The sequence below is a fragment of the Winogradskya consettensis genome, from assembly GCF_018332715.1.
In the GTDB taxonomy this organism is placed as follows: Bacteria; Actinomycetota; Actinomycetes; order Mycobacteriales; family Micromonosporaceae; genus Actinoplanes; species Actinoplanes consettensis.
Genome location: NZ_BOQP01000001.1, coordinates 111113 through 168271 on the forward strand (window position 1 = coordinate 111113; position 57159 = coordinate 168271).

General features: G+C 70.9%; 51 protein-coding genes and 1 pseudogene (2 of these 52 only partly in view). 33 read left to right on the forward strand and 19 right to left on the reverse strand.

All coding sequences use genetic code 11. The annotated features are described in order from the left end of the window. The 3 genes in view from urtC to urtE are tightly spaced (each overlapping or abutting the next) and all read left to right on the forward strand, a layout consistent with a single transcriptional unit that may run on beyond the window. A protein-coding gene (urtC, locus tag Aco04nite_RS00580; protein ID WP_212995228.1) for an urea ABC transporter permease subunit UrtC crosses the window boundary here: on the forward strand, window positions 1-412 show its end. The gene continues 623 nt to the left of window position 1, outside the view; 412 of the gene's 1035 nt are visible here — the last part of the coding sequence; its start codon lies off the left edge, out of view; it ends in the stop codon at window positions 410-412. Then, window positions 409-1149, forward strand: coding sequence for an urea ABC transporter ATP-binding protein UrtD (gene urtD, locus Aco04nite_RS00585; protein WP_212995229.1), 741 nt, complete (start codon window positions 409-411; stop codon window positions 1147-1149). Before urtC ends, urtD begins: the two co-directional genes overlap by 4 nt. Then, window positions 1150-1845, forward strand: a complete 696-nt coding sequence (gene urtE / locus Aco04nite_RS00590; RefSeq protein WP_212995230.1) for an urea ABC transporter ATP-binding subunit UrtE — start codon at window positions 1150-1152, stop codon at window positions 1843-1845. It abuts the gene before it with no gap. Between the two features lie 531 nt (window positions 1846-2376). Here the strand turns inward: urtE and Aco04nite_RS00595 are convergent. Beyond that, window positions 2377-2907 (reverse strand): PaaI family thioesterase, encoded by a 531-nt coding sequence (locus Aco04nite_RS00595; RefSeq protein WP_212995231.1) that lies wholly within the window; start codon window positions 2905-2907, stop codon window positions 2377-2379. 55 nt (window positions 2908-2962) lie between these two features. Here Aco04nite_RS00595 and Aco04nite_RS00600 point away from each other — a divergent pair, with 55 nt between their 5' ends. The 7 genes from Aco04nite_RS00600 (at window position 2963) to Aco04nite_RS00630 (ending at window position 13171) form a co-directional block, all read left to right on the forward strand. Continuing rightward, window positions 2963-3448, forward strand: a complete 486-nt coding sequence (locus Aco04nite_RS00600) for a winged helix-turn-helix transcriptional regulator (RefSeq protein WP_212995232.1) — start codon at window positions 2963-2965, stop codon at window positions 3446-3448. Window positions 3449-3459: 11 nt separating this feature from the next. Then, a complete protein-coding gene (locus tag Aco04nite_RS00605) occupies window positions 3460-5037 on the forward strand; it encodes an MFS transporter (RefSeq protein ID WP_212995233.1) in 1578 nt (525 codons plus the stop codon). Between the two features lie 113 nt (window positions 5038-5150). Next, complete coding sequence (locus Aco04nite_RS00610; RefSeq protein ID WP_212995234.1) at window positions 5151-5981, forward strand: cyanophycinase; 831 nt, start codon at window positions 5151-5153, stop codon at window positions 5979-5981. Beyond that, on the forward strand, window positions 5978-8713 hold the full coding sequence (gene cphA / locus Aco04nite_RS00615; protein ID WP_212995235.1) for a cyanophycin synthetase: 2736 nt from the start codon (window positions 5978-5980) through the stop codon (window positions 8711-8713). The genes Aco04nite_RS00610 and cphA overlap by 4 nt, the downstream gene beginning before the upstream one ends. Before the next feature lie 484 nt (window positions 8714-9197). After that, the gene (locus Aco04nite_RS50200) at window positions 9198-11531 is read left to right on the forward strand and encodes a serine/threonine-protein kinase (protein WP_212995236.1); all 2334 of its coding nucleotides are present in this window, start codon (window positions 9198-9200) and stop codon (window positions 11529-11531) included. Window positions 11532-11837: 306 nt separating this feature from the next. Beyond that, window positions 11838-12095, forward strand: a complete 258-nt coding sequence (locus Aco04nite_RS00625; RefSeq protein ID WP_203837873.1) for a hypothetical protein — start codon at window positions 11838-11840, stop codon at window positions 12093-12095. Between the two features lie 173 nt (window positions 12096-12268). After that, window positions 12269-13171: a sigma-70 family RNA polymerase sigma factor gene (locus Aco04nite_RS00630; RefSeq protein WP_212995237.1), complete on the forward strand. Its 903-nt coding sequence runs from the start codon at window positions 12269-12271 to the stop codon at window positions 13169-13171. 117 nt (window positions 13172-13288) lie between these two features. Here the strand turns inward: Aco04nite_RS00630 and Aco04nite_RS00635 are convergent, their stop codons facing one another. Genes Aco04nite_RS00635 through Aco04nite_RS00660 form a run of 6 tightly spaced genes read right to left on the reverse strand, consistent with a single transcriptional unit; the run spans window position 13289 to window position 17808 of the window. Then, a complete protein-coding gene (locus Aco04nite_RS00635) occupies window positions 13289-14047 on the reverse strand; it encodes an urease accessory protein UreD (RefSeq protein ID WP_212995238.1) in 759 nt (252 codons plus the stop codon). 4 nt (window positions 14048-14051) lie between these two features. Next, window positions 14052-14768, reverse strand: a complete 717-nt coding sequence (gene ureG / locus Aco04nite_RS00640) for an urease accessory protein UreG (protein WP_280519296.1) — start codon at window positions 14766-14768, stop codon at window positions 14052-14054. Further along, entirely contained in the window at window positions 14758-15402 is a 645-nt protein-coding gene (locus Aco04nite_RS00645) for an urease accessory protein UreF (protein WP_212995239.1), read from the reverse strand. The genes ureG and Aco04nite_RS00645 overlap by 11 nt, the downstream gene beginning before the upstream one ends. Further along, a complete protein-coding gene (locus Aco04nite_RS00650; RefSeq protein WP_212995240.1) occupies window positions 15402-17120 on the reverse strand; it encodes an urease subunit alpha in 1719 nt (572 codons plus the stop codon). The genes Aco04nite_RS00645 and Aco04nite_RS00650 overlap by 1 nt, the downstream gene beginning before the upstream one ends. After that, complete coding sequence (locus Aco04nite_RS00655; RefSeq protein WP_212995241.1) at window positions 17117-17509, reverse strand: urease subunit beta; 393 nt, start codon at window positions 17507-17509, stop codon at window positions 17117-17119. Before Aco04nite_RS00655 ends, Aco04nite_RS00650 begins: the two co-directional genes overlap by 4 nt. Continuing rightward, the gene (locus Aco04nite_RS00660) at window positions 17506-17808 is read right to left on the reverse strand and encodes an urease subunit gamma (protein WP_212995242.1); all 303 of its coding nucleotides are present in this window, start codon (window positions 17806-17808) and stop codon (window positions 17506-17508) included. The genes Aco04nite_RS00655 and Aco04nite_RS00660 overlap by 4 nt, the downstream gene beginning before the upstream one ends. Before the next feature lie 203 nt (window positions 17809-18011). Here Aco04nite_RS00660 and Aco04nite_RS00665 point away from each other — a divergent pair, with 203 nt between their 5' ends. Together Aco04nite_RS00665 and Aco04nite_RS00670 are read left to right on the forward strand one after the other, a co-directional pair. Continuing rightward, window positions 18012-21131, forward strand: a complete 3120-nt coding sequence (locus Aco04nite_RS00665; RefSeq protein ID WP_212995243.1) for a bifunctional cytochrome P450/NADPH--P450 reductase — start codon at window positions 18012-18014, stop codon at window positions 21129-21131. Window positions 21132-21187: 56 nt separating this feature from the next. After that, window positions 21188-22321, forward strand: a complete 1134-nt coding sequence (locus Aco04nite_RS00670) for a S8 family serine peptidase (RefSeq protein ID WP_212995244.1) — start codon at window positions 21188-21190, stop codon at window positions 22319-22321. A 252-nt stretch (window positions 22322-22573) separates the two neighbouring features. Here Aco04nite_RS00670 and Aco04nite_RS00675 read toward each other — a convergent pair whose 3' ends face one another. Next, window positions 22574-23047 carry an Lrp/AsnC family transcriptional regulator gene (locus Aco04nite_RS00675; protein WP_212995245.1) on the reverse strand — a complete coding sequence of 158 codons (474 nt, stop codon included), beginning with the start codon at window positions 23045-23047 and terminating at the stop codon, window positions 22574-22576. Between the two features lie 113 nt (window positions 23048-23160). On the opposite strand from Aco04nite_RS00675, the gene Aco04nite_RS00680 reads away from it, so the two are divergent. Further along, window positions 23161-24447 (forward strand): APC family permease, encoded by a 1287-nt coding sequence (locus Aco04nite_RS00680; RefSeq protein ID WP_212995246.1) that lies wholly within the window; start codon window positions 23161-23163, stop codon window positions 24445-24447. Between the two features lie 41 nt (window positions 24448-24488). Here Aco04nite_RS00680 and Aco04nite_RS00685 read toward each other — a convergent pair whose 3' ends face one another. The 5 genes from Aco04nite_RS00685 to Aco04nite_RS00705 form a co-directional block, all read right to left on the reverse strand. Beyond that, a complete protein-coding gene (locus Aco04nite_RS00685; RefSeq protein ID WP_212995247.1) occupies window positions 24489-25910 on the reverse strand; it encodes a beta-N-acetylhexosaminidase in 1422 nt (473 codons plus the stop codon). Beyond that, complete coding sequence (locus tag Aco04nite_RS00690) at window positions 25907-26719, reverse strand: carbohydrate ABC transporter permease (RefSeq protein WP_212995248.1); 813 nt, start codon at window positions 26717-26719, stop codon at window positions 25907-25909. Before Aco04nite_RS00690 ends, Aco04nite_RS00685 begins: the two co-directional genes overlap by 4 nt. Next, entirely contained in the window at window positions 26716-27591 is an 876-nt protein-coding gene (locus Aco04nite_RS00695; RefSeq protein WP_244875641.1) for a carbohydrate ABC transporter permease, read from the reverse strand. Before Aco04nite_RS00695 ends, Aco04nite_RS00690 begins: the two co-directional genes overlap by 4 nt. Beyond that, complete coding sequence (locus tag Aco04nite_RS00700; protein WP_212995249.1) at window positions 27588-28850, reverse strand: extracellular solute-binding protein; 1263 nt, start codon at window positions 28848-28850, stop codon at window positions 27588-27590. Before Aco04nite_RS00700 ends, Aco04nite_RS00695 begins: the two co-directional genes overlap by 4 nt. Before the next feature lie 110 nt (window positions 28851-28960). After that, window positions 28961-30103: an alanine racemase gene (locus Aco04nite_RS00705; RefSeq protein ID WP_212995250.1), complete on the reverse strand. Its 1143-nt coding sequence runs from the start codon at window positions 30101-30103 to the stop codon at window positions 28961-28963. Window positions 30104-30192: 89 nt separating this feature from the next. Here Aco04nite_RS00705 and Aco04nite_RS00710 point away from each other — a divergent pair, with 89 nt between their 5' ends. From Aco04nite_RS00710 to Aco04nite_RS00720, 3 genes are all read left to right on the forward strand, one after another. Then, the gene (locus tag Aco04nite_RS00710; RefSeq protein WP_212995251.1) at window positions 30193-31488 is read left to right on the forward strand and encodes a transcriptional regulator; all 1296 of its coding nucleotides are present in this window, start codon (window positions 30193-30195) and stop codon (window positions 31486-31488) included. A 134-nt stretch (window positions 31489-31622) separates the two neighbouring features. Continuing rightward, entirely contained in the window at window positions 31623-32699 is a 1077-nt protein-coding gene (locus Aco04nite_RS00715) for an amidohydrolase/deacetylase family metallohydrolase (protein WP_244875642.1), read from the forward strand. Further along, a complete protein-coding gene (locus tag Aco04nite_RS00720) occupies window positions 32699-33079 on the forward strand; it encodes a RidA family protein (protein WP_212995253.1) in 381 nt (126 codons plus the stop codon). The genes Aco04nite_RS00715 and Aco04nite_RS00720 overlap by 1 nt, the downstream gene beginning before the upstream one ends. On the opposite strand, the gene Aco04nite_RS00725 is transcribed toward Aco04nite_RS00720, so the two are convergent. Beyond that, on the reverse strand, window positions 33064-33414 hold the full coding sequence (locus Aco04nite_RS00725) for a hypothetical protein (protein ID WP_212995254.1): 351 nt from the start codon (window positions 33412-33414) through the stop codon (window positions 33064-33066). The two genes, Aco04nite_RS00720 and Aco04nite_RS00725, sit on opposite strands and share 16 nt — an antisense overlap. A 251-nt stretch (window positions 33415-33665) precedes the next feature. Beyond that, window positions 33666-34190, reverse strand: a complete 525-nt coding sequence (locus Aco04nite_RS00730; protein ID WP_212995255.1) for a tetratricopeptide repeat protein — start codon at window positions 34188-34190, stop codon at window positions 33666-33668. A gap of 239 nt (window positions 34191-34429) precedes the next feature. On the opposite strand from Aco04nite_RS00730, the gene Aco04nite_RS00735 reads away from it, so the two are divergent. The 5 genes from Aco04nite_RS00735 to Aco04nite_RS00755 all read left to right on the forward strand — a co-directional run bounded on the left by Aco04nite_RS00735 (window position 34430) and on the right by Aco04nite_RS00755 (window position 38550). Next, entirely contained in the window at window positions 34430-34831 is a 402-nt protein-coding gene (locus Aco04nite_RS00735; RefSeq protein ID WP_244875643.1) for a hemerythrin domain-containing protein, read from the forward strand. A gap of 46 nt (window positions 34832-34877) precedes the next feature. Continuing rightward, window positions 34878-35207, forward strand: coding sequence for a hypothetical protein (locus tag Aco04nite_RS00740; RefSeq protein WP_212995256.1), 330 nt, complete (start codon window positions 34878-34880; stop codon window positions 35205-35207). Then, a complete protein-coding gene (locus tag Aco04nite_RS00745; protein ID WP_212995257.1) occupies window positions 35204-36187 on the forward strand; it encodes a hypothetical protein in 984 nt (327 codons plus the stop codon). Before Aco04nite_RS00740 ends, Aco04nite_RS00745 begins: the two co-directional genes overlap by 4 nt. Next, window positions 36184-36921, forward strand: a complete 738-nt coding sequence (locus Aco04nite_RS00750) for a 2-phosphosulfolactate phosphatase (protein WP_212995258.1) — start codon at window positions 36184-36186, stop codon at window positions 36919-36921. Before Aco04nite_RS00745 ends, Aco04nite_RS00750 begins: the two co-directional genes overlap by 4 nt. A gap of 93 nt (window positions 36922-37014) precedes the next feature. Continuing rightward, window positions 37015-38550, forward strand: a complete 1536-nt coding sequence (locus Aco04nite_RS00755; protein WP_212995259.1) for an MFS transporter — start codon at window positions 37015-37017, stop codon at window positions 38548-38550. Here the strand turns inward: Aco04nite_RS00755 and Aco04nite_RS00760 are convergent. Then, window positions 38485-39495, reverse strand: coding sequence for an Lrp/AsnC family transcriptional regulator (locus Aco04nite_RS00760; RefSeq protein ID WP_212995260.1), 1011 nt, complete (start codon window positions 39493-39495; stop codon window positions 38485-38487). The two genes, Aco04nite_RS00755 and Aco04nite_RS00760, sit on opposite strands and share 66 nt — an antisense overlap. Before the next feature lie 99 nt (window positions 39496-39594). Between Aco04nite_RS00760 and aspS the strand changes: the two genes are divergently transcribed. The 4 genes from aspS to Aco04nite_RS00780 all read left to right on the forward strand — a co-directional run bounded on the left by aspS (window position 39595) and on the right by Aco04nite_RS00780 (window position 44450). Beyond that, complete coding sequence (aspS, locus tag Aco04nite_RS00765) at window positions 39595-41397, forward strand: aspartate--tRNA ligase (protein ID WP_212995261.1); 1803 nt, start codon at window positions 39595-39597, stop codon at window positions 41395-41397. Between the two features lie 3 nt (window positions 41398-41400). Further along, entirely contained in the window at window positions 41401-42234 is an 834-nt protein-coding gene (locus Aco04nite_RS00770; RefSeq protein WP_212995262.1) for a sugar nucleotide-binding protein, read from the forward strand. A gap of 324 nt (window positions 42235-42558) precedes the next feature. Beyond that, complete coding sequence (locus tag Aco04nite_RS00775; protein WP_212995263.1) at window positions 42559-43929, forward strand: stress response protein; 1371 nt, start codon at window positions 42559-42561, stop codon at window positions 43927-43929. A gap of 29 nt (window positions 43930-43958) precedes the next feature. Then, complete coding sequence (locus Aco04nite_RS00780; RefSeq protein ID WP_212995264.1) at window positions 43959-44450, forward strand: GyrI-like domain-containing protein; 492 nt, start codon at window positions 43959-43961, stop codon at window positions 44448-44450. Window positions 44451-44613: 163 nt separating this feature from the next. On the opposite strand, the gene Aco04nite_RS00785 is transcribed toward Aco04nite_RS00780, so the two are convergent. Continuing rightward, window positions 44614-45588, reverse strand: a complete 975-nt coding sequence (locus tag Aco04nite_RS00785; RefSeq protein WP_244875644.1) for a questin oxidase family protein — start codon at window positions 45586-45588, stop codon at window positions 44614-44616. A 28-nt stretch (window positions 45589-45616) separates the two neighbouring features. Beyond that, complete coding sequence (locus Aco04nite_RS00790) at window positions 45617-46081, reverse strand: GNAT family N-acetyltransferase (RefSeq protein WP_212995265.1); 465 nt, start codon at window positions 46079-46081, stop codon at window positions 45617-45619. 59 nt (window positions 46082-46140) lie between these two features. Between Aco04nite_RS00790 and Aco04nite_RS00795 the strand changes: the two genes are divergently transcribed. The 4 genes and pseudogenes from Aco04nite_RS00795 to Aco04nite_RS00810 form a co-directional block, all read left to right on the forward strand. Then, window positions 46141-46692, forward strand: a complete 552-nt coding sequence (locus tag Aco04nite_RS00795; RefSeq protein ID WP_212995266.1) for a helix-turn-helix domain-containing protein — start codon at window positions 46141-46143, stop codon at window positions 46690-46692. Beyond that, window positions 46689-47918: an MFS transporter gene (locus tag Aco04nite_RS00800; RefSeq protein ID WP_212995267.1), complete on the forward strand. Its 1230-nt coding sequence runs from the start codon at window positions 46689-46691 to the stop codon at window positions 47916-47918. The genes Aco04nite_RS00795 and Aco04nite_RS00800 overlap by 4 nt, the downstream gene beginning before the upstream one ends. A 57-nt stretch (window positions 47919-47975) precedes the next feature. Next, entirely contained in the window at window positions 47976-48188 is a 213-nt protein-coding gene (locus tag Aco04nite_RS00805) for a hypothetical protein (protein ID WP_203837912.1), read from the forward strand. A 124-nt stretch (window positions 48189-48312) separates the two neighbouring features. Then, window positions 48313-49765: pseudogene (locus Aco04nite_RS00810) on the forward strand (replication-associated recombination protein A); the annotation flags it as partial. 1996 nt (window positions 49766-51761) lie between these two features. On the opposite strand, the gene Aco04nite_RS00815 reads toward Aco04nite_RS00810, so the two are convergent. After that, the gene (locus tag Aco04nite_RS00815) at window positions 51762-53180 is read right to left on the reverse strand and encodes a hypothetical protein (protein WP_212995268.1); all 1419 of its coding nucleotides are present in this window, start codon (window positions 53178-53180) and stop codon (window positions 51762-51764) included. A 783-nt stretch (window positions 53181-53963) separates the two neighbouring features. Here Aco04nite_RS00815 and Aco04nite_RS00820 point away from each other — a divergent pair. From Aco04nite_RS00820 to alaS, 4 genes are all read left to right on the forward strand, one after another. Beyond that, window positions 53964-54620, forward strand: a complete 657-nt coding sequence (locus Aco04nite_RS00820) for a hypothetical protein (protein WP_244875645.1) — start codon at window positions 53964-53966, stop codon at window positions 54618-54620. Window positions 54621-54697: 77 nt separating this feature from the next. After that, window positions 54698-55159, forward strand: a complete 462-nt coding sequence (locus Aco04nite_RS00825) for a DUF948 domain-containing protein (protein ID WP_203837914.1) — start codon at window positions 54698-54700, stop codon at window positions 55157-55159. Window positions 55160-55169: 10 nt separating this feature from the next. Then, window positions 55170-55472 carry a hypothetical protein gene (locus tag Aco04nite_RS00830; RefSeq protein WP_212995269.1) on the forward strand — a complete coding sequence of 101 codons (303 nt, stop codon included), beginning with the start codon at window positions 55170-55172 and terminating at the stop codon, window positions 55470-55472. Beyond that, window positions 55472-57159, forward strand: partial view of an alanine--tRNA ligase gene (alaS, locus tag Aco04nite_RS00835; RefSeq protein WP_212995270.1) — the 5' portion only. Its footprint extends 997 nt past the window's final position; 1688 of the gene's 2685 nt are visible here — the first part of the coding sequence; its start codon is at window positions 55472-55474; its stop codon lies off the right edge, out of view. The genes Aco04nite_RS00830 and alaS overlap by 1 nt, the downstream gene beginning before the upstream one ends.

Below are 57159 nucleotides of genomic sequence, written 5' to 3' on the forward strand. Positions count from 1 at the left end.
CGTCGCCATCCGGGACGGCGAAGATCGCGTTCGCTTCCTGGGGTACGACCCCGCGCTCGTGAAGACGGTCGCGTTCGCGGTGTCGGCGGGGCTGGCGGGGATCGCGGGCGCGTTGTTCGTACCCCTCGTCGGCCTGTTGTCGCCCGCCAACCTGGGCATCGTCGCCTCGCTGGAGCTGCTGGTGGGCGTGGCGATCGGCGGGCGATATTCGCTGGCCGGGGCGGTCGCCGGTGCGCTGCTGTTCAACTACGCCAAGACCATCTTCAGCGAGCAGTGGCCGGACGGCTGGCTCTACGTCCAGGGGGCACTGTTCGTCGCGGTCATGGTGTGGGCACCGCGCGGCCTGGCGGGCCTGTCCCACCAGTTCCGCGACGCCCTCTCGTCCCGGCGAAAAGTCGAGGTACAAGCATGAGTGCGCTTCTTGAAGTACGCGGTCTCAACGTCGTGTTCTCGGGGTTCCACGCGATCACGGATCTGGACTTCACCCTGCAAGCGGGGGAGCTGCGGTTCCTCATCGGACCGAACGGCGCGGGCAAGACCACGCTGATCGACGTGATCACCGGGCTGACCAGGCCGGCGTCGGGCTCGGTGCAGTTCGCGGGCGAGGAACTGGTCGGCAAACGGGAGTACAGGATCGTGCGCGCGGGCGTCGGGCGTACGTTCCAGACCTCGGTGGTCTTCGACGAGCTCAGCGTGCTCGACAACCTCGACCTGGCAGCGGGCTTCCGCCGAAGAATGACGGGCCTGCTGCGCCGCCGCCACGGCATCTCCGACGACGTGGCCTCGGCGCTGGACACGATCGGCCTCGGCGACCTGGCCGACCGCCCGGCCGGGGTGCTGTCCCACGGTCAGCGCCAATGGCTGGAGATCGGCATGCTGGTCGTGCAACGCCCCCGCCTGCTCCTGCTCGACGAGCCGGTCGCGGGCATGAGCCGCGACGAACGCGACCGCACCGGCGAACTGATGCAGTCGGTGGCCAAGGACCACACGGTCCTGGTGGTGGAGCACGACATGGCGTTCCTGCGCCGTTTCGCCAGCACGGTCACGGTCCTGCACGAGGGCCGATTGTTGTGCGAGGGGACGGTCGCCGAGGTGCAGGCCGACCCCCGGGTGCAGGAGGTCTACCTCGGACGCAAGGAGAGGGTCTAGATGCTCGAGGTCAAGGACCTGCACGTCGCGTACGGCCGGGCCCGCGTCCTGTTCGGCGTGGACCTCCAGGCGCCCCCGGGCTCCCTGGTCTGCCTGATGGGCCGCAACGGCGTCGGCAAAACCACCCTGCTCAAGGCCGTCATGGGCGTCCTCCCGGCCCGCCAGGGCACAGTGCTGTTCGACGGCAGGGACATCACCAGGGCCCACGTCCACGCGCGGGTCCGCGCCGGCCTCGGCTACGTCCCCCAGGGCCACGAAACCTTCCCCCAGCTCACCGTCGCCGAGAACCTCCAGGTGGCCCGCGAGTCCACCCCGAAGGCCCGCCCCGGCACCCTCGACGAGGCACTGGACCTCTTCCCAGCCCTGCGCGGCCTGCTCAAACGCCGCGCAGGCTTCCTCTCCGGCGGCCAGCAACAACAACTCGCCATCGCCCGAGCCCTGGTCACCGAGCCGAGAATGCTCCTCCTCGACGAGCCGACCGAGGGCATCCAGCCATCCATCGTCCAGGAGATCGAAGCCGCAATCCGCCAACTCCACGCCACGGGCCTGACCATCCTGCTGGTCGAGCAATACCTCGAACTGGCCCTCCGCCTGGCCGACCACTTCGTCATCCTCGACGCCGGCGAGGTCGTCCGAGCCGGCGCCGCCACCGAACTCCACAACGACGAGGGGGTACGCCGCCTCCTGGCCGTCTGACCACAGTGGCCTGCCGGCGAGCTGCAATGCGTCGTGGCAGGGGCCGTTTCCGTGCGGCGGTCGCGTCGTTCCGGCTGCCCGACGTCCGGCGGTGCCGAAATGGGCGGCGATGACGGCTGGAGCTGGTCAACGGCACGAAGTTGCGCCGAAACGAGCTGTGTCGCAATCTTCTGCGGCGTCAGGTGTCAAGCGCAGGCCAATCGCGTCTGGCCGGGAAACACATGCTTTTGCTGTCAGACGCGATTGGCCGGATTTGACAGACCACACCGCAGAAAGTTCTCGCATCCCGGTGTCCGGCGCAACATTCAGCCTCGCGGCATGGACTGCAGCACCTGGCGGGTTTCGTGACCATCGACCGTGACACCCACCAGTCGGGCGACTTCATGGGTGGACAAGTGGGCCGCACACGGCACGACGATCCGTGTCCGGGACGCCACCGGCATCGGCCAGGGAAAGGTGATCCGCCGGGTCCGAACTACTCAGGGCCCTAGGGAAGGTCGAAGAGCATGCAGGTGGAAGTGGTGTGGGCGATCAGGCGGCCGTCGGCGAGGGCTGTGACGGCATCTCGAACAGCATGCAGCTGGATGTGGCGTGCGCGACCAGGCGGCCGGCGGAGTCGGTCATGCGGGCCTCGGCGAGGGCGGTGCGGCGGCCGCGCTGCAGGACCGAGCCGGTGGCGGTGATCATGCCGGAGGCGAGGGTGACGGCGCGCAGGAACTTCACGTTGAGGTCGAGGCTGGTGTAGCCGACCCCGGCGGGCAGGGTGCTGTGCACCGAGCAGGCCGCGGCGGTGTCGAGCAGCGTCGAGAGCACGCCGCCGTGGACCGTGCCGAGCGGGTTGTAGTGGAACTCCTGGGGGCGGACGCCGACCGTGACGCTGCCCTCGACGACCTCGAACTTCTCGATGTCCATCAGGTGCATGATCGGGGGAGCGGGGACCTCGCCGCGGGACATGGCCTGGAGCAGTTCGAGGCCGGAGCGGTTGCCGAGCAGGGCGGCGTTCTGCGCCGGGTCCGACCACCCGAAGGTGCGGGTCCGGGTCTCGTCCTGAGTCTGGGTCATGGACGCAGGTTGGCAGGACTGGCTGCATCTGTCAACGAGACCTAGGCTGGCGGGTATGACCCAGACCACAGCACGCCCCGAGGCACTGGACTGGTCCGTCGATACCTGCACGATCGGCCGCGCGATGGAGGTTCTGGGGGAGAAGTGGACCCTGGAGGTGCTCCGGGAGGTGTTCAACGGGATCCGGCGCTTCGCGGACATGCGCGAGCGCACCGACATCCCCCGGCAGGTCCTCACCAACCGGCTCCACTCCCTGGTGGCGTGCGGGGTGCTGCGCCGCGAGCCGTACCAGGAGCCCGGGGCGCGGGTCCGCCACGAGTACCGGCTGACCGCGAAGGGACTGGACCTCTACCCGGTGCTGGTCGCGGTCAAGGAATGGGGCGACCGGTATCTCGCCGAGCCCGAGGGGCCGCCGCTGACCATGGTGCACCGGGAGTGCGGTGCCGAGATCCACGGCGAGCTGCACTGCGGGAGCGGGCACGCCGTCACGGCGTACCGTGAGATCGTGCCTCGTCCCGGACCCGGCGCGCAGCGGCGATAGGCTCTCCGGCCGTGACCACCACGGCCTGGGCCCCTCTGCACGACAAGATCTTCCGCGGGCTCTGGATCGGCGTGCTCGCCAGCAACGTGGGCACCTGGATGCAGACCGTCGGGGCGTCGTGGCGGCTGGTCGCCGAGCCGGACGCCGCGACCTGGGTGAGCCTGGTGCAGACCGCGACCATGCTGCCGGTGCTGCTGCTGGCGCTGCCGTCGGGGACGCTCGCCGACACGTTCGACCGGCGCCGGCTGCTGCTCGGGGTGCAGGTCGCGCTTTTCGCGGTGGCCACCACGCTGACCCTGCTGACCGCGGCGGACCTGATGCCGCCACCGCTGCTGCTGGTCTTCACGTTCCTGCTCGGGGTCGGGCAGGCGCTGACGCTGCCGACCTGGCAGGCGGTGATCCCGGAGGTGGTGCCGCGCGATGAGCTGGCGTCGGCGTCCGCGCTCGGGGCGGTCAACACCAACCTCGCCCGGTCGGCGGGTCCCGCGGTCGCCGGGCTGCTGGTCGCGCATGCCGGCGTACCCGTCGTCTTCGGTCTCAATGCCCTGTCCTTCGCCGTCTTCGCGCTGGCGTTGCTGCGCTGGCGGCGCCCGAAGCAGGGTGGCGGCGGGCAGGCCGAGCGGTTCGGCCCGGCGCTGCGGGCCGGGGGACGGTACGTGCGCTACTCGCCGGTCGTCCGCCGGATCCTGCTGCGGGTCGTGCTCTTCGTGCTGCCGGGCAGTGTCGTCTGGGGCCTCGTGCCGCTGGTCGCCGACCAGCAGCTGCACATGGGCTCGCGGGGTTACGGCGTGCTGCTCGCCGCGCTCGGGGTCGGCGCGATTCTCGGGGCGCTGCTCATGCCCCGGATCCGGGAGAAGGTCCCGCCCAACCGGCTTCTGATCATTTCCGGCCTGGTGTACGCCGCGGCGCTCAGCGTCGTAGCGCTCGTCCCGCATCCGCTCGCGGTGATCCCCGTGCTGGTCGCCGCCGGGCTCGCCTGGATGGTGCAGGTGTCGCGGATGAACGCCAGCCTGCAGCTCTTCCTGCCCAGCTGGGTCCGCGCCCGCGGGTTCGCCGTCTACCAGGTCGTCTTCGCGGGTGCCCAGGCGGTCGGCGCGTTCGCGTGGGGACAGGTCACCCAGCACTCGAACCTGACGGCGGCGTACCTGCTGGCGGCGGCGCTGATGCTGCTCGGGACGGCGACCGTGCCGTGGCTGCCGCTGCACGCCCACGCCGACGACCGGGGCGGGCCGGTGAACTTCTGGCCCGAGCCGCACCTGATGCTCGAGCCGCACCTGGATGAGGGGCCGGTCCTGGTCACCAACCGCTACCGGGTCGCGAAGGAGAACCGGGACGCGTTCGTGGCCGCGATGCAAGCGGTGCAGCGGTCCCGGCGGCGGACCGGCGCGTCGCGCTGGGGACTGTTCCGCGACGGCGAGGACAGGGCGGTCTTCGTCGAGGTCTATCAGGTGCCGACCTGGGAGGAGCACCTGCGCCAGCACGACGAGCGGATGACCGGAGCGGACGAGGACGCGGAGGCGAAAGCGGTCGCTCTGGCGCAGGGTCAGCCGGACGTCACGCACCTGCTGCCCGCCGACTCCCCCGATTAGCCCGATGTTTCGGAATTGTTCCGTTTAACCTCAAAGGTGAACCGCAGTCCACTGCGGTGCGCCGGTTTCCCGCGGCGGAGAACAGCAGGTGAAGGCGTGAACGAGGAGGTCCCGTGTCGGCCCGCTTGCTGGTCATAGGTGGAGCCGAGCGGCACAGCCAGGGCGGCACCTCCATCCTGCGGCGGTTCGTCGAGCTGGCCGGGGGAGCGGACGCCGACATCGTGGTCATCGCCACCGCGAGCAGCGAGCCGGCCGTACTCGAAGCCGAGTACGCCACCCTGTTCACCCGTTTCGGCGCGCGCCGGGCCCGGGGTCTGCGCATCGCCACCCGGGCCCAGGCCAACGACCCCGCCGTCGTGCACGCCCTCGCTCCGGCGACGGGGGTGTTCTTCACCGGCGGCGACCAGCAGCGGATCACCAGCGTGCTCGGCGGGACGCTGACCGACTCGGCCCTGCAGACGCTGGTGCGCACCGGCACGATCGTGCTCGGCGGCACCAGCGCGGGGGCCGCGATGATGTCCGGCACGATGATCCTCGGCGGCGCGGCGCCCGGCATCGGGCGGGCCAGCGTGCGCACCGGCCCCGGGCTGGAATTCCTGCCCGGGGTCCTCATCGACATGCACTTCGCCGAGCGGGGGCGGCTCAACCGGCTGCTCAGCGCGGTCGCGCTCTACCCGCACGAGCTGGGCCTGGGCATCGACGAGGACACCGCGATCCTCGCCGAGGGCGACCGGTTCCAGGTGCTCGGCTCCGGCACGGTTACGGTCGTCGACGCGGGTGCCGCGGGCGACATCACGGTCCCTGCCGAAGGGCCCATCGGCCTCGCCGGGGCACGGATCCACGTGCTGCCCGCCGGGAGCAGTTTTGAGATGTCCGGACGCCGCCCCGCGCTCGCCGGGGTCGCCGGATCACCTGGGATCGGGGAACGGGGACCAGCTTCATGAAGATTCTGAGCCTGCGCCGGCTGCGCGGCCCGAACGTCCACCTGTCCCGCCCCGCGATGGTGGTACGCCTCCGGCTCGACGGGCTGACCGGGGTGGAGACCAGCGACATCACCGGGTTCGCCGAGCGGTTGCTGCGGGCCCTGCCCGGGCTCACCGAGCACCACTGTGCGGCGGGGGCACCGGGCGGCTTCGTCAGCCGGATGCGCGGCGGCACCTACTTCGGGCACGTCACCGAGCACGTGACCCTCGAGCTGTCGCAGCGGATCGGGCGGGATGTCAGCTTCGGGCGTACGGTGTCGGGCCCGGAGCCGGGTGTCTACGACCTGATCATCGAGTGCCCGGTCGACGAGTCGCCCGAGTCGGAGCTGCCCGCTCAGCTGCTCGACGCCGCGATCGACCTGGTCACGACCGTCGCGGGTGGCGCCACGGTCACCGGCCTCGAGCTGGAGCAGCGGCTCGCCGTGCTCAGCGAGCTGGCGGAGCGGTCGGACACCGGGCCCAGCACCCGGTCGATCATCGCCGCCGCCCGGCGCCGGGGCATCCCCGTCGAGCGCTACGACGACCTCAGCCTGCTGCGGCTGGGCTGGGGCACGCGGCGCCGGCTCGCCTGGGCGGCGATGACCGACCGGACCAGTGGCGTCGGGATCGACGTGGCCGGGGACAAGCAGGTCACCCGGCGGTTGCTGGCCGACGCGGGCATCCCGGTCGCACCCGGCGGCGCGGCATCCCGGGTCGAGGACGCGGTGCGGCTGCTGACGGCGCTGGGCGGGGCCGTCGTGGTCAAGCCCCGGCACGGGCGGCAGGGGGAGAATGTCGCGCTCAATGTGCGTACGGGTGACGAGCTCGCCCTCGCCTTCACGGCCGCGGGCGGCGACGTGGTGGTGGAACGGCAGCTTCCCGGCCGCGACTACCGGGTGCTCGTCGTGGCGGGCGAGGTCGTGGCCGCCGCCGAACGGATCCCCGCGCACGTGGTCGGCGACGGCGAGAGCACGATCGAGCAGCTCGTGGCGGCGACCAACGCCGACCCGCGCCGCGGCACCGGGCACTCGCGGATGCTGACCCGGATCACGCTCGACGAGACCGCGCGCAAGGTCCTGCGTGGCCAGGGCCTAGAACTGGGCAGCGTCCCCGGCGCCGGCGAGAAGGCCTGGCTGCGGGACAACGCCAACCTGTCGACCGGTGGGACCGGCCACGACGTGACCGACCGGGTGCACCCCGACGTCGCACGGATCTGCCTGCGGGTCGCCGCCGTGGTCGGGCTGGACATCGCCGGCATCGACCTGCGGCTGCCGGACATCGCCGCGCCGGTCGCACCGCCCGGTGACCCGGACGAGATCACCGCCGGGGTCATCGAGGTCAACGCGGTGCCCGGTCTGCGGATGCACCTTGCCCCCGTACGCGGGCGCGCGCGAGACGTCGGCGACGCGATCGTCCGGGCGATGTTCCCCGGTGGCTCCGACGGGCGGATCCCCACGATGAGCGTCACCGGCACCAACGGGAAGACGTCGGTGGCCCGGATGGCGGCGTTCATGCTGGCCGGCGACGGGCTGCGGGTCGGCCTGACCACCACCGACGGCGTCAGCATCGACGGGCGCACGGTGTTCCGCGGCGACGCGACCGGCCCCCGCTCCGCGCAGATGGTCCTCGGCGACCCGGCGGTGCAGGCGGCGGTGCTGGAGACCGCGCGGGGCGGGCTGTTGCGCCGTGGCCTCGGCTACGACCGGACCGACGTCGGCGTCCTCACCAACATCACCGTCGACCACCTCGGTCAGGACGGTATGGGCTCCATCGAGGACATCGCCCACGTCAAGGCGCTGGTCGCCGAGCGGGTCCGGGACGGCGGCACGCTCGTGCTCAACGCGGACGACCCGTGGGTGCGCAGCCTGGCCGAGAGCCCCCGGGTACGCGCTGACCGGAAACGGCTGGTCTGGTTCGGCACCGACACGCAGCAGCCCGTCGTCGCGTCGCACCTGGCCGGGGGCGGTACGGCGTACGTGCTGCAGGACGGCTGGCTCGTGCAGGCGACGGGGGCACGGCGTACGCAGCTGTTGCGGGTCGCCGAGGTGCCCGGGGCGTTCGGGGGCGCGGCGCCGTACGCGGCGGTCAACGCCCTCGCGGCGATCGCCGCCGCCCGCGCGCTCGGTGCCCCGGCCGGCGTGATCGCCGAGCGGCTGGCCGAGTTCGAGCCGCGGGTGCACAACCCCGGGCGCGGCACGGTGCTGCGGCTCGCCGGGGTCACCCTCTTTGTCGACTATGCGCACAATCCGGCGGCGCTGGCCGCGGTGCTGCGTACGCTCCACCGCCTCTACGGCCCGGACCGCTGTACGGCCCTGGTGACGCTGCCCGGTGACCGGCGCGACGATCTGCTCGCCGCCAGCGCCCAGGTCGTCGCCGACGGGGTGACCCGGGCGGTGCTCTACGACGACGAGGATCCGCGCGGTCGCGAGCCGGGCGAGGTGAGCGCGCTCGTGGAGCGGGAGATGCGGGCCCGCCGGCCGGGACTGCGGTCGGTGCGGGCCGCCGGTTACCGGGCGGCGGTCGGCGAGGCGATGGCGATGGCGTCGCCGGGTGACGTCGTGCTCGTGCTCTACGAGAGCCTCACGCCGATGCTCCACCACCTGGAGTCCCTGGGAGCGGTCCCAGTTGATGCGGCTCCGGTGGTTCTGCCCGGGTTGCACCCCGCTCCGGTACGCCGTGAGCGTTCCCTTACGGGTGAATTACCCCATCGGTGAGTCACGATGAGCAACAAAGCATGATCGGCGTGCTCAATTCACCTGATCGGGTGGGGTTCCGCAGGTCATTGCCCTGCGGCAAGCAACAGTACGCGCGTACGTGAATATCGCTCAGTTCTCACTGGAGGGTGACGCACGCGTCGCTGCACGTGCAGATTCCCATGTAGATGCCCCATCCGGCGGGTGAAACCCGCAAGTACCGACGAAGCGGGCATACCTGTTTAACGGGTCTGTCTATACAGCTCTGACCAGGCACTTTACCCGGACGCGCCGACGCGCACGGGTGGCGCACGGTAGGAAACGGACGGTGACCATGCGCAGGTCATCCTGCACGCAGGGAGTCGTGACAGTGACCGAACGTCGGCTAACATCCCGGACGTCGAAGGGGAATGCTCGGTCCAACGGCGGACCGAGGGACGCCCCGGCATCAGGACGCATGGCGGTGTGATCCCGATGTTTCATCCGATCGCGCATGTGGGGGCACATGAGCACGACGGACCTGCCCGGCTCGAGCCTGCTGGCCAACCGATACCGGTTGGTCGAGCGGCTCGGCGCCGGCGGGATGTCAGTGGTGTGGCGAGGCTTCGACGAGGTCCTCGGGCGGCAGGTGGCGGTCAAGGTGCTGCCCCCGTCGACGAGCGCCGACCCCTCGTTCCGGCGCCGGCTGCGCGCGGAGGCCCAGGCCGCTGCCCGGCTGAGCCATCCGCACATCACCAATGTGTACGACTACGGCGAGGCGACCACCGTCGACGGTGAGCCGGTCCCGTACGTCGTCATGGAGCTGGTCGACGGCGAATCGCTCGCCGCAGTCCTGGCCCGGTCGCGGCGCCTGCCCTGGCCGGCCGCCGTCCGCATCGCCGCCGAAGTCTCCGCGGCGCTGGCCGCCGCACACTCCCGGGGCATCGTGCACCGCGACGTGACCCCGGCGAACGTCATGCTCACCCCGTCCGGCGCCAAGGTCGTCGACTTCGGCATCTCGGCCCTGATCGGCGAGAACGACATCGACCCCGACGGCAGCCTGCTCGGCACCCCGGCCTATCTGGCCCCGGAACGCCTCGAGGGCGGCCAGGTCAGCCCGGCCACCGATGTGTACGCCGTCGGCCTGCTCGTCTACCGCACGCTGATCGGCCAGCTCCCCTGGGACGTCGGCACCACCACGGCCCTGCTGCGCGCCCACCAGTACACCGAGCCCGACCCGTTGCCGCCGGTCGAGGGGCTGCCCGGCTCGGTAGCCACCCTGATCGCCCGCTGCCTGCAGAAGAGCCCGTCCGAGCGGCCCTCCAGCGCCGAGCTCGCCCACGTCCTGGGCACGGTGTCGGCGGGAGTGCCGGCCGCGCGCGCATTCGTCCCGGACTGGACGGACAACGGCGAGGACACCACGATCCTGCCCTCGGCCCACCAGTACACCGAGGGGGTCAGGCAGGGCCGCCCCGGATATTCGCGGCTCGCCGACGCGGCGCCCGGGCGTGGTGTCGCGTCGGTGCCGCCCGCGCCCGTGACCGCCCTGGAGGACGACGCCCCGATCTCCCCGGCTCCCGGCGCGGCGCAGCCCGTGTCGGTCGCCGAGGTCGAGGCGGCGATGGGCAGCAACAACGCCGCCCCTACGAGCGCGCCACCGATCGCACCGGCGCCCCGCGCGGCCCGTAACAGCCGCTTCGGTCCGGTGCCGCCGTCCCCGGCCGCCCCCGCGTCCGCGGGTCCTGTCTCCCCGGCCGGTTTCGATCAGGGCCGCTCGCGGTTCGCCCCGGCCCCGGAGGTCGACGACGAGCCCGGCCGCGCGCTGCGCCCCGCGTTCAACGGCATCCCGTCACCCCGGGCCGAGAGCGCGCCGACGACGCTGGGGCCGGCCCCGGCGCCGCTGCTCCCGCCACTCGGCAGACCGGCCCCCGCCGCGAGCCCGGGCAGGTTCGGTGCCCTGGCACAGCGTCGCCGGCTCCTCGCGGTCGCCGGTGCGGTCGCCGGTGTCGCCATCCTCGCCTGGGCGTTCACGGCGGTCTCCGACGACGGCCAGAAAGGCATCGTGACGGGAGCGATCGCCCCCGCGCCGGCCGCGGTCACCAGCAAGTGCGTGGTGAGCTACGCGGTCTGGTCGGACGATGGCGGCCGCTTCAAGGCGGCGGTCACGATCGCCAACCGCGACGTCAAGGCGATCGACAACTGGAAGCTGTGGTTCCTCATGCCAGGCGACCAGGTGGTCTCCGGCGGCGGCAGGCTCCAGCTCGACCAGCAGGCCCGCGCCGTGACGGTGAGCTCCAGGACGGCGCTGAACCCGCAGGCCAACACGACCATGGAGGTCAGTGGCCGCTACAGGCTCAGCAACGCCGCGCCGATGGTGTTCGAGCTGGACGGCAAACCGTGCGACACCTATGTTTCGCCGAAGCCGGGGGAGCCGTCGCGGCCGGTCGAGCACCTGAGCAACGGCACGACCCGACTCGGCCCGGTGCCGTCGCCGCAGACCCCGATCCCGGGCATCTCCATCGACCCGAGCGGCGTCGTGGTGCCGGTCCCGGTCCCGACGTTGCCCGGCGGGGACCCGGTGCCCACCACGACGAGCACGTCGACGGCGCCGACTGACACCGACAACGGCGGTGACGGCGGCACCGACCCCGACGGCTCGAACGGCGGCGACGGTGACGGTGACGGTGACGAGGGCACACCGGCTCCCTCCCCGCCTGCGCCCTCCGTCCCGTCCTCCCAGCCGGTGACCACCGGCGGCGAGGGAAGCCCGAGCGTGGCGCCGCCCTCGGCCGTCAACACCGACACGGACGACGCGGACCTGGACGACGCCGACGCGGACACGCCCGGCGCGACGGGCTGAGTGATCACCAGGTAGGACGGCCGATCGGACTTGCGGCCGGTCGTCCTTTCCGCGCGTTACAGTCGAAAGTGTTCCCGCGGGTCTTGGTTGTCCCGGTGCGGACGCGCTGCCCGAGCCGACCCCGGGTGGCCGCCTGACGAGATGCCCGCCGAAAACGGTGTGAACCGTCCCGGCGTGGCCTGTGGGCCCAGTTGATGCCCGTGCGCATGATGTTGATACCGGTCTGCAACCTGAGTGGTTCCGGTCCGCACCGCCGCGAGCGTTAGCTGGAACCAGAGCAAGTGGTCGCACATCGGGGAGTTTCACATGATCAGCACTGTGCAGGAGCTGGCCGCGGAGGCGTTGTTCGTCTCCGACCTGCAGCCGTCCGAGTGTCCCAGCAGCGAGACGGTCGAGGAGACCGTTACCGCGATGATCCTGCGGCACGGGAGTGACGGCTGTGCCGCCTCCGTCGCCGAGGAGTTCGGGCACCACCCGGAGGTCGCGGTCCGCCGGATGAACTGGGTCCGCACCGAGCTGCGCAGCGCCGCGGCGGCCCAGCGCCGCCCCCACTACGCCAGCTGAGCCAAGTTTGGGGCCTGTTTCCGCAGGTCAGGGCGGACAGCATCGTAACTGAGTCTTTTTCGCAAAAAACTCCATAAAAGCAACCGAGTTCGGTCGCCCCTGCACCCGGCGGCCGCAAATGTCTTCCTCAGCGGCCGGTTCATTCGCCGGCCTCAGCGAGCGAGGAGGACTCCGTGACTGCCACGACCGAACTCCCCGCCACCATCGGCATTCACCACGATGCGCCGTCCGCGCGCGACATCGAGGACCTCGTCCGCGAACACATGCCGATGGTGGGCCACCTGGTCCGGGAACTGCTCAACCGCGTACCCGGCCATGTCCACTCCGACGATCTGTCGTCGGCGGGATTCGCAGCGCTCCTCGGTGCCGCACGCAATTTCGACGTGAGCCGGGGGATTCCCTTCCACCGGTTCGCGGCGGTGCGGATCCGTGGTGCGTTGCTCGACGAGTTGCGCGGTCAGGACTGGGCGAGCAGATCCGTGCGAGCACGGGCTCGCAAGACCGCGCAGGCGCGCCAGGAGCTGACCGCAGCCCTGGGCCGGACGCCGAGTGAGGCCGAAGTAGCCGAGATGCTCGGCATCGGCGTCGCCGAGCTCGCGTCGGTCGAGGACGACGTGCAGAAGGCGGCCCTGCTCAGTTTGCAGGGCTTCCCGACCGGCGCGGCCGAGGAGATGGTGCCCGAGCTCTCCGAGGGGCCCGAGGACCTGTTGATCAAACGGGAGCGGCTCGGTTATCTGCATCAGGCCATCCAGGCGCTGCCCGAGCGGCTGCGGCTGGTGGTCACCCAGTCGTTCCTGCAGGAGCAGCCGCTCAGCGAGGTGGCCGCCGAACTGGGTGTCACCGAGTCGCGGATCTCGCAACTGCGGACCGAGGCGTTGCGGCTGCTGCGTGAGGGGCTCAACAGTTCCCTGGCGCCGGAGTTGCTGACGGTGGCGGCGGGCGGGCCGCGTACCCGTAAAGGGTGTCAGCATCGCCGCCGCAACGAGTATTTCGCCCGGGTCGCGGAGCAGGGCAACCTGCGGACCCGGTTGGCACTGACCGACGAGCACGGCGTGCCGATCGCCTTCGCGGCGTAAGGGCACTGTTTCCTGGGGAAGGGAAACAGCGTGGGCAGGTCCGGACCCCGGGCCTGCCCTTCCTGCTGTCAGGCCGCCTTCGCTGTCAGGCCGTTTCGCTGTCAGGCCGCTTTCGTTTCAGGCCGCGAGAGATTCCAAGGGCAGGCAGGGGAGTACGCAGAGCGGGTCGAGGGCCGCTGCCACCGCGCGGATGTCCGGGCCGACCGCGCTCGCGAGCATTCCCGGGCCGGCCAGCGGCATCAGGACGGCGTCCCCGCCGAGCAGCCTCGCATCCGGCAACGACGGTCCGGCGAGTACGACCGTGCCCGCCGCGCGGCCGCCGCCGAGGACCGCGGGGCCGGACCAGCCGGGGGCCGACGGGCCGATCGCCAGCTCGTGACGGTAGAGAGCTTTGCCCCCGTACCGGATCAGCACCTCGGTCTTGACCGTGCCGGAGGGTTCCGCGTGCCGGCCGCAGACCAGGTCGTCGCGCCAGATCAGGGTGCCGCCCCGCTCGACCGTCACCTCGGTGGCCGCGAGATGGTGGCAGCCGGCCGCGGCGATCAGCGGTTCCGGTGCCCAGAGCAGCGTGCCACCGGCGGCGACCGTGGCGCGCACGGCGAGCCGTGATGCCGGCAGTTCGAGGCGGCCGGGGAGGGCGAGCTGGGCGGCCACACTGCGTACGGTCAGCCGCGCTCCCGGCCCCACCTCGATGTCGAGCCGCAGGTCGTCACCGCGCAGCGGACCCGCCGCACCGCCGACCAGGTGGACGGTGAGGTCGCCGCCGCCCCGCCGGCCGGTGCGGCGCAGCAGCAGCGGGGACTCCCCACGCAGCACGGACGGCCGGGTACCGCCCCGGCCGTCCGCCTCCGCAACGATGTGCGCGCTCGCCTTCACGTTCTTACGCGGGCACGCGGTCGGCGACGAGCGCGCGGATCCAGTCCGCGACGGCGGTGGCGTTGCGGTCCTCGGTCAGCGACTGGAAGACCGTGGGCAGCTCGCCGCGGCGCGCACGGGCGTCGCGGTCCATCACCGACAGGTCCGCGCCGACCATCGGGGCGAGGTCGGTCTTGTTGATGACGAGCAGGTCGGCGGTGGTGACGCCGGGGCCGCCCTTGCGGGGCACCTTGTCGCCGCCGGCCACGTCCACGACGAAGATCTGCTTGTCGATCAGGCCCTTGCTGAACGTCGCGGTGAGGTTGTCGCCGCCGCTCTCGACCAGCACCAGATCCAGCGGGCCGAGTGCCTCCTCGAGATCCTCGACCGCGTCGAGGTTCGCCGAGATGTCGTCGCGGATCGCGGTGTGCGGGCAGCAGCCGGTCTCGACCGCGCGGATGCGGTCGGCCGGCAGAACGCCGTTGCGCAGCAGGAAGTCGGCGTCCTCGGTGGTGTAGATGTCGTTGGTCACGACGGCGAGCCGCAGTTCCTCGCCGAGCGACCGGCACAGCGCCGCGACCAGGGCGGTCTTGCCGGAGCCGACCGGTCCGCCGATGCCGATGCGCAGCGCGCGCGGCCCGGTGCCGAGCGGCGCGTGTGGGTCGACGTCCGAGTCGGGATGGGTGTGCGGAACCTCGTCCGGCTCGTGCACGTGACCGTCGGAAACATGTTCAGGATGCAAAGAGACGCACCTCCCAGGTGGCGTGGAGCTCGGCGCCGATGTCGAGCAGTGGTGCTCCCGCGGCCGGTAGGTCGTCGACCGGGTCGCCGATCCGGGACGCGGCGTCGGCCGCGATCCGGTCGCATTCGGGGGCGAGGCGCGCGATGAGTGCATGCACCTCGTAGGGGTCCAGGCCGAGCAGCCGGACCGCCGCACTGGCCGGGCCGGTGACCGTGCCGTGGGCGGCCGCCACCGCGGCCTCCAGCGGTCCGAGCCCGGCGGCGTTGGCGAGCGCGCCGAGTGCGACCGGGTGGTGCGGGTCGCGGCCGATGGTCGCTACCGGCCACATCGCGCGCCCGGCCCGCAGCAGGGCCCGTCCCTGTGCTCGTGAGGCCTTGCGCAGCGCGGGCGACGGGGTGCGAGCGTCCATTCCCGCATCCAATTCGTCCCATCTGTCCACACGTGCGCAGGAGTAGGCCGCGAAGACCGCGGCGACCAGCCCGGACGTGACGAGCCGGCCGAGCAGGAACTCGCCGGTCGATGCCACGTCGTGGACGCGACCTGCGGCGACCTGGGCCTCCAGACCCCCGGAGTGCGCGTGCCCGCCGGACGGCAGGCGCCCGTCACCGAGGACGAGGAGGGTGGCCAGGGACATCAGAACAGGTGGTAGCGCTGGGCCATGGGCAGCTCGGTCACCGGGTCCGGCTCGACGACCTCGCCGTCGATGCGGACGATGAAGCTGTCCGGCTCGACCTCGATGCGCGGGGTCGCGTCGTTGAGCGGCATGTCCGCCTTGCCGACGCCGCGCGTGTTCTCCACGGGGACGAGGGAGCGCTTGACCCCGATCCGATCGCCGAGCAGCGCGTCGATCGCGGCCGGGGCGACGAACGCCAGCGAGGTCGCCGCGGGGACCACGCCGTACGCCCCGAACATCGGGCGCGGCAGCATCGGCTGGGGCGTGGGGATCGAGGCGTTCGCGTCACCCATCTGCGCGGACGCGATCATGCCGCCCTTGATCACCAGCGCCGGGCGGACGCCGAAGAAGACCGGGTCCCAGAGCACCAGGTCCGCGAGCTTGCCGGGTTCGATCGAGCCGATCTGCCCCGACATGCCGTGCGCGATCGCCGGGTTGATCGTGTACTTGGCGACGTACCTGCGGGCTCTGAGGTTGTCAGCCGGACCGTCACCGCTCAGCGCGCCCCGCCGGGCCTTCATCACGTGCGCGGTCTGCCAGGTGCGCATGATGACCTCGCCGACGCGACCCATGGCCTGCGAGTCGGAGCCGATCATCGAGATCGCGCCGAGGTCGTGCAGCAGGTCCTCGGCCGCCATCGTGGACGGCCGGATGCGGCTCTCGGCGAACGCGAGGTCCTCGGGCACCGCGGAGTTCAGGTGGTGGCAGACCATCAGCATGTCGAGGTGCTCGCTGAGGGTGTTGCGGGTGTACGGCCGGGTCGGGTTCGTCGACGACGGCAGCACGTTCGGCAGCGACGCGACGGTGATGATGTCCGGTGCGTGCCCGCCGCCGGCGCCCTCCGTGTGGTACGCGTGGATCGACCGCCCGGCGATCGCCGCGATCGTCTCCTCGACGAAGCCGGCCTCGTTCAGCGTGTCGGTGTGGATGGCGACCTGCACGCCGGACGTCTCGGCGACCCGCAGCGCGGCGTCGATGACCGCGGGCGTCGTGCCCCAGTCCTCGTGCAGCTTGAAGCCGCCCGCACCGCCGCGCAGCTGCTCCCACATCGACTCTTCGCTCATCGTGTTGCCCTTGCCGAGCAGCAGCACGTTGATCGGCCAGTGGTCGAGCGATTCGAGCATCCGGGCCAGGTGCCAGGCGTTCGGCGTGACCGTGGTCGCCTTGGTGCCCTCGGCCGGGCCGGTGCCGCCGCCGATGATCGTGGTGATGCCGCTGGCCAGCGCGGTGTCCAGGATGGTCGGACTGATCAGGTGCACGTGGCTGTCGATCGCGCCCGCGGTGAGGATCTTGCCGTTGCCGGCGATGATCTCGGTGCCGCCACCGATGACCAGGCCGGGGGTGACCCCGTCCATGGTGTCGGGGTTGCCGGCCTTGCCGAGCGCGACGATGCGCCCGTCGCGGATGCCGACGTCGGCCTTGATGACACCCCAGTGGTCGAGGATCGTGGCGCCGGTGATGACGGTGTCCGGGGTGCCCTCGGCGCGGGTGGCGCGGGACTGGCCCATGGACTCGCGGATGACCTTGCCGCCGCCGAAGACGACCTCGTCGCCGGGGTTCGGGCCGGCGCTGCGGTCCTCCTCGATCTCGATCAGCAGGTTGGTGTCCGCGAGCCGGATCCGGTCACCGGCGGTGGGTCCGTAGAGAGCGGCGTACCGGCCGCGGTCCAATGTGCTCACCTGGTGCTCCCGTTCTCGGGACGTTCTTCAGCGGGAGAACCGATGGGCGCGGGAACGCCGGACGGGGACGGATCGAGCGGGCCGCCGGCCAGGCCACGCAGGCCGGGCACGATGCGGTTGCCGGTGAACGGCACGAGCGTCACGTCGCGGGGCATGCCGGGCTCGAAGCGCACCGACGTGCCGGCGGGAACGGCGAGGCGGTGGCCCCACGCGGCGTCGCGGTCGAAGTCGAGGGCCGCGTTGGACTCGGCGAAGTGGTAGTGCGAGCCGACCTGCACCGGGCGGTCACCCGTGTTGCGTACGGTCAGATCGAGCACGGGCCGTCCGGCATTGATCTCGATGTCGCCCTCGCCCAGGATGACCTCACCCGGAACGAAACCGGGGGTCACGAGATCGGCCCGTGGACGGTGACCAGCTTGGTGCCGTCGGGGAATGTCGCCTCGATCTGCACCTCGACCAGCATCTCCGGCACGCCGTCCATGACGTCGGCGCGGGTGAGCACGCGCCGCCCGGCGTCCATCAGCTCGACAACCGTGCGCCCGTCGCGGGCCCCTTCGAGCAGGTAGGCGCTGATGATCGCGACGGCTTCGGGGTAGTTGAGCTTCAGGCCCCGGTCCCGCCGCTTGTGGGCGACGTCCGCCGCGACATGGATGAGCAGCCGTTCCTGCTCATGCTGGCTGAGGAACAAACCAACCTCCCCTGATCGCGAGCGATGCTTGCAGCTCCACGTTTCCGACGTGTTACCCAGCGTCAGCAGTACATTTTGATCATTCCACGGGTACGCGCTCCGCACCGGAGAAGAAACGCCGTCGGTGAGCAACCGGGCGAATGTGCTGCCCCGGAACTCCCCGAGGCGTCAGAATCGATGTCGGGCTATGTACGTTTGCTCCCGTGACAGCTCCGATTCCCGCCCCTCGCGGGCTGCCCGTCGTCGGCAACGCGCTCCAGATCCCCGTCACCGGAGGGCACCGGTTCTTCGCTGATCTGGCCGCCGCCCACCCCGGCGGCATCTTCAAGCTCAACCTCGCCGGCCGGCACGTCGTGATGGTCTACGACCCCGACCTGGTCGCCGAGGTCAGCGACGAGAGCCGGTTCCACAAGCCGATCGACCCGCCGCTCGCGCACGTCCGCGACTTCGCCGGCGACGGCCTGTTCACCGCGTACGACGGCGAGGAGAGCTGGGGTCAGGCGCACCGGATCCTGCTGCCCGCGTTCAGCCAGCGGTCCATGAAGGCCTACTTCCCGCAGATGCTCGAGGTCGCCCAGGACCTGATCGGCCACTGGGAAACAAGAAGCGACGTCGACGTCACCGAGGACATGACCCGGCTCACGCTCGACACGATCGCGCTGACCGGGTTCGGGCACGCGTTCCACTCCTTCGAGCAGCCGGAGTTGCACCCGTTCCTGCAGGCCATGGGGCGTGCGCTGACCGAGGCGATGCACCGCACCCGGCAGCTGCCCGCGATCACCGGGCTCAAGCGCAAGGCGGACGCGGCATACCGGGCCGACATCGCCCGGATGCAGGACCTGGTCGACGAGGTCATCCGCTCCCGGCGCGCGTCGGGGGAGAAGGCCCAGGATCTGCTCGGGCTGATGCTGGAGGCCGCCGATCCGGTGAGCGGCGTACGCCTCACCGACGAGAACATCCGCAACCAGGTCCTCACGTTCCTCATCGCGGGGCACGAGACGACCAGCGGCACGCTCTCCTTCGCGCTGCACCTGCTGATGCGCAACCCGCACGTGCTCGCCCAGGCGTACGCCGAGGTCGACCGGATCCTGCCCGGCGACACCGTGCCCACCTACGAGACCGTGATGAAGCTCGACGTGATCCCGCGGATCCTCGACGAGGCGCTGCGGCTGCACTCGCCGATCACCGCGATCGGGCTGATGGCCAACCACGACACCGTGCTCGCGGGCAAGTACCACCTCGACGCCGGTCAGAAGGTCGCCGTGCTGCTGAAGCCGCTGCACGTCCACCCCGGCGCCTGGGAGAACCCCGACGAGTTCGACATCGACCGGTGGCTGCCCGAGCGCAAGGCGGCGCGGCATCCGCACGCGTACAAGCCGTTCGGCAACGGCGAGCGGGCCTGCATCGGGCGGCAGTTCGCGCTCACCGAGGCCCGGCTCGCGCTGGCGATGATCCTGCAGCACTTCGCGATCTCCGACCCGCACGGTCACCAGCTCGCGATCAAGCAGACCCTGACCATCAAGCCCGACAACCTCACCCTGCGGGTGCGGCCACGCCAGGAGCACGAGCGGCTGTCGGTCGCTGCCACCGATGACGCGCCGGCTGCCGAGTCGGTCGAGGTCGAGGCTTCGGGGGTACGGCTGCACGTCGCGTACGGCTCCAACCTCGGCACCTCCGAGGACCTGGCCCAGCAACTCGCCGACCGCGCCCGCCGCTCCGGCTTCGACGTCACCGTGCAGACCCTCGACGAGCTTGCCGACGATCTCCCCTCGGAGGGCCTCCTCGCCGTCGTCACGTCCAGCTACAACGGCAAGGCCCCGGACAACGCCCAGCGCTTCGACGAGCTCGACATCCCGGCGGGCACGCTGACCGGTGTCCGGTACGCCGTCCTCGGCAACGGCAACACGCAATGGACCACGTACCAGGCGTTCCCGAGCAGGGTCGACGCCGCGCTCGCCGCCGCCGGTGCGACCCCGATCGTGGCGCGCGGCGAGACCGACGCGGCCGGGGACTTCGACGCCATGGCCACCGCGTGGCTCGACGGGCTGTGGTCCGCGCTGGCCGCCTCGTTCGGGGCGACCTCCGACGCTGCCCCGGCGGCCTCGCGGTATTCGGTCGAGGTGCTCGGCGAGGATCAGGTGCGCCCCGCTGTGGTGTCCGCGCAGGCGTACCCCGTCACGGTGGTGTCGATCGACGAACTCACCCGGCCCTTCGCCCTGCCGGCCGGGGTCGCCCGCCCCGGCGTCAAAGCCGTCACCGTACGGCTGCCCGAGGGCGTCACCTACGAAGCCGGCGACCACCTCGCGGTGTACGCCAAGAACCATCCGGAGCTCGTCGCGTGGGCGCTCGGCGTGCTGCGCGTACCCCGCGACCGGGTGCTGCGTCTCGCCCAGGACGGCAACCGCCCGTCGTCGCTGCCGATCGGCGTCCCGGTGACCGCGGAACTGCTGCTCACCGAGTTCGTCGAGCTGCAGGAACCCGCGACGCGCAGCCAGCTCGCCGTCCTCACCGCGCACACCGGCTGCCCGTGGACCACGGGCCAGCTCGCCGCCCTGACCCCGGAGGAGCTCCTCGAGAAGCGCGTCTCGGTGCTCGCCCTGCTCGAACGGTTCCCCGCCATCGAGCTGCCGTTCGGTGTGTTCCTGTCGCTGACCGGCACGATCCGGCCCCGCTTCTACTCGATCTCGTCGTCCCCCGCGGCCGACCCCTCCCTGGCGACGCTGACCGTCGGACTGGTCGACGGGCCCGCGCTGGCCGGACAGGGTCGCTACCGCGGGATGTGCTCGCAGTACCTGGCTCGGCTCACACCCGGGGACACCTTCTTCGGCCACGTACGCGTCCCCGCGCCACCGTTCCGTCCGCCGGCCGACCCGCGTACCCCGATGATCCTGGTCGGTCCCGGCACCGGCGTCGCCCCGCTGCGCGGTTTCCTGCAGGACCGCGCCGCCCAGCCCGCGCGCGGCCCGGCGAAACTGTTCTACGGCTGCCGCCACCCCGAGCACGACTTCCTCTACCGCGACGAGCTGCTGGCCTGGGAAGCGTCCGGAGTGGTCGACCTGCACCTGGCATTCTCGGCGCAGGAGGAGCACCCCCACCGCTACGTCCAGCACGCACTGGCGGCGGCGGGCGACGAGGTCTGGGAGCTGCTCGACCAGGGCGCCCACGTCTACGTCTGCGGCGACGGCGCCCGCATGGCTCCGGCCGTACGAGCAGAACTGTCCGATCTGTACGCCCGCAAAACCGGCAGCACTCCCGCCCAGGCCGCGGAGTGGTTCCTTGCCCTGGAAGCCGCCGGCCGCTACCAGCAGGACGTCTTCGCCTGAGCCATCTCGTTCGAACGGGGCAGTGGGGGTGCGCCGGAACTGCGATATTGATCGCCATGTTCTCCCGCTCCCTGCCCGCGGCGCTGGCAGCCCTGGTCCTCGCGACCGTGCTGCCGGCGTCGCCCGCCCTCGCCGGTCCCCGCGACCAGCAGTGGTACCTCGACGCCCTGAACGTCCCGGCCGCCCAGCAGCTCAGCCGCGGTGCCGGCGTCACGATCGGGGTACTGACCAATGGCGTGCCGGCCGAGCATCCCGACCTCGCCGGGCAGGTCCTCCCGCTGATGCGCCTGAGGATCGCGACTCACAAGTCCATGATCCCGGTCGCCGCGGACTGGCCGGTGCAGGATCCGGTATCCACCGGCGAGATGGGCCTGCTCGTCGCCCGGGGCGGCACGGGCCTGCTCGGCGTCGCACCGGAGGCGAAGGTGCAGCCGGTCATGTGCTCCAGCCTGCCCAAGGACCTCGACTTCTGCATGCACTGGATGGTCGACTCGGGCGTCGACGTCATCGACCTGGGCAGCACCTCCATGCTGGCCATCGGCACCGACTTCCACACCTTCGACGGCTTCCGCTACGCCCTCGCCCACAACGTCGTGGTCGTGATGTCCTTGAAGGACGGCACCCAGATCCCCGCCGCCGACCGAGCCGGCGTCATCCTCGCCGGCGGCCTCGACAGGAACGAGAAACTCCCGGACGGCATCACCCCCGAAGCAGGCGTCACGGTACGAGCCCCCGCCGGCGACCCGGTCTGGAGCCCCCCGGCCAGCCAGGTGCTGACCCTCGACCCGACAGTCACCGGCGGCTACGGCAAGCAGCTCCTCCTCGGCTCCGACCGCCTGGCCGCCGCACTCGTAGCCGGCGTGGTCGCCCTGGTGCGCGCCAAGGACCCCGCCCTGAACGCCCCCACGGTCATCGACCGCCTCGTCCGCCACACCAAGGACCTCGGCGACCCCGGCCCCGACTTCACCAACGGCTACGGCCTGGTCAACGCCGTCCTGGCAGTCGGCACCACCGGCGCCGTGCTCACCGACAACCCCCTCGGCAACCCCGGCCCACCAACACCCGCCACCCACCCCCGCGCCTTACTCATGCCGATCGTGGTAGCGACCGTGGGCGTCCTCCTGCTCATCCTCCTGGCCGCCGGCCTCACCACCTTCCTCATCCTCCGCACCCGCCGCCACCGGCACTGACCTTCGCACCCTTTGGCGCCGGGCTGCTGGCTGAACCCGCACAGCGTCCGCCCACCGCGGGGCTGTCAGTAGTTGAACCTGTTCGCTTCGTGACGCTGGAAAAGAAATAGGGTTTCGTCGTGAAGCTGGATGTTGCGCCAACCTGGACGGCAGTGCAATTTCTGCCGCAGAAATCGGGTCGCGCCCGAATATTGTTCGAGCCGCCCCGATGGGGATGACGCTGAGGAGTGGGTGGGTCACACCGCGTCTGGGTCAGGCTGGGTTGGCGAGGTGGCCGAGGGGGAGTGGGCCGCGGCTCTTGACGGTGCGGATGGCGAAGGTGCTGCGGGCGTCCACGATGGTGTCGATGATCAGGATCTGGTCGATCAGGATGCGCTCGTAGGCTGCGAGCGACGGCGCGGCGACCTCGACCAGGAAGTCGGCGTTGCCCGAGATGATGTGGCAGGCGACCACGGCGGGGATGGCGATGAGGGCTGCCTCCACCTTTTGGGAGTTCTTCTGGGAGTGCCGTTCGACCTTGAGCTCGATGAAAATGGTCAGGTCGAGGCCGAGGCGTTCCCGGTCGAGTTCGGTGCGGTAGCCCGCGATGATCCCGGTCTCCTCCAGCGCGCGCAGCCGGCGCAGGCAGGCCGAGGGGGAGAGGCTGACCCGGGCGGCCAGATTGAGGTTGGAGATGCGCCCGTCGTCCTGCAAACATTCCAGGATCGCGATGTCGGTGTCGTCCATCGAACAACTTTATGCGCTGACGACGGCGTTTGGCGACCTGAAGTTGCGTCAGAGGCCGATCTTGGGGCCATCTTTGCCATCGCGTGCGGCGTCGTTTTTGCCAGGCTTGGATCATGTCAATCACCGCCTCACGGGGCGTCGCACTCTACGTCGGCGCCCTGCTCGGCCCGGGCCTCCTGGTCCTCCCCGGGCTCGCCGCTGCACAGGCCGGCCCGGCGTCGATCATCGCCTGGATCGGCCTGCTGGTGCTCTCCGGCCTCATCGCCATCGTCTTCGCGGCCCTCGGCGTCACCCGCCCCTCCGCAGGCGGCGTCGCCGAATACGCCCGCATCGGCCTCGGCGACCGCGCCGGCCGAGCCGTTCGCTGGCTCTTCCTCGCCGGCATCACCACCGGCGCGCCACTGGCCTGCTACATGGGCGCCGGCTACCTCGGCGGCAACCGCATCACCACCGCCATTGCCTCGGCGGTGCTGCTGCTGGTCGTCCTCGCGGTGACCCGGCACGGCGTCCGAACCTCCACCACGATGCAACTCGTCCTGGTCGGACTGCTGCTGGCGGTCATCCTGCTCGCGGTCGGCGGAGCAGCCCCCCACTCCCGAACGGCCAACTGGACCCCGTTCGCCCCACACGGATGGTCGTCGATCGGCCCGGCCGCCACGGTCCTGATGTTCTCCTTCGTCGGCTGGGAGGCGATCGCCTCGCTGACCGGCCGCTTCACGAACCCCCGCCGCGACCTGCCCCGCGTCATCGGCGTGGCCTTCGCCATCACCACAACCATCTACCTGACACTGGCGTACGTGACGGTGGCCGCCCTCGGCGACACCGCCGCCACGGCCACCCCGATCGCCGCCCTGCTGGAACTCGGCATCGGCACCGCGGGCCCGGCCGTCGCCGCAGTCAGCGCGGTGATCCTCACCCTGGGCACGGTCAACGCCTACCTGACCGGCGGGATGCAGATGGTCGCCCGACCCAGCCGTTTCACCATTGCCATCCTGGTCACCGAAGCAGCCTTGCTCACCCTGCTCGGCACGGGCACCATCTCGACCACGGTCGCGGTCACCGTACCCACAGCCTGCTTCCTGCTGGTCTATCTGCTCTGCATGCTCTCCGCGATCCGCTCGCTGCCGGGCTTGACCCGCCCGATAGCCGCGGTGGTGGCGGCTGCCGTCGTGGTCGTGCTGAGCTTCGGCGGGTACGCGGTGGTGCCCGCGATTCTCCTCACGGTCGCCGCCTTCGCCCTGCCGCTACGACGAGGCGAGGAGCTCAGTTCCAGGCGTTCGAGGTGCAACCTTGCGAAGGCCCACCGGGAGAGCAGTCGCAGGGATCGCGTTGCGACGCCGTGCCCGCGTGCCCAGGGCGCCACCCGAGCCAGGGGCGAAGCAGGGCGACGCCGTCGGTGAGGGCGGGATCGGGAAAGGGCAGATCGGGCACGTTGCGAACGCTACCGGCGGAGGTCGGCGGTCATCTCGGCCAGTTCGGTGAGGCGGTCGGGGAGGGTGCGGGGGTTTCCCGGGGCGTCGGGGCGGGCGTCCCAGGGGCGGGGGCCGGTCAGGGGGCGGTAGTTGACGCCGAGGGCGTCCAGGCGGGTGAGGTGGGGGTCGAGGCGGGTGGTGAAGTCCTCGAAGGTGGCCGGGCCCCAGACTGCTTCGGCGAAGGCGCACAGGCGGGGGTAGGCCATGTAGTCGACACGCCTGGCGGATTCCATGTGTTCGGTCCAGATGTTGGCCTGGCCGCCGAGGACGAGGTCGGAGTCGACGCCGGGGGTGAAGGCGTACACGTCGGCGAGGGTGAGCAGGGTGCCGACCGGGGTTGGTTCGAGGGGGTCGTCGGACTGGCGGTAGTCCAGATAGGTGGAGATGTCGGGACAGGCCACAACCTGGTGACCGGCCGCGACCGCCGCCGCAGTGGGGAACGGCCCGCGCCAAGCGGCGATCACCGCGTCGGGAGGGGCGCCACCGGCCAGGATCTCGTCCCAGCCGAAGACGCGACGGCCCCGGGTGGCGAGAAACAAAGCCATCTGGGCAGTGAAGCGGGGCTGGACCGTTGTGTCGCCGCCCCATTCCTCCACGGGGCACTCGTCGCCGCCGATGCCGATCAGGGGCGACGGGAAGATGTCGCAGAGGTGGTCCAGGACCGCGCGGCAGAAGTCGAGGGTTGCCGGCGTCATGTTGAGGACGTGCGACGAGATGCCCCAGGAGGTGCGGACCGGGCCTTCAAAACCATTGCCCAGCGAGGGGTACGCCGCGATGGCCGCCTGCATGTGACCGGGCATGTCCACCTCGGGAACCACGGTGACGTGGCGTGCGGCGGCGAAGGCGACGATTTCGCGCAGGTCGTCGGCGGTGTAGTAACCCCCGTGCGGCCGGCCGTCGAACAACGCGTGCCGGCGTGAGCCCAGCATCGTCGACGTGCGCCAGGAGCCCACGGTGGTCAGTCGTGGCCAGCCGGGAACCTCCACGCGCCAGCCCTGGTCGTCGGTCAGGTGCAGGTGCAGGACGTTGAGTTTGTGGAACGCGGCGAGGTCGATGAAGCGCAGCACGTCGGCGACCGGCATGTAGTGCCGTGCGACGTCGAGCATGACGCCGCGCCACTCGTAGCGTGGCGAGTCGACGATCCGGCCGCACGGCACCTCCCACGGCCCGGCAGCACCGGAGCGCAGCGCCGCCGCGGGCATCAGCTGCCGCAATGTCTGGGTTCCGTAGAAGATCCCCGAGGAGGAGCCGCCCGCGAGGTCGATGCCGGAAGGCGAGATGTCCAAAATGTACCCAGAGGGTGGCAACGACGGATCGAGTCGCTGGTCAAACGAGCCGTCGGAGAGAAGGACGTCGCCGGAGAGGGAGACCGAGACCGGGCGGGGGATCAATCCTTCACCGCCCCGCCGAGGCCGGACACCAGGCGGCGGCGTACCAGCAGGAAGAAGATCAGGACCGGCACGGTCATCAGGGTGGAGGCCGCCATGATGGCTCCCCAGTCGTTCTCGTCGGGTTTGAAGAAGACCAGCAGGGCCATCGGCAGGGTCTGCCGGTCGGTCGCGCTGATGATGAACGTACGCGCGAACAGGAAATCGTTCCACGCGTGGATGAACGAGAACACGCTGGTGGCGGCGAGCCCGGGCGCGATCAGCGGGAACAGGATGCGCCAGAGCACGGTGAGCCGGGACGCGCCGTCGAGCTGGGCGGCCTCGTCGAGTTCGTCCGGGACCGCCGCGACGAACCCGCGCAGCATCCAGATGGCGAACGGCAACGTGAACGCGGTGTGGACCAGCATCAGGGAGCCGAGGGTGTTGAGGGCGCCCAGGTCGCGTACCAGGAAGAAAAGCGGGATGGTCAGGGCCTCGACCGGGACCATCTGGGCGATCAGGAAGACCACCAGGATCGTGGTGCGGAAGCGGAAGTGGAACCGGGTCAGCGCGACCGCGGCGAGGAACGCGATCAGGCCGGAGATCAGCACCACGACCAGCGCGACGATCAGGCTGTTGAGCAGGTACCGGCCGAAGTCGTTGACGGCCAGGACCCGGCGGAACGCGTCGAGCGACGGCGACAGGGTCCAGGGGCGCTGGTGCAGGGACTGGATCTCGCCGGCCGGTTTGATCGCGGCGAGCACCATCCAGTAGATGGGGAAGATGACGACGGCGGCGATCAGGACCGCGAGGGCGTCCAGTACACGTCTCACAGCGGTTCTCCCGACCGGCGCAGCGTTCTGAGGTAGAGCACCGTCACGGCGAGCAGGATCAGCATCATGACGACGCCGATCGCGGAGCCGAGGCCGTACTCGCTGGACGCGAAGGCCTGCTGGTAGGCGTACACGTTGAGGGTGAGGTTCTGGCCGGCCAGACCGCCGCCGCGGGTCATCACGTAGATCTGGGTGAAGATCTTGAAGTCCCAGATGATCGACTGGATGACCACGACGGCGAGGACCGGTCGCAGCATCGGGACCATGATCTGCCAGAACGTACGCCAGGTGGACGCGCCGTCGAGCGCCGCCGCCTCGAGCACGGACCGGGAGATGGCCTCGATGCCGGCGTAGAGCGTGACCATCACGAACGGGAACGACGACCAGACGACCACGGCGCCGACCAGGGCGAACGCGGAGTAGCGGTCGTACATCCAGTTGAAGCCCTCCGTGCCGAGGAGCTGGTTGACGAAGCCGAGGTCGGTGTCGAACAGGAACATCCAGACCGTGGAGCCGCTGACCGCCGGGACGGCCCACGCCGCCATGGCGGCCAGCGACAGCAGTAGCCGCGGCACCCGGCTGATCCGGGTGAGCAGCACCGCGAGGCCGGCGCCGACGGCGAGGGTCGCCACGACGCAGGCCGCCGCGAAGCCGACCGTCGCCAGCAGCACCGACCAGAACTGCGGGTCGGTGAAGAGCTGGACGTAGTTGTCCAGGCCCACGAAGCGGGTCGGCTGCCCACCGCTGACCTGTGCCTGCCGGAAGTCGAGCACGGAGATGAGCCCGAGCTGGTACATCGGGTAGAGGAACAGCCCGCCGAGCACGACCGCCGCGGGCAGCAGCAGCCAGAGCGGTGTGAAGCGTTGCCTCACTTCGTGAGGGCCGCGTCGACCTGCTTGGCCGCCTCGTCGGTGGCCTGCTCGACGGTGGACTTGCCGGTGGCGACCTTCTCGATCATCGTGGGCAGCACGGCGGAGGCGTCGATCTTGCCCCAGCCCGGGTCGAGCGGGACGAACTTCGTGCCGTTCGAGATGGTGGTGATGAAGGGCTCGACGAACTTGTCCTTCGCGGCGACCACGGCGCTCGCTGACTTCAGTGTCGGCAGGTTGCCCATGGCGTCGTACATCTCGGACTGGTATTTCTTGCCCGCGAGCAGGGTGAGGAAGTCCGCGGCGAGAGCGGGTCGCTGGCTGTTCTTCATGATGCCCAGGTTGTTGCCGCCTGCGAACGCGGGTGCGATGGAGCCGGGCTTGCTGCCGGGCAGCGGGACGACGGCGTACTTGCCCTTGGCCGCACCGGCGTCGACGGCCGCGCGGTTGAAGTTGCCCAGGATGCCCATCGCGGCTTTGCCGCTCGCAAACAGATCAACGGTCTTTCCGCCGGTCAGGTCCGCGCACTGCTGCGGCGGGCAGTTGTCGTCGGCGATCAGATCCGTGTACGCCTTGAGCCCCGCCCGCGACTGCGCGGAGTTCAGCGACGTGATGTCCCCGCCGGCGTCCCACACGAACGGCATGGCGGCATACGTGTACTTGCCGCCGACCGCCACCCCGAACAGCTCCGGCTTCTTCGCCCGCACCGTGCGCGCCGCCGTGGTCAGCTCCGCGATGCTGGTCGGCACCTTGAGCCCGAGCTCCTGGAAGATGTCGGTGCGGTAGTAGAGCGCGCGCACGCCGACGTACCAGGGGACACCGAGCAGAGTGCCCTCGTAGGTCGCGCTGGATTTCGCGTCGGGGCTGAGATCCGCGCCCTCGGACCACGCGGTGACGGCCGGGCCGACGTCGGCGAGCCCGCCCGCGGCGGCGTACTCCGGGAGATCGGTGTTGCCGTATTCGACGACGTCGGGGGCGCTGGCCGGGTCGTTGAACGCGCCCTTGAAGCGTTCGCTGCGCGTGTCGACCGCGATGTACGCGATGTCGACCTTGGTGCCCTGGTGGGCCGCGGTGAACTCGGCGACCGCCTCGTTGACGACCTTCTCCTTGGGGGCCCGGTTCGGCTCGTCGAAGAGCCAGACCTTGAGCGTGCCGGTGCGCGCACCACCGTCGGACGGCGCGGCGCCGGGTGTGGACGTCGAGGGGGCGCACGCGGTCAGCGTGAGGGCGAGGGCGGCGGCCGTCGCCAGGCGCAGCTTCATGGGGGCACTCCAGACGAACTATGTTCGTAAGTGGTTCGTTGCTTGGGTGCCCCTCAGAGTGCGGCTGCGGCCTCCGCCCGTCAACCCTTCAGCATCGTTAAATCTGGATATCAGAAGTACGTATGCAGGACATCTACGACCACATCGGAATCGTCGGCGACGGGGATGAAGCGCCACTTGTCGAACGCCGTGCACGGGTGTGACAGGCCGAAACGCACCAGGTCACCGACGTTCAGCGAGTCGCTGCGTACATAGGTGTGGTGGTCGTTCATCTTGAGCACCTCACCGGCCGTGGTCGTGGGCAGGCCCTCGTCGAACGGCGCGTCGCGTTTGCCCATGCCGACGATCGCGAGCCCCGGCTCCGGAGTGGACAGCACCTGCGCGTAGATCTCGAGCGCCGCGGTCAGCGAGCCCTCGGCGGCGACCCGGTTGAACGGCGTACGTTCCTGGTAGAAGCCCTCGTCGTGGGTGACCGACGCACCACTGCGCAACACCGTCCGCAGGGTGTGCCCCTCGATCTCGAGCCCCTCGAAGGCCTTGATCACGCGGTCGAACCAGGCGCTGCCACCTGCGGAGAGGATGACTTCGGCGGGCAACAGGTCGGCAATGGCCCGCAACGCCTCGACCTGAGTGGCCAGGAACTCGTCGACCTCGGCCACCGTCTTCAGCGCGCCCTCGTAGGCGGTCACCCCGACGACATTCGCACCTGCCCTGGCGACCTTCACCACCTCTTCGACGGTACGGCAGCCCGTGCGCCCGCCGTGATGACCGAGCTCGACCAGGACCTTCAGCCCGCCGGCCGCCGCGATGCGGTCGACCCCGGCCACCGAGTCGACCTGCACGAACACGTCCCAGCCCGCCTTCGACTCCTGCGACAGCCAGCGCAGCGCGGTCGGGTCGAGCACCTCGTTGGCAATGATCACTCTGGGTACGCCGAGGCGGCGCAGCACCAGCGCCTGGCTCGCGGTCGCCGCGGTCTGCGCCCACGCACCCGCGTTGAGCTGGGCTTCGAGCAGGCTCGGCGCCATCGACGTCTTGGCGTGCGGGGCGAACGAGAAGCCGTGCCGCTGGGCGTAGGCGGCCATCGTCGCGATGTTCGCGCGCACGGCGGAGTCCCGGACGACCAGGAGCGGCCAGGTGAACGTACCGTCGAAGAGGTTGTGCCTTGCCGCGGCGAACTCACTCGCCTTGACCTGGCCTTCCGGCAGCCAGAAGCCCTTGGTGCGCCAGTCGATGATTTCGTCGGGGATCATCTTCGCTCTCTCCTAGGGTTGACCGTGGTGGGGACTTCGCGCATTGTGTGGAAGCTACTACGAACCACTTACGAACGTTGGGAGCGTTGATGGTGATCGGCCTGGTGTGCCATGCCGGCCATCGTGCCCGGTTCGCCGAGGCCGCGCGCACCCTCACCGGCGTGACGTTCGCGTGGGCGATCTACGAGCGCGAGGACGAGATCCGCGAGCGGGTGGCGGCTCTGCTGCGCGACCAGACCCTGGACGGGCTCCTGCTGGGCCTGGTTCCGTACGCCCGGAGCCGCGACCTGCTCCCGCCCGCCCTGCCCGTCACGGTGACCCGCTCGGCGGCGCTCGACCTGGCCCTCGCCTGGTCGCGGGCGCGCGGCAACGGCTGGCCCGCCACCCCGGTCAGCATCGACACGTTCACCCAGGAGACCGTCGACGAGGTCGCCACCGCGCTCGACCTGGACCGGTCGCTGATCGCCTGCCAGCCGTTCGACCCGGCGCAGTCGATCGCCGACGTCGTCGCGTTCCACCGGGACCGCGTGGCCGCCACCGGGGCGTCCTATGTGATCAGTGTGCGCACGGGGGTGGCCGCGGCGCTGGACGGGCAGGTGGCTGTCCTGAACGCGCTGGCGACGCCGGGGACCATCCGGGCGGACCTGCACGAGCTGGCTCTGCGCGTACGCAACAAGAAGGCCGACGGTCAGCGCTTCGCCGCCGGTGTCTTTCTGGTCGCCTCCCCGCAGGAGAGTCCCGACCTGGACCGGGCGCGGGTGGGTCTGCAGCATCTGCTCATGAACACGCCCGAGTTCGCCGACGCGTGGATAGACAACCGGGGCCGCCGGGGAGTCGTCGTGTTCGCCCACGCGGCCCTGTTCGAGACGATCACCCACCAATGGGTCGGCCTGCCCGTCCTCGCCGAGATCCGGGACTCCCTCGGCATCCGGGCGGTGGCCGGTTTCGGCATCGGGGATTCCGCCCGGGTCTGCGTCGCCCTCGCCGAGCGGGCCGCCGCGCGCGCCGAGCAGGACGCTGATCCGGGCGCGTACCTCATCTCCGACAACGGCATGATGATCGGCCCGATGGGTGCCTCGGGGGTGCCGCTCACCTACACCTACCGCGAGCACGGCGGCATCGAGGCACTCGCCGCCCGGGTCGGGCTGAGCCCGGCCACCCTGTCCCGGCTCGCGGCGATCGAGCGCAGTCTCGGCGGACGCCCGGTCTCACCCGGCGACCTCGCCCGTTCGCTGGGCATCACCGACCCGAGCGGACGCCGGCTGATCCGCAAGCTCAGCGGGTCGGGGCTGGCGGTCGACGACGGCAGCTCGCAGGTACACCGCAAGGGCCGCCCGACCCGGCTCTACCGCCTCGCCATCACCGCAGCCCTGGATCCGGCCTGATGATCTACGACCTGGTTCTGCGGAGTGCGACGGTTCACGGTCACGGTGTCACCGATCTTGCCGTCCATAACGGACATATTGCCGCGATTGGCCCCGGCCTGTCCGGCCGTGTTTGGTCAGATCTGTCCGGCCTGGTGATCACGCCCGGCCTGGTCGACCTGCATACCCACGTCGGGCCCGGCTACTGGGGGATCGACCCCGACCCCATCGCCTGGCACACCGGCGTCACCACCTGGGTCGACGCCGGATCCGCCGGGGCGTACACCCTCTCCGGGCTGCGCCGGGTCGCCGACGCCGCGGCCGTCCGGGTGCCCGCGCTGCTCAACATCTCCGCCGTCGGGCTCGCCGGGCGGACGGGGGAGAGCCGCGACCTCGCCAACTGCGACGTCGCGCTGGCCATCGACACGATCCAGGCCAACCGCGACCTGATCCGTGGCGTGAAGGTGCGCATCGACCGCGAAACCGTCGGCGACAACGGCGTCGAACCTCTGCGCCGGGGCCTGGCCGCCGCGTCGGCCTGCGACGTGCCGGTCATGGTCCACATCGGTGCCGCCCCGCCGGCTGTGTCCTCGGTTCTGGAGCTGCTGCGGCCTGGCGACATCGTGACGCATTGCGCTTCCGGCATCGCCGCGCCGCTCGGGGATGCCGCGTCCGAGGCTTACGAGCGCGGGGTGCTGTTCGATATCGGTCACGGCTCGGGCGGGTTCGCGTTCGACGTTGCCGAGGGGCAGCTGGGGGCGGGGCTCCGGGCGTACACGATCTCGACCGATCTTCACGCACGCTCGCTGCACGGCCCGGTCTTTGACCTGCCCACCACGCTCATGAAGCTCGTCGCCATCGGCCTGCCCCTGCCTGACGCGATCGACGCGGCCACCGTGCACCCGGCTCGCGCCCTCGGGCTGCCCGGCGGCGTCATCGAGGTCGGCGCCCCCGCGGACCTCGCGGTCTTCCGCGTGGAGGAGGGCTCGTTCGAGGTTGTCGACGCCCACCGTCAGGTCCGCCACGCCCCGCTCCGGCTGATCAACAAGGCCACCTACGTCGGTGGCACCCTGCTGCCGCCGCGCCTGCCGGCTCCGCCACCGTCGTGGATCCCGCTCACCGAAGCCCAGCGGGCCGCCCTGACCCGCCGCGACAATGACATCCGCACCCTGCTCTCAGCCCCTCTGGTGGGCGCCGAGGACCTGGCCGAACAATTCCCGAGGAGCTCCTGATGCCGAAACGCGCCATCATCACCGACAAGGCCGCCCCCGCCGGCGGCCCCTACTCCCACGCCGTCATCGCCGGCGACACCATCTACCTGGCCGGCGCGATCCCCGCCCTCCCCGACGGCACCCGCGTCACCGGCTCCTTCGCCGAGCAGGCCCACGCGGCGTTCAAGAACCTGGCCGCAACCGCCGAGGCCGCAGGCGCCAGCCTCGACGACGCCGTCCGCATCGGCGTCTACCTGCGCGACTTCGCCGACTTCCCCGAACTCAACAAGATCTACCCCGAATACATCAAGGGCGACAATCTCCCGGTACGCACCACGCTGCCGGTCGCCCTGGTCGGCTTCGACATCGAAATCGACGCCGTCCTCTACACGGGCGCCTGATTCACCAACCGCGCGATCCACAGCAGATCACGACAGAAGTGAGCCAGGTCCGGTTCCTGGCCGATGCGCCCCTGTACCTTCCGCAGCGCATCGGCCAGCACCCGGCGCTGCACATCCGCCGCCGCGTTTGCTCGTAAGCAGCGGGCCAGGGCGGCGTCGAGCTCCCGCAGGTCCGGATCGCTGAACGCTCCCGCCCGCTCGCGGCCCATCTCCCGCTCCCAGAAGGTCAGCGAATACAGCTCGGCCCGCAGCTCCGCACCGAACCACACCGGCGGCCGCCCGTTCGGATTCAACTCCCCGGGTCGGGGCGCCCGCTGCCCGAGCCGCTTCTCCACCCGCCGCCGTTCGCTGTATCGCCGAACCTCGCCCTGCCACCCGGCCCGGCTGGCCGACAGCACCTCGAGCGCCCGGAGCAGTGCGGCCTCATCCCGCTGATACGTCCCGGCCAGCTCCTCCAGAAATTCCAGCGACGCATGGAATCCGATCGGATGGTAGATCTACACACACGACCGCAATGCCGAAACCCGATGCTTGAACGGCAGGCCCGGATCCCGCACATGCCTGGCGTACGCGCTGAAACTCACGATCAGGACCGCACATCAGCCTCAGGATCAGCAGCCGGATCAGGCTCCACCAGCAACCGCGCGTAGTTCGCCATCGACCGCTGATACCGCGGCAGATGCGGAGCCAACGCCGCGACAGCGATCGACACGGCCTCCCGCTCCCGCCCCGCATCGGTCAGCACCAACGCCAGCACCGCGGCCACCGCATCGGAGAGCTCATCAGCGGGCAGCGCCCGCTCCGCCTCCAGAAGGGCGATACTCCGCTGCAGGTCACCGACGTTCCGCAGCGAACTGGCCAACTGAATCGAAGCCCGCCGCCGCCGGTATCCGGTCAACCCCAGCTCGATCGCCTGCGTATAGAGCGGAACCGCGAGATCACTGTGCCCGGTCGAGTCGAGCGAACAAGCCCGCTCGAACAACCCCACCGGATGCTCCGGATCGAGCTCCTTCACCAGCTCCTCGATCAGCATGAGGAACTCCGCCTCCGACCGCTCATCGATCGAGGCCCAGGCCGCGGTCACCCGCTCTTCCCATTCCGTAGTGATCATCCCCCCACCCTCCCACGCCACGCGGGGTGACGCCTGCGAGTAACGGGCCGCCGGAAAGCGAGCATCACCCGTGAGTGGGGTTCGGGTTGACGGTCGCCGGTGGTTGCTGGTCGGATGGCGGGAGCGTCGCAGTGCGCCCGGTTCGGAGGCCGCCGTGGGCATGGAGGCGTGGGGCCAAGGGGATTTCCTTGGAGACATCAGGGGAGTACGCGCGCTTTCTCGCGTACGGGAATCAGCTTGTGGAAGTGCATCTCAGCTTGCGTGAAATGCTTGCGGATCTGCGCGACGGGGTGGTGCCCGACGATGAGCTCGCGGTGTTCTGCCTTTCCTTCTGCACCGCGGTGACCAGGCATCATGTGGGTGAGGACCGGGAGGTTTTCCCGGTGCTGGCTGCCCGGCATCCCGAGTTGCGCTCCTTTTTGGACGCTCTGCAGCGCGACCATGTGGTGATCGCTTCCATTCTCGGGCGGTTGAACGACCTGGTGGGGGATTCCGTAAAGCTGGGGCAGGAGCTGGATGGGCTTGCCGCGGTGCTGGAGACGCACTTCATCGGGGAGGAGAAACGGTTGGCGGGGGTGCTCAATGCCCTGGACCCTTCCGTGGGATTGACCCCTCTCACCGAGGCCGTAGAGTTTCGGTAGCACTCAGTGCGGTGAATGTCGCTTTGCGTTACTTGGATGGTGGGCGTTGGGCGCTGATCTGCGGGACAGGATCGGGAAACGGCATCGGGAGCTGGTCTCCCGGCATGAGCTTCTGGGGCAGGGGAACGGTGATGAGGGGCGGGTGTTCGACGCCACCAACGAGCTGATGGTCGTGCTGGACGAGGCCGCTTCCCGGGCGGCCCGGTTCCGGCGGCTGGCCGCGCTCATCCTGGTGCTGCTCGCCCTGGTCGTCGCGGGGCTGGTCGTCGTGCGGCTGCTGGCGTCGCCGGGGTTGATCGCCGCGGTGGTCATCCTCGCTGCCGCCGTCGGACTGTGGCTCACGGCTATGCCCAAAAGAAAGCGGAGGGGTCGATGACCAGCAGTACTGACACCCCGGCCGACCTGATCCGGGTGAGTGACGCCCTGCGCAACGAGTTCCAGCGCAAGATGAACACGATGCGCCGCCAGCTCGATCAGGAGCACAAGCAGGCCGCCGAGACCGCCGAGACCCGCTACCAGGATCTGGTCGGCCGGGTCGACGCGCGGGATGCCCAGCTGGCCCAGATCGTCGACGCGTACGACGAGATCCGCCGGCAGACCGATGGTGAGTTGCGGGGTGCGCGGCAGGCCATCGCCAGGCTGGCGGGTGAGGTTCATCTGCTGGAGGGGCGGCTGCGGCTGGAGCAGGGGGTGCAGCCCGTCGACCTGGACGTCGTTCCGGACGAGCTGACCCGGCTCGTCGCCCAGGTGCGGGCCGCCGAGCAGCTCAGGGCCGCGATGCTGGACGACGCGGGGCGGGGCGGGCTCGAGGCCGTGCTGACGGCGTACACGCAGGGGGAGCGGCGGGCGGCGGAGAGCCGGGCGCGCGCGTTCGAGGCCAGTCGCCTGCTTGCCGGCGCGACGGTCAGGAGTCGTGCCTTCCGGAAGGCGGCGGCCGCGTACAGGCTCCACTGGGGACAGTTTCGTGCCACCGAGCGGGAGCTGGCCGCGAAGGCCGACGACCTCGAGCGGGCCGAGGTGGCGCTGCGGCGCGACGCCGAGTTGCACGAGGCCTACCGGGTGCAGCGCGGCGGTGATGTTGTCGCCGACCTCAGCGCGCACCTGCGGCGGCGGGTGGACATCGCGGTGGAGACGCACGCGCTGTTCCCTGCCTGGTTCACGATCACCGAGCTGGGACACCGGCCGAGCGCCGGGCACTCCGGCGAGTGGCGGGAGACGGCGACACAGGTGCTGCTCTACCGGATCACGTACGAGATCACGCACGGAGTGCTGGCTCTCGGCGAAGCGCCTGCGGAGGGTTATCAGGCCGGGCGTCACGCGGAGGTGCTGGCCGCACTGCGACGATTGGACGAATGAGAGCCGATTTCGAGTGGGGGCCGGCCGGTGCCCGGCTGCTGGCGCCGCGGGCGAGCATCGTCGCGGTGGTCGATGTGTTGTCGTTCACCACGGCGCTGACCGTCGCGGTCGAGCGGGGGATCGCCGTGCGGCCCTATCCCTGGCGGGATGCCGGTGCCGAGGAGTTCGCGCGGGAGCATGACGCGACCCTGGCGGTGGGCCGCAAGGAACCTGGGGTGGTCAGTCTCTCGCCGGCGACCATCATGGGCAGCTCGGGGATCGAGCGGCTGGTGCTGCCCTCCCCGAACGGCGCGACGATCTCGGCGCAGCTGGCGGAGAGTGACGCGACGATCATCGGGGTCTCGCTGCGTAACGCGCCTGCGGCTGCGCGGTGGAGTTGCGAGCGGCTGCGGGAGGGCCAGAGCATCGCGGTGATCGCTTCCGGCGAACGATGGCCGGACGGGTCGTTGCGCCCGGCGGTCGAGGACCTGTGGGGTGCGGGGTCCTTCCTGCATCATCTGGTACGCGGGGGAGCGCTCGAGTTGTCCCCGGAAGCGGAGGCCGCGCTGGCCGCGTACGACAGGGCCGAACCGGGCCTGACCACCGCCATGCGTGCCTGCAGAGGCGGCATCGAGCTGCGGGAATACGGTTTTCCCGAGGACGTCGAAGTCGCCGCGCAGGCCGGTGTCGCCGACGTGGTCCCGGTCCTGACCGACGGCTGGTACGTGGCGGATTCAGTAGCCCAAGTGCTCTGATCTGGAGGATTGCGACACGCGAGGCGACTTGGCTGGTGCCCGCTCCGCCGGTCGGGGATGGTGAGGCGGTCACACACAGTCAGGAGAAATGCCATGCGTAAGTGGTGGCCGCTCATCACGGTCTGCCTCGGCACCTTCATGCTGCTCATCGACGTCACCATCGTGAACGTCGCTCTGCCGCAGATGGCGCTGGACCTGCACACGTCGTTCACGGCCCTGCAATGGGTCGTCGACGGCTACGCCCTGTCACTGGCGGTGCTGCTGCTCGGTGCCGGGGCGCTCGGGGACCTCTCCGGGCACCGGCGGCTCTACATCGGCGGGCTGGTCGTCTTCGCGCTGGCCTCGCTCGCCTGCGGGCTGTCCACCGGCCCCGAGACGCTGATCGCCGCCCGGGTCGTGCAGGGCATCGGCGCCGCAGCCATGTTCACCACGACGTTCGCGCTGCTCAACGGGGCTTATCAGGGGCGGGAGCGCGGGGTCGCGTACGGCGTCTGGGGCGGCGTCTCCGGTGCTGCCGCCGCCGTCGGCCCGATCCTGGGCGGGCTGCTCACCGAGGGGCTCAACTGGCGCTGGATCTTCCTCGTCAACCTGCCGCTGAGCATCGCCGCGGTGGTGCTGTCGCTGACCGTGCTCAAGCCCGATCACGGTGAGCGCCGGGGCCGTTTCGACGTGCCCGGGACCATCACGTTCACCGTTGCCGCCACCGCGCTGACGCTCGCTGTCATCAGGGCGAACGACGAGGGGTGGACGGCGTTCCCGACGTGGGGGCTGCTCGTGCTGAGCGGGCTCGCGCTGATCGCTTTCGTGCTGGTCGAGCGGCGGTCGGCGTACCCCATGCTGGATCTCGCTCTGCTGCGCAACCGCTCGCTGGCCGGCATCCTGATCGCGGCGCTGCTGGTCAACGTGGCCGCGTTCGCAGCCTTCACCTACACCTCGATCTGGCTGCAGTCGCTCACCGGGCTGTCACCGATCCAGGCCGGGCTGACCGGGCTGCCGATGTCGCTGGTCTCGGTCGTGGTGTCGGGCATCGTCGGGTCGAAGCTGCACGGCCGTTCGCCGCGGCTGATCATCGGCGGCGGCATGCTGCTGATCGGTGCGGGGTCGGCGCTGTGCGCGCTGCTGCTCGGCCCGGACTCGAGCTGGCCGGCTCTGATCGCCGGCTACGCGGTCATCGGCATGGGCGTCGGCCTGGTCATGCCCACCCTGGCCGACTCGGCGATGGCCGCCGTGCCCCGGGAGCGCAGCGGCATGGCGGCCGGGGCGATCACGACCGCGCGGCAGCTGGGCTTCGCGATCGGCATCGCGGTGCTGGGCACGGTCTTCGCGTCCCGCACCCAGGATCACCTCGCCGACAAGGGTGTCGCCGATCCGGCCGGGACCGCGCACGGGCTCGCCGCCGGGCAGGCCGGCAAGATCCTCGCGGCTGTCCCGGACGCCGGCCGGTCCGCGGTCGACGCCGTCCTGCGTGCCGCGGCGGTCGCCGGTCTCGACGCGGGCTTCCTGGTCGCGGCGGTCGCGGGCATCATCGGCGGCATCGCCGTCCTGGTGCTCGTCCCTTCCCCGTCACGCGAGCGGGCCGCGGAGAATCCCGTTGTCGACGAGCGAGACAGCCTGCTTGACGCGCGTTAACACCGGGACCGTCTCGCAGTTGCGCACCTCGGGGATCGCGGCGACCTCCGTGGTCAGGTAGTCGTACAGCGCGGCGGCGTCGGTGCTCAGCGCGACCGCGACGATGTTCGCCGAGCCGGTCACCGCGGCGGCCCAGGCCAGCTGCTGGTGATCGGCGAGGCGGGCGCCGACGCTCGCGAGGTCGGCGGGTGCCACGGTGAACCACAGATGGGCCACGGCGTGGAAACCGAGCGCCGTGGCCGAGGTGTCGACGTCGAAGCGGAGGAACCCGGCGGCGGTCAGGGCGTTCAGGCGTGAGGCGGCCCGGCGCTGGGTCCAGCCGGTGGCGTCGGCCAGGGCGGCGAAGCTGGCCCGGCCGTCGTGCGCGAGGGCGTTGATGAGAGGCTGATCCTCTTGCGACATGTCCGTATTTATCGTGACCTCTTCCGTGGGCGTGATCAACTCGCGTCGCTGGTTGTCGTCGAGGCGGTCGTCCCCCGCGATCCAGTCGGCCTCACCCCGCCCGGCGAAGCGATGCAGGATCTGATGCGCGCTCACGGACAGCACATTGGCGGCCCGGGGCAGATGATGCAGCAACCCCTGCTGCCCGGCCACTGCCGCGATGCTGGTGGTCAGCTCCGCGCCGCCTGCCCCGACCATCACCCAGCTGGTGTCGGGCCGCCGGGCCAGGGCCTCGGCCGTCGGCATGGCGGTGCCGGGGCGGCAGGTCAGCCGCACCATCCAGGTCGCGGCGCCGGGCAGGCGGGCGTGATCGACGGCGCCGAAGACCCGAGCGATCCCCAGCGTGCGCATCCGCTGGTAGCGCCGCGCCGCTGTCTGCTCCGAGACGCCGAGCACGGCACCGAGGCGGGCGAACGGCACTCGCGGGGCGAGCTGCAACCCATGGAGGATCTGCCGATCCAGCCGATCAAACGTGGCGGATTCGGACGTCATTCGCGCTGGCACGGTCGGATTCTAATCGCTGCTGGCCCTTTGAGTCGCGGGTGAGGCGCACCTGACAGAATGACCGATGCGTCCTGTGTCCCTGATTGAGGAGAGCTTTCCGTGATCCGTACCCATGAAGCCGGCAGCCTCCGGGCGGAACACGCCGGCCAGACGGTGACGCTCGCCGGGTGGGTGGCCCGCCGGCGCGACCACGGCGGCGTGATCTTCGTCGATCTGCGTGACGCCTCCGGGATCGTGCAGGTCGTCTTCCGCGAGGAGGACGCGCACGCGCTGCGCAACGAGTTCTGCGTCAAGGTCACCGGTGAGGTCTCCGCGCGCCCCGACGGCAACGACAACCCCGAGCTCGCCACCGGCGCGATCGAGGTCGTCGCCAGCGAGCTGGTCGTGCTGTCCGAGGCCGCGCCGCTGCCGCTGCCCGTCGACGACACGATCACCGCGTCCGACGACCTGCGGCTCAAGTACCGCTACCTCGACCTGCGGCGCTCCGGCCCGGCCAACGCGCTCAAGCTGCGCAGCCGCGCCAACCAGATCGCCCGCGAGGTGCTGCACGCCCGCGACTTCAACGAGATCGAGACGCCGACCCTGACCCGGTCGACGCCCGAGGGAGCCCGTGACTTCCTGGTCCCGGTGCGCCTGCAGCCCGGCACCTGGTACGCCCTGCCGCAGTCCCCGCAGCTGTTCAAGCAGCTGCTGATGGTCGCCGGCATGGAGCGCTACTACCAGATCGCGCGCTGCTACCGCGACGAGGACTTCCGCGCCGACCGGCAGCCCGAGTTCACCCAGCTCGACATCGAGATGTCCTTCGTCACCCAGGAGGACATCATCGAGCTCGGCGAGGAGCTCGTCACCAAGCTGTGGGGCGAGCTGGCCGGCTACCAGGTCCAGACCCCCATCCCGCGGATCACGTGGACCGACGCGATGAACCGCTACGGCTCCGACAAGCCCGACCTGCGTTACGGCGTCGAGCTGACCGAGCTCACCGACTACCTGCGCGGCACGTCGTTCCGCGTCTTCGCGGGCGCGATCGACAACGGCGGCTACGTCGGTGCCGTGGTCATGCCCGGCGGCGCGTCCCAGACCCGCAAGGAGCTCGACGGCTGGCAGGACTGGGCCAAGGCGCGTGGAGCCCGTGGCCTGGCCTACGTGGTCCTCGACGCCGAGTCCGGCGAGGCGCGCGGTCCCGTCGCCAAGAACCTGTCGCCCGAACATCTGGCCGGCCTGGGCGACGCCGTCGGCGCGAAGCCCGGCGACGCCATCTTCTTCGCCGCGGCCAACGAGCGGCGTGAGGCGCAGGAGCTGCTCGGCGCGGCCCGCATCGAGATCGCCAAGCGTTCCGGCCTGATCGACGAGTCCACCTGGGCGTTCTGCTGGGTCGTCGACGCGCCGATGTTCGAGAAGACGGATGATGGCGGCTGGACCGCTGTCCACCACCCCTTCACCTCGCCGAACGAGGAGTGGGAAGCCACGTTCGAGGAGGCGCCCGACAAGGCGCTCGCCTACGCGTACGACATCGTGGTCAACGGCAACGAGATCGGCGGCGGCTCTGTCCGTATCCACCGCGGCGACGTGCAGAGCCGGGTCTTCGACCTGCTCGGCATCACCCCCGAGGAGGCCGAGGACAAGTTCGGCTTCCTGCTCGAGGCGTTCAAGTACGGCCCGCCCCCGCACGCCGGCATCGCCCTCGGCTGGGACCGCACCTGCATGCTGCTCTCGGGCAACGAATCGATCCGCGAGGTCATCGCGTTCCCCAAGACGCGCGGCGGCTACGACCCGCTGACCACGGCCCCCACGGCCATCACCACCCAGCAGCGGCTCGAAGCCGGCATCGACGCCAAGCCCAAGGCCGTTGCGGGCACTCCCGGCACCGACGGCGGAGCGGTCCCGGTCGAAGCCTCCAACTGACCGATGCGCACGCTGGTCGTCGGCGCGAGCGGTCACCTCGGCTCTGAGGTGGCCCGGCTCGCGTCGGCGGCCGGCAGCGACGTCTCCGGCACGGCCACCACGGCGGCAACCGGTTGGTCACCCCTGGACATCCGTGACAGCTCCGCGGTCCACACCCTGATCGCTTCAGTACGCCCGGAGCTCATCGTCAACGCCGCCTACCGGGCCACCGAATGGTCCACCTGCGCCGACGGAGCCGCCAACGTCGCCCTCGCCGCGGCCGCCTGCGATGCCCGCCTGATCCACGTGTCGTCCGACGCCGTCCACGCGGGCCGCCCCACCCCCTACGGCGACGACGAACCACCCACCCCGATCTACGCGTACGGTGCGGCCAAAGCAGCAGCCGAAACCGCGGTCACGGCCATCACGCCGACGGCGATCCTGGTCCGGACCTCCTTGATCACCGGCTCAGCTCTGTCCTGCAAGCAGACCCGCCTCGCCCTCGACCTGGCCCGCGGCGTCCGCGACGGAGCCCTCTTCACCGACGAGATCCGCTGCCCCCTGGACGCCACCGACCTAGCCGCAGCCATCCTCGAACTCGCCACCACCGACTACACCGGCGTGATCAACGTCGCCGGCCCGCAAGCGTTGAGCCGAGCCGACCTGGGCCGCCTGACCGCAGCCACCCACGGCCTCGACCCCGCCGCCATCAGGACCTGCACCGCCGCCGAAGCCGGCCTGGGCAACCGCCCCCTGGACATCCGCCTCGACACCACCCGAGCCCGGGCCCTGCTGAAAACCCGCCTCCGCCCGGTCAGCGAATCCATAACCGGGTCGCCAGCACCCCCGCAGCACTGAGAAAGACCAACGCCCCCACCGCGATCATCACCCACCACACCCGCGCCTGCGAATCCCCAGCCGGCTCATCAGTCATTGATCCACCTCCCCGATCAGGCGCCACCCATTGACGCCCCACCCCTACCAACGACCCGCCCCACCCCCTCGCCCCACCGCAACCGGGTGACGTCCCACCCCATCCCCCAGCCGGATCGCATAGGCCGACGGTCGGTAGTGCTCGGTCACGCGGGTCTTCTTTCTTGGTTGCTCGGCGGAACGGTCAATCTGCTTTCTCGTCCGGCCCTGCGTTACTTTTCGGGCATCTTTCGTGACGAGGAGTGATCAATGTCCGAGGAAACCTGGCTCACCGCGCGCCTGATCCCCACTTCCGGCATCAACGGCGCCGCCGAACAGGAACGACGGGCCACGTCCGCGTTGCTGGCGGTCATGAGCTCGGTCCGCGAGTTCGGCCGGGCGATCGTGCAGCCCATGGGGGCTCCGGCGGGTTCACTGCAGACCTTCATCGAGGTCCCGTTCCAGCACGGGGACAAGCAGTGCTTCCCCGACGGTCTCATCCGCGTCGTCCGCGGCCAGCGGCAGTGGACGGCCCTGGTCGAGGTCAAGACCGGCGGCAACGAGCTGGAAGCCGAGCAGCTGGAGCGCTATCTCGATGTCGCGCGGGAGCACAACTTCGACGCGCTGGTGACCATCTCCAACGAGATCCCGCCGATCGCAGGGCAGCATCCGACCGCCGTGGACAAGCGGAAGCTCAAGAAAGTCGCCCTGCATCATCTGCCGTGGAGCGGGATTCTCACCGAAGCGGTCATGCAGAAGGAGTATCGCGGCGTCGCGGACCCGGACCAGGCCTGGATTCTCGGTGAGCTGATCCGCTATCTCGAACATCCGCGGTCCGGTGCGATGGAGTTCGAGGACATGGGCCGGGCGTGGGTGCCGACCCGCGAGGCGATCAACGCGGGGACACTCCGCGCCGGTGATGCTTCCGCGACGGAGGTCGCGGGGCGGTTCGACGCGCTGGTCCGCTTCGCCTGCCTGAAACTCGGCCGGCGACTCGGCATCGAGGTGGTGCCGTCGCTGAGCCGTAAGGATCTCGCCGACCCGGCGGCCCGCACGCAGGGGCTGGCCGCGCAGCTGATCACCACCGGAACGATGACGGGTGGGCTCAAGATCCCGGGGGCGGTCGGGCCGTTGCTGGTCACCGCGGATCTGCGGGCCGGCCGGATCACCTGTCAGGCCGACATCGACGCGCCGAAGGAGGGCCGCCCCGCCACGCGGGTGAACTGGCTCATCCGGCAGTTGAAGAATTCGCCGGAGTCGCTGCGGCTGGAGGCTTTCGCAATGCATTCCCGGGGAGCCGGAAACGCCGAGCTGCTGCGGGTCGTACGGGAATCGCCGACGGCCATCATCGGGGATCCGGCGAAGGAACTCAGGGCTTTCCGGGTGGCGCAGTTGTCGGCTGCGGGCACCAAGCGCGGCACCGGGCGAGGATCGTTCATCGACTCGTTCATCACGGCGATCGACGACTTCTACGAGAACGTTCTCCAGAATCTCAAGCCGTGGATGTCAGCGCCGCCGCGGCTACGGTCGCTGGAGGAGCCGGTGTTGGCCGAGCCGGTGGCCGCGGCCCTCATTTCGACGGCGATCTCGTCGCAGGACGGGCCGCAGGAGCGCGAGCCGGATTCTGCGCCGGCCGGGTGAATTCAGGAGTATGGCTTCATAGTGGAGGCATGCTTGTGGAACCTGCCATCGTTGATCGGCCCGAGGTGGTTTATGCCGGGCGGCGTGAGTCGATCTCCATGACCGAGTTCGCCCGGGTGGCGGATCATCTGCCGGGGATGTTCGGGTGGCTGGGGGAGCGGGGTGTCACGCCCGCGGGGGCGCCGTTCTTCCGATATCGGACCATCGACATGTCCGCGGAGCTGGTGGTCGAGGCCGGGATTCCGCTGGTGGCGGCGATCGAGGTCGACGAGCCGACGTTCATCGACGTGCTGCCCGCGGGCCGCTACGCGACCGTCACCCACATCGGGCATCCCGATGAGCTGATGGGCGTGACCGCGAGCCTGCTCGACTGGGCACAACGACGTGGCCTGGAGTGGGACATGACGCCCACGCCGGAGGGTGAGGTGTGGGCGGCCCGGCTGGAGGTGCTGCTGACCAACCCCGCCGAGCAGCCCGACATGCACAAGTGGGAAACGGCCCTGCTGTTCAAATTGGCCTAATGTTCTATCGCCAGACGTGAATGGCCCGCGCTTGACACCTGACGCCGCAGAAGATTGCGGCATAGCGGGTTACGGCGCAACTTCGTGCCCCGTGGCCACCTGCTGCCCACGGATCGAGACTCAGGACGCTAGACACAAAGAAGGACAGCGCGGCGGCCGGCGGCTAGCAGTGCGGGGTCGGGGTCGAGGTGCCAGGCCTCCAGGGCGGTGTCCGCGAATTTGATCCCGTGCGCGTCGCCTGAGTCGATGGCCGCTTGGAGCAACGTGTCCGGCGAGGTCGAGGGGGCGGGCTCGGGGGAAGGGCCGACGGGGGAGTAGGCCGCGGTGATTGCGGCTGACGCTGCCCAGGCTGCCGCCAGGCTTGCCGGGTGCAGGGCGACGGGCAGGGCCGGGAGGGTACGCAGAACAGCCGCGGGCGCCGTCGCGGCGTGCACCAGCATGACCGGGTTCCCGTACCCGTAAGGGTGTAGCGGAGGATCGCGGCCGTGACGATCGCGCGGAGCCGGGCCTCGACGCTGCCTGTTCCTGGCACGGAGCCGGCGGCGTCAGGCCAATCCTCGAGCGCGGCGAGCTGGGCGAGGCGGTTGCGGATGCCGAACCGCTGATCGGGTACGCGCGGCACGGCGTCGAGCGCCGCCCGCGGATCCCTGCCGCGGAACCGTCCGCGCCCGGCAGGCACGAGCGGTTGCCAGCGAGCGGCCCAGTATGCGAGTCCTCGCCCCAGTTCGTCGATCCGGGCCGGGGTCTCTTCGGCGAGCAGGGCGCGCACGGCGTGGCCGACCCGGATCACGCCGTGCGTCGCCCCGGCCGCGATGCCGGGCAGCAGCCGTGGCCACCACACGGCGAGCACGTCGCGCCACGGGGTGAGGGCGAGCTCGCGTTCGAAGAATGTGATCCAGTCGCCGGTGCGGACCGGGTCGCCGAGCGGGTCACGCCACTCGTCGGGGGCGATCGGCGCGATGCCGCGAGGTGCGTCCTCGAGCAGGGGCCGGTAGCCGTCGATCCATCGGTGCACCTCCGCGTCGTGGCCGTGGTGGGCGAGTGCCTCGACCGCCATCGGGGCGTGGTTGGAGAGCCAGCCGTTGCGTTCGGGCCCCGTGTCGCGGAGCCGGGTGAGGGCCTCGTCGAGCGTCGTCATCCGGCCACCGTCCACCTTGAACCCAACTTCAAGTCAAGAAGATGCGCATGGCGGGGTCGGCGGTGCGGCGGAAGCCGAGGGATTCGTAGAGCGGCAGGCCGTCGGGTGACGCGCGCAGATCGACGACCGTCACGCCACTCCGGGCGTACCAGTCGAGCAGTGCCTGCATGCAGGCCCGGGAGAAACCACGGCGACGGTACGCGGGGTCGGTCGCGACGTTGTAGACGTACCCCCGTCTGCCGTCCGGGTCGTTCGGATTCGGCAGTCGCTGATCGATCGCGCCCACGACGCAGGCCGCGAGCCCCGGCCCGTCGGGGATGTCCACCACGAAGACGCCCAGCGTGCCCCCGAGAACCTGGGTCTCGAAGATCTCGGCGCCGCGGTCCTGCCAGGGCCCGTCGGCCACCTCGCGGTCCATCGACTCCAGCATCACCTTGCGCAGGCGCATCACTTCCCGGGCGTCCGCACGAGTGGCCCGTCTCGCTTCGATCATGACTCCCATCGTGGCACAGAAGGGTTGCACAACTTATTTGCACAAGTATTGTGCAAGTTATGGAACCCACCTCGGTGCATCTCGACGGCAAGCAGATCCGGGTGCTCGCCCACCCGCTGCGGGCCCGGCTGCTCGGCCAGCTCCGCGTCGACGGGCCGGCGACCGCCACCAGGCTCGCCGCCACGCTCGGCACCAACACCGGTGCGACCAGCTACCACCTGCGTCAGCTCGCCGACGTCGGCCTGGTGACTGAGGACGACACCGTGGGGCAAGGCCGGGAGCGCTGGTGGAAGTCCGCCCACGACATGAGCAGCTGGCGGCGGGACGTCTTCGCCGGCGATCCGGACGCGACCGCGGCCTCCGACTGGCTCGACAGCTACGCGCTGACCCGCATGGTCGAGCAGATCGAGGCGTGGCGCCGGGACCGGCCCGAGGAGCCGCAGGAATGGCGTGCGGCGGCCGAGTTCTCGGACTACATCCTCGATCTCGACGCGGAGCAGCTCACGGCCTTGAACGACGAGCTGAACGCCGTTGTCGAGCGTTATCGCGGGGTCACGCCGGGTGGGGGTGCTCGTAAGGTGCTTTATTACCTGTACGGCGTACCCCGATGATCCGCCGTCGGTTCTTGATCCTGCTCGCCCTGCGCTGGCTGCCGGTCGGCCTGCTGATCCCGCTGTCCGCCCTGCTGCCGCTGGACCGTGGTCTCACCCTGGCGCAGTACGGCTCGGCGGCGGCACTGCAGGGCCTCGTGGTGCTCTTCCTGGAGCTGCCCACCGGTGGCCTCAGCGACGCGCTCGGCCGCCGCCCGGTGCTGCTGCTCGCCGGCGTCGTGGAGATCACCGCCCTGTCCCTGCTGACCGTGGCCGACGCGGTGGCGCTGTTCGTCGTCTTCTACGCGCTGCAGGGCGTCTACCGCGCGCTCGACAGTGGCCCGCTCGAAGCCTGGTACGTCGACAGTGCCCTCGCCGACGACGAGAACGCCGACATCGAGAGCGGGCTCGGTCGTGGCGGCGCGGTGCTCGGTGTCGCCGTCGGAGCCGGTGCGCTGCTCAGCGGTGGCCTGGTCGCCCTCGGTCCGATCGGGCCGGTGGACGCGCTGACCCTGCCGGTCTGGGTCGCCCTGGCGCTGCAGGTCGTCTCGCTGATCGCCGTGGCCACGCTGATGACCGAGGACCGTCCGGGCCGTGGTCCGGCCGCTCTCCTTCTTTCGGTACGCCAGGTGCCCGCGGCCATCGCCGGCGCCGTCGGACTGCTGCGCCGCTCGCGGGTGATCGTGGCGCTGGTCTCCGTCGAACTGTTCTGGGGCTTCGGCATGGTGGCGTTCGAGACCCTCATGCCGGTGCGTCTCGCCGACGTCGTGGGTGGCACGGACGAGGCCTCCGCCCTGATGGGCCCGGTCGGTGCGGTCGGCTGGCTCGCGTCGGCGGTCGGCGCGGCCCTGATCCCGCTGCTCAGCCGGCGGGTCGGCGCGCCCTGGACCGGGTTCCTGCTGCGGCTCGTGCAGGGCACGACGGTCGCCGGGATGGCGTTGCTGGCCGGGCCGGTCGGGGTGATCACGGCGTACCTGGTCTGCTACTGCGTGCACGGCGCGAGCGGCGCCGTCCACAATGCCCTGCTGCACCGGCAGGTCGAGGGCCCCTATCGGGCGAGCCTGCTGTCCCTCAACTCGATGGTCGCCCAGCCCGCCGGCGCGCTCGGCCTGATCGTGCTCACCTCGATCGCATCCGGTGCCGGTCTGGTTACGGCGCTGCTGTCCGGTGCGGTGGTGCTCGCCGTCGCCGCGCCCCTCTATCTGGTTTCTTCTATTTCTGTGGTGCCGAAGCCGGTTTACCCGTGACCACCAGGGGGGTACCAGCAGTTTCAGCTGCTCTCACCCCCCGATGGAGGCTCTCGAATGCTCGCGATCGCCGCGGCCGTTGTTTTCGGCATCTACCTGCTGCTCGACCTTTTCGACGTGAAGACCACGGACCTGTTCAACTTCCCCACGTTCGCGGCCCTCGGCCTGCTGCTCCTCTCGCTCTACCTCGCCGGCATCGGCAGCGGCCCGCGCAACGGTTCCGGCGGCTCGGGCCGTCGTTTCTCCGGCCGTCGTCCCGGCCGCGGCTGAACGCGTCCCGCAAAGGCGCCGTCTTGAAGAAGGCGGCGCCTTTCCGTGTGCGTTGGATCACGCTGAGTTCCGGATGAATGGCGCATTTCAGGCACCGGGCGGAGGCCCGGTACTGTCGATGCCAATGGAATTCGACGGACTCTTCTCCCTGAACGAGCCGGGTGGTGTCCGCACCGCGCCACCGGCCGATGCGGAGTCCAGCCTGACCCGGCCCGACCCCGGATCGCCCCTGCCCGTGCGCATGCGACCGGTGACGCTGGACGAGCTGGTGGGCCAGAAACATCTGCTCGCCCCCGGCGCCCCGCTGCGCCAGCTGGTCACCGGCACCACCCCCATGTCGGTCATCCTCTGGGGCCCGCCAGGCACGGGCAAGACCACCATCGCGCACCTCGTCGCCGGCACCACCGACCGCAAATTCGTCGCGATGTCAGCCCTCACCGCCGGCGTCAAGGATGTCCGCGCGGTCATCGAGACGGCCCGCCGCGACCGCCGCTACGGCGGCCCGCCCACCGTGCTGTTCATCGACGAGGTCCACCGCTTCAGCAAGACCCAGCAGGACTCCCTGCTCGCCGCCGTCGAGGACCGCACGGTCACCCTGCTCGCGGCCACCACGGAGAACCCCTACTTCTCGGTGATCTCCCCGCTGCTGTCGCGCTGCGTGCTGCTCACCCTGCAATCCCTCGACGAGGACGACGTGCGGGGCCTCATCCGCCGCGCGGTCACCGACGAGCGCGGCCTGGCCGGTGCGGTCACCCTCACCCCCGAAGCCGAGGACCATCTCGTACGCCTCGCAGGTGGCGATGTCCGCAAAGCGCTGACCGCCCTCGAGGCCGCAGCCGGCTCCGCGGAAGCCCAGGGCGTCCCCGAGATCGACCTCGCCACCGCCGAAAAAGCAGTCGACGTGGCAGCCGTCCGCTACGACCGCGACGGCGACGCCCACTACGACGTGATCAGCGCCTTCATCAAGAGCATGCGCGGCTCCGACCCCGACGCCGCCCTGCACTGGCTCGCCCGCATGCTCGTCGCCGGCGAGGACCCCCGGTTCATCGCCCGCCGCATCACCATCTTCGCCAGCGAGGACATCGGCATGGCAGACCCGCAGGCCCTGCTCATCGCCACCGCGGCGGGCCAGGCCGTGCAATCGGTCGGCCTCCCCGAAGCCGGCCTCACCCTCGCCCAGGCCGTCATCCACATGGCCACCGCCCCCAAATCCAACACGGTCACCAACGGCCTCTTCGCCGCCATGGCCGACGTCCGCGCAGGCAAGGGCGGCTCCGTCCCCGCCCACCTCCGCGACGCCCACTACCCCGGCAGCAAGGGCCTCGGCCACGGCCGCGGCTACCGCTACCCCCACGACGACCCCAAGGGCGTCGTCCGCCAGCAGTACGCCCCCGACGACCTCGCCGACACCGAGTACTACACCCCCACCGACCACGGCGCCGAACGAGCCCTCGCCGACCGCCTCCCCCGCCTGCGCCGCATCGTCCGCGGCGCCCCGATCCCCGCCGCCCGCGACAACCAGGCCCGTTCGGCTGCTTCCGGGCCTACCGCTTCTGCGCCTGCTGCTGCTCCTGCGGTGGTCCCGGTCCCGGGTTCTGTTGGGGGCGAGCTTCCTGGGGCGGCGGCTGGGTCTGACGGTGGCCAGGGTTCTTCGGCCGGCTCCGTTCCTGCGGCCGGCCCTGTTGCTCCGGCTGGCCCGATCGCTTCGGCCAAGGCTGCGCCGTCCGGAGGGGCGCCTGCTGCTTCTCTCGGCGGCCCTTCCCTTAGCGGCCCTCCGTCTGGCAGCCCTTCTGCCGACGGTTCGGCTTCCTCGGGGTCCCCGGAGGGATTGGCCGGGGCTGATTCGGTAGCGGCCGACCCGGTTGAGGCCGACCCGGTTGAGGCCGACTCGGTTGGGGCCGACTCGATTGGGGCTGGCTCGGTTGATGTCATTTCGGGCGGCGGACCTGATTTGGCCGGAAGTACCGGGGTTGCGACCGCTTCGGCCGGAAGCGCTCCCACAGCGAACAGGAAGCGGCGCGGCCCGCGTAAGGTGCCGCACGACACTTCTCCCGCAGTGCCCGCGGGTGCCGCGGGGGAGATGCCGGAGAACGGCTCGGCCGGGGCCCCGCAAGGGGTTCGGGGTGAGGCTTCGCAGGGTGCCCCGGGTGGGGTGCGCAAGGGCGACGACAACGGCGTGAGCGCCGGGGAGGACCAGCCGTGAGCAGGCGCGGTGCCGATCGGCCCGACGACGACGAAGAGCGCAGCGACCAGACCGGCCGCAGCCGCCGGTTGTTCGGCCGCGGCCGCCCGGAGCCGGTCGAGCCCGAACCGCTGCCCGGCGAGGAGACCGGCTGGCTCGACGATCTGCGCACCGCCAAGCAGCAGGCCGCAGCCATCGGTCCAGGGACAGCCCCCGGCGAAGGCCGCTTCAGCAAGAGCGGCCGCACCGCCCCCGGCCCGGACGACACCCCGGACGAGGACGACTCCTTCCCCCCGCTGCCCACCTCAGCCCCGCCGGCCCCCTCCGCGGCGCCAGTGCAGCCGGCCCCCACCCCGCAATCCCCGGCGTACCCCCAATCGGGAGCCCGCCCTCAGTCCGCCCCGCGCCCCCAGCCCTCCCCCCGCCCGCGCCCCGGAACGCCCCCGGCCCCGGCCACACCCCCGGGCACACCGGTCACAGGCGCCCGCGCGGCAGCATCCATCCCGCCCCGAGGCGCCCCCGGCATGCCCCCGGCCCCCCGCGGCGCCGCCACCCCATCCGCTGGCCCAACCGGCCCGGTCTCCGGCGCCCGCGGCGGTGCCCCGGCCCCCCGCGGCGCAGCACCGGGCCAAGTCCCCGGCAACTTCCCCCCGCGCGGCGCGGCCAGTGCCCAGGTTCCCGGCACCCTCGCGCCCCGCGCTGTACCCGGCGCCCCCGACCCGCGTGGCACCCAAGCACCCGGCGGCCCTGACCCGCGTGGTGGCCAGATGCCCGGAGGCCCTGACCCGCGTGGTGGGCAGGTGCCCGGTGGGCCGGACCCGCGTGGTGGCCAGATGCCCGGAGGCCCTGACCCGCGTGGTGGGCAGGTGCCCGGTGGGCCGGACCCCCGTGGTGCGGGTGGTGGCGGACCGCGTGGTGCTGCGAGCGTTGCGGTGCCGGGTGTGGCCGGGGTTCCGCGTGGTGTGGCGCCCGGTGGTTTGCCTGGGGGGCCGCCGGTGGCAGGTCCTGGGCAGCAGGAGACCGGCGGAGCTCTGCAGGGCCGGCGTGGAGCCCGCGAACGGCCTGCGGGGGACCAGTCCGTCGGTCGGCGGGCTGCCCCGGAGCCTGAGGTTCCGGGCCAGGGACGTCGTCAGCTCGACCCGGGAGAATTCGGTGGGCCCGCCGGTCAGAGCCAGTCCGGTGCGTTTCCCACGGTGGGTGGTCCGTCCGGCGGGTACCCCGCGGTGGGCTACCGCTCCGGGGCGTACCCGGCGGTCGGCCCGGCTTCTGGTGTGCCCGCTTCGGGTAACGCGCCGGAGGTTCCCGGTGTGCGGCACACGTCGCCCGAGAACGCGCGCGCCGCGGGCCGGCACGGGGCCGGCCCGGACGAGTCTTTGCCGGGACGCCCGGTTTCACCTTCCGGCCGGGCGAGCCGCCATCAAGGTCCCGACGAGGGTGCGCCGGGTCGTTCCGCGCGTCACCAGGACCCCGAGCAGGGCCCGCCGGGACGCCTCGGCCGCCGTGACGCGTCGGGCACCGGGGCCTTCCCCGTGTATTCGCCCACCGGCAGCCACGCCCTGGTCGACGGACCCGCAACGCGTCGCAGCGGCCACGCAGCGGCTCCCGACGAGGATTTCACCGCTCGCGCGGGCCAGGACGAGGGATTCACCGGTCGCGGCCGTCGCGCTGCCCCCGATGACGCCCCCGCCGGCCGTCGTGCGGCTTCTGATGACGCCCCGACGGGCCGTCGTGCAGCGCCGGAGGACGGCCCGTCCGGCCGTCGTGCCGTGCCGCAAGAGGGTCTGGCAGGGCGGCGGGCTGCGCCGGAGGATGGGCAGGCAGGGCGGCGGGCTGCGCCTGAAGACATGGGTGCTGGGCGGCGGGGTGCTGCTGGTGGTGGGGCGGCTCGGCCGACGAGTGGGTCGAGCCGGCCGGTTTCGGCTGTGCCGGCGGCGGACGGGAGTTCCTTCGGGTCGCGGAATGCCGCGACGACCGGCGGCCGGGCGCGGCCCGATGGGCAGCAGCCGGCTGAGCCGGGCGGACGGCACGGGCGGTCCGACGGGGGCGAGGGCTCCGGCGAGGTGCAGCACACCGGTCCGATTCCGGCCGGTGGACCCGGTGGACCCGGTGCTCCGCCGGTGCGAGCCTCGGCGGCGGTGGTGCCGCCGGTGGTGCCGGGGCGTGAGGGCGTTCGCACTCCTGCCGTTCCCGGGCGTGCCGGGGCCATGGCCGGTACCTCGTCCGGCGTGATCAGCAATACCGGGCAGATTCCGAAGGTCGGCCGGGCGCCCGCGGGTCCGATTCGCGGTTCGGGGCGCGTTCCTCGCCCGGGGCAGCCGGAACAGGGACCGCCCGGACGCGCCGTGGTTCGGCCGGTACCCCCGCGGGGTGCGCCTGGTGAGGCCGCCGCCGACCCGAACGAGCAGGGAACAGGCCAACGCGGCCCCGGTCAGCAGGGCCCCGGTCAGCAGGGCCCCGGTCAGCAGGGAACGGGCCAACGCGGTCAGGGTCAGCAGGTTCAGGGTCAGCAGGGTCCGGGTCTGCAGGGTCCGGGCCAGCGTGTCTCGGGCCAGCGGGGGCCCGGTCTGGCGGGCCCAGGTCAGGTAGTAGGCACGGGTCAGGTAGTGGGCACGGGCCAGGTAGTGGGAACGGGCCAGGTGGGCCCAGGTCAGGTGGGACCGGGTCAGCAAGGGGCCGGTCCGCAGGGGCCGGGGGCGCCGGTGCAGGCCGGGCGGGCTGCCGCCGCCGTTCAGGCGGGGCGGGGTGCCGCGTCGGTGCATGCCGCCCGCAGTCTGGGTGATGTGCAGGCAGGTCAGGGCGTGCCTGGTCATGGCGCGACGGAGGCCGCGGGGCGTGGGACGGGTGATGTGCCGCCGGGCCGCGGGACCGCAGAAGTAGCTCGCGGCGGAGCTGCCGTAGTCCCGGGCCGCGCCGAGGTTCCCGGCCGTGCAGAAGTGCCGGGCCGCATCGATGTCCCGGGCCGCGACGAAGCGCCGGGTCGAGCAGACGTTCCTGGCCGCGCCGAGGTTCCGGGCCGCGCCGAGATCCCAGGTCGGGCAGAGGTCCCGGGCCGGGCAGAGGTCCCGGGCCGAGCCGCAGTGCCGGGCCGGGCCGAGGTGCCCGGTCGCGCTGAGGTTCCCGGCAGAGCTGAGGTTCCGGGCCGGGCTGAGGTGCCAGGCCGGGCTGAGGTCCCGGGCAGAGCGGAAGTGCCGGGCAGAGCGGAAGTGCCGGGCAGAGCGGAAGTGCCCGGCCGGGCTGCGGTCCCGGGGCGCGCCGAGGTTCCGGGCCGGGCCGCGGTGCCTGGGCGGGCTGAGGTGCCTGGGCGGGCTGAGGTTCCGGGCCGCGCCGAGATTTCGGGTGGTGTGGAAGGGGCCGGGCGGCCTGAGGATCTGAGCGGCGTCGAGGGAGCTGGGCGGGCTGAGGTTCGGCCGGATATCGGGGCTGGGGATTCGGGGTTCGGGCGGCCCAGTCCGGTGGCTCGGGCTGCGGCGGCGGCTCGGGTGGGCGTACCCAAGGCTGGGGGGGACGGGGAGAATCTGCCGGCTCTGCGGGCTGCAGCTGCCGGGAGTGACGATTCGGTCGCTGTTGGTGGGTTGAAGGGTGCCCGGTCGGAGTTGCGCAGGCAGATGCGGGCCAAGCGGCGGCTCCGGGTGCTGACCCTGAGCGTGCTGAGTGTGCTGGTGCTGGGGTTGTTGCCGCTGTTCTTCGGGGTGCGGTCGGCGATGAAGGATCCCGTTTTCACGTCGCTGGACTCGTTGAACGTGCCGGGGTGGGCGGATCGGCAGTCCGAGGATGTCAGTGCGGGCAGCCGGTGGTGTTTCATCGATTGCCGGTTCCGGGAGCGGACGGTTCAGTCGGAGAAGGCTTTCGGGGAGACCGCGACGGCGTACGCGTCGGCGCTCAGTTCCGCCGGGTGGAAGCCGCTCGACGGGAAGTGCACCGATCAGCCGGCGACGACCGAGGGCAAGTACACCTGCTGGCAGCGGGACGAGTTCACTCTGGACCTGTGGGTTCGGATTCCTGAATGCGCGGTGGATGCCGTGGCTGCTCAGGACCCTGATGCGGTGCCGTCGCTGGGACCCGATGGGGTGGTCGAGACCGTCGACCCGTCCAAGTGCACGGGGTCGACGGTCAGCATCAAGGTGCAGAACGCCGTCACGGACCCCCGGGGCAAGGCCGAGCCCGCCGAGAACCCCTCGCTGGTGGGGGAGACGCCGGACCCGGTCCTGACCAACGACCCGCTGCTGGAGCCGACACCCTCGGCGTCGTGACGCGGACTCCGGTCACGGACGGTAGGGTTCTGCACGTTGTCAAGGCTCAGGGATCGTAGGTAGAGGAGACGCGTGTAATGGGCGCCGGAGAAATCGCAGGACTGATCGCGGCGGGCGCGTTCCTGATGCTCGTTGTCGTGCTCGCAGTGCCGATCCTGAAGTTGCGGCACACGGTGGACGCCGCGACTCAGGCCATCAACGACCTGAATGACCGCACAGGGCCGCTGCTCGGTGGCGTCACCGAGACCGTGCAGAACGTGAATGTGGTGCTCGGGCAGACGCAGGTCTCTTTGGACGGTCTGAACGTGCAGCTTGCGAAGATCGACACCATGACCGAGCACGCGCAGAACGTGACGGCCAACGTGGCGAACCTGACCACCGTGGTGTCGGCCGCTGCCGCGAACCCGCTGGTCAAGGTCGCTTCGTTCGGGTACGGGCTGCGTAAGGCAGCGGCCGCTCGCCGTAACGCCGAGGACGAGCGCGACGTGCGCGCCACCCTCAAGCAGCGCCGCAAGGCCGCCCGCGCCGCAGGAAAGTGAGAAGACCCCTATGAAGCGGTTGCTCTGGCTGGGCGTGGGCCTGGCCGTCGGCGCCATCGTCGTGCGCAAGCTCACCCGTAAGGCCAACGAGTTCACGCCGTCCGGCATCGCCTCGTCGCTGTCGGAATCCGCTGGCGGACTCGTCGAGTCGCTGCGTAGCTTCGTGGATGACGTCCGTGAGGGGATGGCCGAGCGGGAGCAGGAGATCCACGAGGCCTTCGCCGCGGGCGAGCTGTACGAGGACAAGTTCGCCGACGTGCGTGACGACACGCAGGACGGCACACGCGGGCGGCACGCCCAGGAGGGTCACTGATGAAGACGGCGGAGATCAAGCGGCGCTTTCTGGCGCATTTCGAGGCCAACGGGCACACGGTCGTGCCGAGCGCCCCGCTGCCCGCTATCGACGACCCGAACCTGCTGTTCATCAATGCCGGCATGGTCCAGTTCGTCCCGTATTTCCTGGGTCAGCGGACCCCGGCCTTCTCGCGCGCGGTCAGCGTGCAGAAGTGCATCCGCACGCCGGACATCGACGAGGTCGGCAAGACCTCGCGGCACGGCACGTTCTTCCAGATGAACGGCAACTTCTCGTTCGGTGACTACTTCAAGGAAGAGGCCATCCGGCTCGCCTGGGAGCTGTCGACCAACCCGATCGAGAAGGGTGGCTTCGGGCTGGACCCGGAGCGCATCTGGCCGACCGTCTACCTCGACGACGACGAGGCGTTCGGGATGTGGCAGGCCATCGGCGTGCCCGCCGAGCGGATCGTGCGCCGGGGCAAGAAGGACAACTGGTGGCACATGGGCATCGCCGGCCCGGGTGGCACCTGCTCGGAGCTCTTCTACGACCGCGGCCCGGAGTACGGCGCGGAGGGCGGTCCGGAGGTCGACGAGGACCGCTACATGGAGTACTGGAACCTCGTCTTCATGCAGTACGAGATCACCGACGTGAAGAGCAAGGAAGTCTTCACGATCGTCGAGGATCTGCCCAAGAAGAACATCGACACGGGCATGGGCCTCGAGCGGGTCGCGTCGATCCTGCAGGGCGTCGACAACCTGTACGAGATCGACGAGGTCAAGCCGATCCTGGCGCGCGCGGCGGAGCTGACCGGCAAGACGTACGGCGCGCACTCGGGCCACGAGGCCGGCAAGTCGCACCCGGACGACGTGCGGCTGCGGGTCATCGCGGACCACGTGCGTACGGCGCTGATGCTCATCGGTGACGGCGTGACCCCCAGCAACGAGGGACGCGGTTACGTGCTGCGCCGCATCATGCGCCGGGCGATCCGGTCGATGCGCCTGCTGGGCTGGGAGGCGCCGGCGCTGCCCGAGCTGCTTCCGGTGGCGCGGGACTGCATGTCGCCGTCCTACCCCGAGCTCGCCACGGACTTCGAGCGGATCTCCAAGTACGCGTACGCCGAGGAGGAGACGTTCCTCTCCACGCTGCGTGCGGGCGAGACGATCCTCGACACGGCGATCACCGACGCGAAGAAGTCCGGCGGCAGCAAGCTCGGGGGCGCGCAGGCGTTCCAGCTGCACGACACGTACGGCTTCCCGATCGACCTGACCCTGGAGATCGCGGCCGAGAAGGGCCTGGAGGTCGACCAGGAGGGCTTCCGCCGGCTGATGGCCGACCAGCGGAACCGCGCGAAGGCCGACGCCGCGGCGCGCAAGACCGGGCACGCCGACCTGAGCGCCTACCGCACGGTGCTGGACGCGGGCGGCCCGATCGAGTTCACGGGTTACCAGGAGGTCACCCGGGAGTCGCGGGTGCGGGCGCTGCTCGGCTCGGGTGGCTCGTCGGTCGAGGTCGCGGGCGAGGGTGAGTACGTCGAGCTGGTGCTCGACACGACCCCGTTCTACGCCGAGGGCGGTGGCCAGCAGGCCGACACCGGCGTGATCAACGTGGGCGGCGGGCAGGTCGAGGTCGTCGACGTGCAGCAGCCGATCCCGGGCCTGATCATCCACAAGGCGCGGGTGCTGCGTGGCGAGGTGCGCGCGGGCGA

Excerpts from the sequence above, each read along its gene's own strand:
- urtD (WP_212995229.1), top strand. The coding sequence starts at position 409 with ATGAGTGCGCTTCTTGAAGTACGCGGTCTCAACGTCGTGTTCTCGGGG.
- urtE (WP_212995230.1), top strand. The coding sequence starts at position 1,150 with ATGCTCGAGGTCAAGGACCTGCACGTCGCGTACGGCCGGGCCCGCGTC.
- Aco04nite_RS00595 (WP_212995231.1), bottom strand. The coding sequence starts at position 2,907 with ATGACCCAGACTCAGGACGAGACCCGGACCCGCACCTTCGGGTGGTCG.
- Aco04nite_RS00600 (WP_212995232.1), top strand. The coding sequence starts at position 2,963 with ATGACCCAGACCACAGCACGCCCCGAGGCACTGGACTGGTCCGTCGAT.
- cphA (WP_212995235.1), top strand. The coding sequence starts at position 5,978 with ATGAAGATTCTGAGCCTGCGCCGGCTGCGCGGCCCGAACGTCCACCTG.
- Aco04nite_RS50200 (WP_212995236.1), top strand. The coding sequence starts at position 9,198 with ATGAGCACGACGGACCTGCCCGGCTCGAGCCTGCTGGCCAACCGATAC.
- Aco04nite_RS00625 (WP_203837873.1), top strand. The coding sequence starts at position 11,838 with ATGATCAGCACTGTGCAGGAGCTGGCCGCGGAGGCGTTGTTCGTCTCC.
- Aco04nite_RS00645 (WP_212995239.1), bottom strand. The coding sequence starts at position 15,402 with ATGTCCCTGGCCACCCTCCTCGTCCTCGGTGACGGGCGCCTGCCGTCC.
- Aco04nite_RS00670 (WP_212995244.1), top strand. The coding sequence starts at position 21,188 with ATGTTCTCCCGCTCCCTGCCCGCGGCGCTGGCAGCCCTGGTCCTCGCG.
- Aco04nite_RS00675 (WP_212995245.1), bottom strand. The coding sequence starts at position 23,047 with ATGGACGACACCGACATCGCGATCCTGGAATGTTTGCAGGACGACGGG.
- Aco04nite_RS00680 (WP_212995246.1), top strand. The coding sequence starts at position 23,161 with ATGTCAATCACCGCCTCACGGGGCGTCGCACTCTACGTCGGCGCCCTG.
- Aco04nite_RS00700 (WP_212995249.1), bottom strand. The coding sequence starts at position 28,850 with ATGAAGCTGCGCCTGGCGACGGCCGCCGCCCTCGCCCTCACGCTGACC.
- Aco04nite_RS00705 (WP_212995250.1), bottom strand. The coding sequence starts at position 30,103 with ATGATCCCCGACGAAATCATCGACTGGCGCACCAAGGGCTTCTGGCTG.
- Aco04nite_RS00710 (WP_212995251.1), top strand. The coding sequence starts at position 30,193 with ATGGTGATCGGCCTGGTGTGCCATGCCGGCCATCGTGCCCGGTTCGCC.
- Aco04nite_RS00720 (WP_212995253.1), top strand. The coding sequence starts at position 32,699 with ATGCCGAAACGCGCCATCATCACCGACAAGGCCGCCCCCGCCGGCGGC.
- Aco04nite_RS00730 (WP_212995255.1), bottom strand. The coding sequence starts at position 34,190 with ATGATCACTACGGAATGGGAAGAGCGGGTGACCGCGGCCTGGGCCTCG.
- Aco04nite_RS00745 (WP_212995257.1), top strand. The coding sequence starts at position 35,204 with ATGACCAGCAGTACTGACACCCCGGCCGACCTGATCCGGGTGAGTGAC.
- Aco04nite_RS00750 (WP_212995258.1), top strand. The coding sequence starts at position 36,184 with ATGAGAGCCGATTTCGAGTGGGGGCCGGCCGGTGCCCGGCTGCTGGCG.
- Aco04nite_RS00755 (WP_212995259.1), top strand. The coding sequence starts at position 37,015 with ATGCGTAAGTGGTGGCCGCTCATCACGGTCTGCCTCGGCACCTTCATG.
- Aco04nite_RS00770 (WP_212995262.1), top strand. The coding sequence starts at position 41,401 with ATGCGCACGCTGGTCGTCGGCGCGAGCGGTCACCTCGGCTCTGAGGTG.
- Aco04nite_RS00775 (WP_212995263.1), top strand. The coding sequence starts at position 42,559 with ATGTCCGAGGAAACCTGGCTCACCGCGCGCCTGATCCCCACTTCCGGC.
- Aco04nite_RS00780 (WP_212995264.1), top strand. The coding sequence starts at position 43,959 with ATGCTTGTGGAACCTGCCATCGTTGATCGGCCCGAGGTGGTTTATGCC.
- Aco04nite_RS00785 (WP_244875644.1), bottom strand. The coding sequence starts at position 45,588 with ATGACGACGCTCGACGAGGCCCTCACCCGGCTCCGCGACACGGGGCCC.
- Aco04nite_RS00790 (WP_212995265.1), bottom strand. The coding sequence starts at position 46,081 with ATGATCGAAGCGAGACGGGCCACTCGTGCGGACGCCCGGGAAGTGATG.
- Aco04nite_RS00795 (WP_212995266.1), top strand. The coding sequence starts at position 46,141 with ATGGAACCCACCTCGGTGCATCTCGACGGCAAGCAGATCCGGGTGCTC.
- Aco04nite_RS00800 (WP_212995267.1), top strand. The coding sequence starts at position 46,689 with ATGATCCGCCGTCGGTTCTTGATCCTGCTCGCCCTGCGCTGGCTGCCG.
- Aco04nite_RS00805 (WP_203837912.1), top strand. The coding sequence starts at position 47,976 with ATGCTCGCGATCGCCGCGGCCGTTGTTTTCGGCATCTACCTGCTGCTC.
- Aco04nite_RS00815 (WP_212995268.1), bottom strand. The coding sequence starts at position 53,180 with ATGACCAGGCACGCCCTGACCTGCCTGCACATCACCCAGACTGCGGGC.
- Aco04nite_RS00825 (WP_203837914.1), top strand. The coding sequence starts at position 54,698 with ATGGGCGCCGGAGAAATCGCAGGACTGATCGCGGCGGGCGCGTTCCTG.
- Aco04nite_RS00830 (WP_212995269.1), top strand. The coding sequence starts at position 55,170 with ATGAAGCGGTTGCTCTGGCTGGGCGTGGGCCTGGCCGTCGGCGCCATC.